The organism is uncultured Veillonella sp., assembly GCF_963551295.1.
Classification (GTDB): Bacteria; Bacillota; Negativicutes; order Veillonellales; family Veillonellaceae; genus Veillonella.
The window spans coordinates 57,672-107,512 of the sequence record NZ_CAUVFT010000003.1 but is presented as its reverse complement, the minus strand read 5'-3'; the positions used below and the strand labels follow the sequence as shown (position 1 = coordinate 107,512).

The following is a 49,841-nucleotide window of genomic DNA, read 5'->3' as shown; positions in this document are numbered from 1 at the left end:
GAAAAACTTGGAAACCGAACATTCAAAGAGTACGGGCGGTTGTAGACGGTGCTACTAAAAAAGTAAACGTATGCACTCGCTGCCTTCGTTCTAATAAAATTACACGCGCGTAAAATAAAAAGTACATGTACTCTTTGGGGTTCTAGAGCCCCAAAAAAAGCAGTTAGTTCAATTTGAACTAACTGCTTTTTTTGTTATTTATAATGTAATGTTTGGAATATAGTATTGTTTAAATAGCTTAATAGCATATTGATCTGTTAAGCCTGCCACATAATCCACTACATCAAGTGTAGAATAAAACTCTTTTCCAGTTTCACAACCTTCCATATCATCTGGGTACTCCATGAAGTGAGTAAATAAATTTTTTACAACATGGGATGCCTTTTTGCGATCCGGAATTAAAGCTGGTGCCAAATAAACATGTTTAAACATAAATTGACGGAATAGATTCATCGTCATTTCTACATCGGCAGACATGGATATAGCTGGCTTATCCAAGGATTCGCGTACCATATCCTCAACCATTGCAGTAATCATACTAGATGGAGTCATACCAAAATGCTCGCGCACTTCAAAAGGTAACTCCTCTGCCGTCAACATACCTGCCCGTTGGGCATCATCAAAATCATGACACAAATACGCAATGCGGTCTACAATACGAATAATCTGACCTTCTAAGGTCACAGGAATTGTAGCCCCTGTATGACCTACGATGCCATCTCGAACAGCCGTGGTTAAATTGAGCCCTTGGTGATCACCATGTCTTTCTAACACCTCAACCATGCGCAAGCTTTGCTCATTATGATTGAAGTGCCCCACCATATCTCGCAATGCATATTCGCCTACATGACCAAATGGTGTATGCCCCACATCATGGCCCATGGCAATAGCTTCCACAAGGTCCTCATTCAAACGTAAAGCACGAGCCACAGTACGACCAATTTGACCTACCTCAAGGGTATGGGTCATGCGTGTCCGATAATGGTCACCTGGCGCAATATATACTTGTGTCTTATGCTTTAATCGTCTAAAACATTTACTGTGAATAATGCGGTCCCGATCGCGTTGGAACGCAGTTCTAAGTGAATCAGGCTCTTCTTCTATATCACGGATTGCATCGCGGCTTTTAGCTGCATAGGGAGACAGAAGCAAAGCCTCCCTCTCCTCTATTTGTTCACGTATATTCATTTACCCTCCAACGCACGATTTTTATCAATCAATTGCATGACAAGGGAAGCTGTTTCTTCAATGGATTTATTAGAAACATCTAACACTTGGCAGTGCAAACGACGCATGATAGCCTTTGCATAATCCAATTCAGATTGAATACGCTCAATAGATGCATAATTTGCTTCGTCTTCAAGACCGATAGCGCGTAAACGTTCACTTCGAATATTATTTAATTTGTATGGATCTATAATAAGGCCCACGATTTTTTTTGCCGGAATTTTGAATAATTCCTCTGGCAACGGTACCTCTGGCACTAGTGGCAAATTTGCGGCTTTAATCTTTTTGTATGCCAAAAACATGGACAATGGTGTCTTACTAGTTCTAGATACACCAATAATAACTATATCGGCCTTTTCAAAACCAGATGGATTTTTACCATCATCATATTTCACGGCAAACTCAATAGCTTCAACCTTTTTAAAATACTCTTGGTCGAGCTTATGAACCATACCTGCCGTCATGCGCGGTTTAGTAGTTGCAATAGTACCAACTGCATCGAGAACAGGCCCCATGATATCCACAGCCGGAATATTATATTCAGCCACCTTCTCATGCAAATACTTACGTAAAGCCGCAGACACAATGGTATGGCAAATAACATGATTCCCACGTTTTGCGTCGTCTATAACCTCATCAATTTGGCTTTCACTATCAATATAGGGAACGCGGACAATTTCAATTTGCTCCTTATCATATTGACTCGCCGTAGCTCTCGCTACAGCCTCAGCAGTTTCCCCTAGGGAATCCGATATTGCATAAATAATTTTTTCTGCCATTCTATCAACCTCAGTGTATGCTACATTCTAAAAATACTTTTGCTACCGTCGTTTTTGATACACGGCCCACAATCTTTAAGCGTTTCTTGTTACCTACATCCTCACGAACGACGACAGGTAAACAATCTACTTCATAATCTATCATTTTCTGTGCAGCCTCTACCAAAGTATCGGTAGGCTCCACCGCTATAACCTTGCTTACAGGGGTCATAATCATGGATATAGGCATGGTATGCGAATCTGTTTGTCCCATAGAGGCGCGTAATAAATCTTTTCGAGATACTACACCCATTAGGTATGAGCCATCACAAACTAATATGGTACCTACATCCTCTGTAAATAATGTGACAATTGTATCATACAAACTCGTATCCCCATTAACCACGACTGCTTGAGATAATACATCACTTACCAGAAATGACTTTAATCGCTCAGCCGTTTGTGTTTCCTTTGAAAGTCCTACATAGTAATAGCCTACGTTTGGACGTGCATCTAACACACCTAACATAGTCAATACAGATAAATCTGAGCGCAGCGCAGATCTTGTGACCTCTAAATGTTCAGCAATGGCACTACCTGTTACAGGACCTTCTTCGCGAACGATTTGAGCAATTTGTTCTTGTCGTTTCGACAGTTTCACACGGTAACCCCCTTTCATCTCTGTTTGTATTATATCGTAAGTTACCATCCAGAAAAAGAGGAGACCCACAGGCCTCCTCTTTCACCATAACTATATTATTACCAAGTAAGTTCGTCAGATTCTTGACGACCTCGACCAGTCATAGCATCAAGCATAATTCGTTGTTCAATTTGAGCCACCATTTTCTTAGTATTAACTACTGCATCTGGGTTAACAGAAATGGAGTCGATACCGCTCTTCACAAGGAATTCGCAAAGTTCAGGATATACGCTTGGCGCTTGGCCACAGATGGATACAGTTTTACCATCTTTATGGGCCACCTCAATGAGATGATGAATTGCTCTGCGAACTGCTAGATTACGTTCATCATAGATATGTTGAACTGTTTCATTATCGCGGTCACAACCAAGTACAAGCATAGTTAAGTCGTTAGAACCGATAGAATAACCATCTACGTATTTATTAAATTGATCAGCCAAGATAATGTTAGATGGAATCTCCGCCATGAGCCATACTTTAAAGTCTTTGCTACGTGCAAGACCTTCTTGCGCCATCAAATTAGTCACCAATTCAGCTTCTTCCACAGTACGGCAGAATGGAATCATAACTTGTAGATTTTTAAAACCAAATTCATTACGTACTTTTTTGATTGCTTCTAATTCTAATTTGAAAGCAGGTGTATATTTAGGGTCATAGTAACGGGAAGCACCACGCCAGCCAAGTAATGCACTGGACTCATGTGGTTCATACTTGTCGCCACCTTTAAGGTCTCGGTATTCACTAGATTTGAAGTCGCTCAAACGAACGACTACTTGGCGAGGCGCTAACGCTTGACACACTTTACGCATACCTTCTGCCAATGTATTTACAGCAAAGTCACTGCGACCTGTTTCGATAAGGTGTAATGGATGTTCATGGATGAAGGTAGTCCAAATAAACTCTTCACGCATGAGACCGATGCCATCACATGGTAATACACCATATTTTTGAGCCAAATCAGGATCGCCTAAGTTCATGTAAATTTTAGTGCCTGTTACAGGTACATATTCAGCTGCAACGCCCGTAGAAGCTTGAGCTTCAGGCTTTTTAATGATATCTTCTAATACGCCATCGTATACGATACCATTTGTAGCATCAACGGTAATCATTTGACCATCTTTAATAGATGTAGTCGCTTCATGACTACGACTCTTAGTACCTACGATACAAGGAATACCAAGCTCACGGCTAACGATGGACGCATGACAAGTCATACCGCCAGCATCAGTAACGATAGCTTTTGCCTTTTTCATGGCTGGCACCCAATCAGGAGCTGTCATAGCTGTAACAAGGATTTCGCCTTCTTTGAACTCATCGATATCCTCAGGATTGATGATAACGTGAGCTTTACCTGCTGCATTACCAGGGGAAGCCGGCAAACCTTTTACTATAATATCGCGATTACCTGCATCTAATGTGCTAGCTTTTTCGGATGTTTCTGATTTTTCTTTGCGTGACCAAACTGTTTCTGGACGAGCTTGCAAGATCCAAATCTTGTCATTGCGTTCATCTACGCCCCATTCCATATCCATGTAGCAACCATAATGCTTTTCAATTGCTTTTGCATATTCTGCAAGTTCCAAAACTTGAGCATCTGTAATAACTTGTTGTTTTGCTTCGTCGGTTGGAACCACTTCCTCAACGCAGTCACCATCGGCTTTACGAACAAGGCGGACATGTTTATCGTTAATCATACGGTCCGTAATTTCCATCTTTTCTTTATCCACGCGGAAATTATCTGGTGTAACCGTACCTTGTACAACATATTCACCAAGCCCCCAAGAGCCTTCAATAAGAATATTATTATCATTACCTGTTACAAGATCAACAGTAAACATTACGCCAGCGGCTTTAGAGAATACCATCATTTGGACTGCAGCACTCAATGCTACTGTCATATGATCAAAGCCTTGTTTTACACGATAATATGTTGCACGATCTGTGAATGTAGATGCATAGCATTCTTTTACTTTTTCGATAATTACGTCAGCACCGCGTACATTTAAATATGTATCTTGTTGGCCTGCGAAGCTTGCATCTGGCAAGTCTTCTGCCGTTGCACTAGAACGAACAGCTACAAATGGATTTTCTTCGTTCACTTTTTTACCAAGTTCTTCATAGGCATGACGGATAGCATCTGCCAATTCTTTTGGCATTTCTTCCTGACAAATCATGCGGCGAATCTTAGCACATACTTCGCGCAATAATGCAGAATTTTCTACATCATCTAAAGCATCAAGCTCAGCGCGGATTTTATCTTCCAAACCTGTAGCTTTCATAAACTCACGATAACCATGGGCAGTTGTTGCAAAGCCATAAGGTACAGGTACATTAGTGGAGGATGTCAATTCCCCTAAAGAAGAAGACTTGCCACCTACTAAATTAACATCTTCACGTTGTAATTCATCAAACCAAAGTACGTATGCTGTTTCGCGATTCATGTGAGAACCTCCTAGATTAATTAGTGCAACACATTAAACCTTTTACACATAAATAGTATACCTTAATTTAAAATCTGTCAATTTTTATGGGCATTATTATGTAAATGAACTTCCCTATATATATCTAAAAAGTTTTTTAGCACTCGCCCCGTAAGTCCCCATATGGTGTATTGTTTATAGGGATAGAAATAGACGGAGTAGTTTTGTCTAATTTTCCAGTCAATATTATAACCTTCTAATAGATGAAACGGAAAATCACGCAACGGTCTTGTAGCTATGTCTAAGTGACCTACGGTTGGTTCCATGTCTAGTAGATATTGTAAGGGAACTGTAAATACCTCTCCTACTTCATCGGAATTTGGTTTTAAATCATTTGTATGTAGTCGCACTGCTACGGCGTATAGTTTTACACCTATGGCAGATACTAGACAGTCTAAATTGCCTAGCAATTCAATTTGATCTAAATCTATACCCAGTTCCTCAGAACATTCACGCATGGCTGTATGAGCACCGCTTTTATCATTAGGCTCACAGTGCCCACCAGGGAAACTGATTTCACCGGGTTGACGTCGCAATGTATTACTACGCACAGTAAACACCACATGATTTTCTCCATCGATTTCTAATAGAGGCACGGCTACTGCCGCCGTGATAACATCAATATCTGTAAGAACAGTATGTTCTCGTTGTTCTAAAAAGTTGCTTAGTACTTTGTCCATATATGGTCCTCTTAAAAATTATAGTAAATTTATATAATATCTATTTAAGTCTTTTATGTATCAAATTTGTATTTTATATTTATCGTTTATATTCATTATACATTAACTTGTAAGTCAATTTCTTCCTTCACAAACAATAAATTCAGTAGATAAACTTATAGATAAAAATAGACAGAAAAAAACTGTGACAAAGTTTCTGTACCTCATCACAGTTTTATATTAGTTAAATTTAATTTTTAGGAATTTACGTTTACCTACTTGAAGAATCATGCCTTCTTCAAGAGTAATATTTTCTTCGCTATATTTTTCGCCATTTATTTTGAAAGCACCTGCTTTAATAGAGCGACGTGCTTCACCATTGGATGCAGTTAAGCCAGCATCTGTGCAGAACTGTGGTACAAAGATTGGTTCTGTTGGTGCATCCATGGCGTACTCAGGAATGTCTGTAGGCATAGCGCGTTGTTGGAACACGCGTTTAAATTCTTCTTCTGCTTCGAGAGCCGCCTCTTCACCATGATACAAGCGAACAATGGTACGAGCCAATTGCATTTTAGCATCACGAGGATGTAACTCCCCGGATTCAAGACGTTTTGCCATATCCTCTTGCTTTTCGATAGACATATCTGTAACGAGCATGAAGTAGCGCATCATCAATTCATCAGGAATGGACATCGCTTTGCCGTACATTTCTTTAGGTTCTTCATCGATACCGATGTAATTACCTAAAGATTTACTCATTTTTTGAACGCCATCAAGACCTTCAAGCAATGGCATTGTAATAACAACTTGTGGCTCTTGACCTTCCAATTCTTGTAAATGACGACCCATTAACAAGTTAAAAGTTTGGTCTGTACCACCAAATTCAACGTCAGCATGTAATGCTACGGAATCTTGACCTTGCATCAATGGGTACATGAACTCATGCACGCCAATAGGACGACCTTCTTTAAAGCGTTTGCTGAAATCATCGCGTTCCATCATACGTGCAACTGTATAGGAGCTAGCCAAACGAAGTACATCAGCAAAATTCATAGATTCTAACCATTCGCTATTGTCACGAACAATTGTTTTTTCAGGATCTAATACCTTGAAGATTTGTGTTTTATAAGTTTCAGCATTTTTCAATACTTCTTCTTTTGTTAATGGTGGACGAGTAACACTTTTACCAGTAGGATCACCAATACGAGCAGTAAAGCCACCGATAACGATCACTACTTGATGACCAAATTCTTGGAATAAACGTAGCTTACGAAGAGGAACAGTATGTCCCAAATGAATGTCTGGAGCCGTTGGATCCAAACCTAGTTTTACAACTAATGGTTTATTTTCCTTAATGGATTTCTCTATTTTTTTTACAAGATCTTGTTCGTTAATTAAATCCGCTACACCATGTTTAATTTGGCGCACTTGTTCTTGAGCACTAATCATGATAATCCTCCTAGAAATACTATTGTTTTAGTATACCATTATCTAAAAACTTTCACAATTATATATAGTATTGGATTTAAACCATTTATGATATAATATTTATAACTGCGTAATAGAATTTACGTTATATTTACTAAAAGAAAAAAGAGGTGACTCTATGAGTAGTAACTCAAATACGAGAGCCAATCGCCGCTCAAATGGTAATGGTTCTACGCCGAAGAAAACAAATCCTAAGCGTCTATTTTGGATTTGTACACTTCTCTTTATACTCATCGTAGCCGGTGGTGGCTGTGGTTTCATAAGTGCCACATTATCAAATCTACCGGATGTATCCAATGTACGCCCTTCTGCATCGTCTCAGATTTATGACGTGCACGGCAATCTCATTACTACGGTTCACTCCACAGAAAATAGATTGCCAGTACCTCTAAAAGATGTACCAAAAGATTTACAGAATGCCTTTGTAGCTACAGAAGATTCCCGTTTCTATACGCATCATGGTATTGACCCAATTGGTATTTTACGTGCTGTATGGGTAAACATTGTACATAGCGGTGTATCTGAAGGTGGTTCTACAATTACTCAACAATTAGCTCGTAATGCATTCTTATCCCAAGATAGAACATTTAAACGTAAAATTTCCGAAGCATTATTAGCGCTTAAAATTGAACAACATTACACCAAGGATGAAATCCTTGAAATGTATATGAACCAAATCTACTTTGGTCAAGGTGCTTACGGTGTACAATCTGCATCTCATGTATATTTTGGTAAGGATGCTAGTGAGTTAACACTTGCACAAGCGGCGCTCATTGCTGGTTTACCACAAAGCCCTAACTATTACTCCCCATTCAATGATTTAGAGGCTAGTAAAAAACGTCAAGCTGTCGTATTAGGCCAAATGGTAAAATATGGTTATATTACACAAGAGCAAGCTGACGAAGCTCGTCAAGCAGATTTAGGTTTAATAGCTAAACAAGAACAAGCTCATGAGAAACCTAATGCATCTTACTTCATTAACTATGTTATTTCTCAGATTTCTGAAAAGTACGGCGATGATGCCATCTATAAAGATGGGTTAAAAATCTATACTACTCTCGATATGGATGCACAAAATGCTGCTGTTGCAGCAATGCAAAATTTGCCTAATTACTACACTGATAAAAATGGATTATCTCAACCACAAGGTGCTATAGTAGCCATGAATCCTCACAATGGTTACATTGTAGCCATGGTCGGTGGTCGCGGTGATGACGCTTTCAACCGCGCTACACAAGCAGAACGTCAACCTGGTTCCACTATGAAACCTTTCGTTTATTTAGCAGCTATTCAATCAGGTAAAACTCCTGGTTCTATAGTTGAGGACAGTCCTGTTACCTTCGGTAATTGGAGTCCTAAAAACTATGAAAACGACTACGAAGGTAATATTACATACCGCTACGCATTACAACATTCTCGCAATGTAGCAGCTGTAAAAGTTGCCGATGAAGTAGGTATGACTAAAGTTATCAATCTTGCTAAAGAAATGGGTATCTCTACTCTAACTGATCAAGATTACAACTTATCGACAGCACTTGGCGGTTTAACTCATGGTGTTACACCTCTTGATATGGTACAGGCTTACGGTGTACTTGCTAATGGCGGTATCAAGGTTCAACCTACAGCCATCCTTAAAATTGTAGATCGCAACGGCCAAGTTGTAGAAGAAAACTCTATCCAAGAAAAACGCGTTATTGATGAAAAAGATGCGGCCATCATGACTAATATGCTAGAATCTGTTATAAATGGTGGTACTGGCGGTAATGCAGCCATCGGTCGTCCTGCAGCAGGTAAAACAGGTACTACTGATGACTCCAAAGATGCTTGGTTCATAGGTTACACTCCAGATTTAGTAGCTGCTGTTTGGATTGGTGATGACTACGGCACCGAAACATTACACGGTATTACGGGTGGTAGTACACCTGCTGTTATGTGGGGTCAATTCATGTCCAATGCTCTTGCCAATACTCCGGCCTCTGACTTCCCTGTCCCAGCTAGCGCACAAGCAGCAATCTCTGAAGGTTACGTCAATCCTACAAAGGCACAACCTAAAAAAGAAGATAAAAAGGACGAAAAAGCAGATAATAAAGATGATACAGGCAAAGGAACAGATGAAAAAATAAAAAGTAATGACAAGCCTCAAAAAGAAGAGGTTACAGAGCAAAAATCAAATTCATCGAAAAATAAAAAGTCTAAAAAGGAACGCTAATTCAACAGTAGTTTCTAAAAGGGCGGAACTCAGTGTTCCGCCCTTTCTTTTTATACATATTTACTATCTAAATATTATCTCTATAAAAAGGTAGCAAGCCATAAGAGCTGATATGTACCCTTTTATTTCCATATACAATTTTCTGAAGATTATATTTTTATTTTAGAACTACATTCGTAGCCCCTGCACCACCTTCATCATAACCGGCTGTTTCAAAGTGCGCTACATGAGGCAAAGTACGTAAATATTGGTGAACGCCTTCACGTAATGCACCTGTACCCTTACCATGAATAATACGAACTTGATTAATACCACCAAGCAAAGCTTGGTCAATGAATCTACCTACAGAAACGGTCGCTTCATCTACTGTTTGACCAAGAATATTAATTTCCGTACGGACTTCTTTTTGACGTTGTACTGCCGAGCCACCCATACGCTTTCTTGTTTTAGGCATAACTGCTTTTTGTTCACGTGCGAGTTTGTTGCCTTCTTCACGTGTAGTAGATTGTAATTCGCTGACCTTAACGGTGGCTGTTAGCCCATTAATATCAACATTCACACGATTACCATTGATAGATAACACAGTACCTAACGAACGCAAGGATGTAACATAAACAGCTTGGCCAACCTTAATAGCATCTGCAGTTAACGACTTACGCTCATCATCCACTGGAGCTTCTGGTACATGAACACTAGAAATTCCCTTACGTGCTGCATTAATAGCCGATTGACGCCTATCCTTATTTATTTCAGAAAATTGCGATTTCAATTGCTTGATAATCGCTTCCCCTTCAACGCGTAAACTACGTTTCATGGATTCTGCATCAGCCTGAGCTTTGGCTAAGATTTGTTTACGTTTTTCATTAAACTGTTTCTTTTCCTTCTCTAGTTGGCCACGCATGCGACGTGTTTCATCGAGCTCTTTCTTTAGTGCTCGTTCTCGCTCAGACGCTTTTCGAAGTTGTTCATTTAAATCTAAAAGAACCTCTTCCATTTCGTGGCTACCAAATTGAGATTTGTATTCTGCCGCACGAGTTACGATATCCTTAGGTAATCCTAAACGAGCAGCAATGCTCAATGCATGGCTACTACCGGCTACACCGATATGTAATCGATACGTAGGTTTCAAAGTGCGTTCATCAAACTCTACGTGACCGTTTTCAATACCTTCCGTATGGTACGCATAATTTTTAAGCTCATTATAGTGGGTACTTACCATCATAAGAGCACCTTTTTTACGGAAGAATTCCAAAATAGATACAGCTAATGCACTACCTTCCTCTGGATCAGTACCGGAGCCAAGTTCATCGAGCAATACCAAGTCATTTGGGCCACAATGTTTAATGATGGAAATAACTTGCGTCATGTGAGCGGAGAATGTACTGAGGCTAGCCTCAATACTTTGTTCATCCCCAATATCGGCAAAGATATTATGGAATACTGGCAACATAGAACCGTGATCAGCAGGGATAAATAAACCACATTGGTTCATTAAACTCAATAACCCTAGTGTTTTAAGGGATACTGTTTTACCACCTGTATTAGAACCAGTAATTAATAGAATACGATATGATGTGCCTAATAAAATATTCGTAGGCACCACCACATTCGGTGGGATTAAGGGGTGACGAGCTCTCATGAGATTAACTGTTCTATCAGTACTCAAGATGGCCGGTACACCCTTATAGGAAATAGCAAGGCTCGCCTTACCATATACAAATTCGATGTGAGATACCTTTTCACAAGCATCCATCAAATCATTACTATGCTGTTTAACAAGGGCAGATAATTCACGATAAATGCGCAATACTTCTTGCTCTTCACCAATCAAAGCCTCTTGCAATTCATTATTTAGATTCACCAAACGCATCGGTTCAATATAGAGTGTTTGACCCGTTGCAGAACGGTCGTGAATAAGACCATCAAAATATTGGCGATACTCCTGCTTTACAGGGATTACGTATCGATTGTTACGCTGCGTAATGATGGTTTCTTGGAAATACTTTTGATTATCTTTGTCGTGTAAGATAGCTTGAATATCATTTTTAATCTTTTCACGAGTTTTGATAATCGTATTTCTAAGGCTCGCCAACTTGGGAGATGCAGTATCAAGCAATTCCCCTTTATCATCAAAGACCCGTTTAAAACGGTTTTCAATGCGATCTGTATTCGGCATATCCTGTACCCATAAGGATAGCAAGGGATATTCCATATATTTCGTTCTAAAGAACTTTGTCATTCGCTTATAGGCACCAATGGTCAAGTAAATATCCCATAGTGCTTCACGAGTAAGAACAAAGTCTTTACGACTCTTTTTACAGGACTCACGAATATCTCGAGTCCCACCTAACGGTTGTTCCACCTCTGTTTGCAATGACCGCATTGCCTCTGCCGTTTCATCAAGATTCTCTTGAATCTGTTTTACATCGATCATTGGCTCAATGTTCATAGCCAATTCTTTTGCAATAGCAGAGCTACAATGCTGTTGTAATTGTTCTTTTATATGGTGAAAGTCTAATACATCTTCGTTAAACAATGTACTACCTCTTTTATAAAATACCTCTAAAATAGTGGCCCCTTGTAATAGGCGTGTCATCCTTGCCTACACTCTTAGGCGGAGCCTCTTTTGTTCCATTTTGAATGGATACATAGTCTGCTACGATATTACGTAATCTATGTGGATCCATATGACGCCCATCGATGCGCAAAATATGTAGACCTTTACGATGTAACTCAGGCACGTAGGCACGCATGTCCATTTCATGACTGTTCATGATATGCATGCGGCAATATGGATCTGTGCGAAGTGGGAACACTTCTCCTTTACGGTCCTTTAATGCGTAATCTTCTGTTACGCACGGCATTGGACAGTTTTCTTTTTTACCAGTCCCAACAAAGCTAGCGATGGCACAGTATTCAGAAATCATCATTTCCGTATACCCATGAACCATAACCTCTAATGGCAAATGAGTAGATTTTTGTAAGCTTACGAGTTGCCTCAATGTTAACTCTAAGGACGGTGCTACGCTACTCATATGTAAGTCTTCCCATACTTGTAAAGCAGAGCCATTAAATATGTTAAGACCTGTATCAGCTTCAATAGCACCTGGGTACCCTAAGTCACGAAGCCACAATAAGGCTTGTGGCACATGAATAGATATGCTATCTGGTTTCGCCTCAACTATGGCCTTAAGGGTATTTATATACGCCTCAACTTCATCATCTTTCACAACCCGAGGCGTTGCAAATACACAAAGTACATTATGGTCTTTACAAAGCTTGGCTACCTGCTCATAGATGCTAAGTTCATAAGGCTTACGTTGTAAGCGATCACCACCAAAGATAATCTTCTTAGCGCCCCCTTCAATAGCCGCTTTCACAGCCTCTAATTCATCAATGCGCGCACTTACGATAGGCTCAGTATATTGAATACTACTCTTAGCTACTATAGAAGACATATCTTGAGGCTCTGCAGCTAGCTCAGCCCATGCTATTTCATGGTCTGTAATCAACAAGTTTTCTAATGCCTCCACAGCATCGCGACGCAATGCATTTAACACACTAGCTGGCCACATATATGGGCCATCAGGAATAGTCATAGAGCCAAGAGTAAATAATGTATTGCCTAATCTACCTACTTGGTCTGTAACCTTCTCTAATGTAGTTGGTTTGTTATTAGCATAAACAGGTTCAAACTCATTAGATACTGTCACAGTACGACCATCATTTAATACAAAGGTAAGTTCCGTACAAGGTATTTTACCCTCAGTATTAATAGATAGATAACCATGTACCTCTAATTTAGCACTGAAATCTTGTAGACCTCTCTGCTTTTGAGCTTTAGGCGGTGATGCAAGGAATACTTGTCCCGCCGCAAAGCCTTCATCAGGTTTACCTACAAAATGTTTATTATCAACAACAGACCAGTTTTGATCGATCTGATAATAAGTAATGCTACCAGAGGCTTGCATAACCTTTAAAAGTGACCCTTTTTCAATAGGTTCTGTTAAGTATAAATGAACTTGTCCTTTTTTAACCTCTGCCTTACCAATTGGTTTCCCCTGATTATTAGGGGCCACCACGGTCATCATGGATTTCCCTACATGATCTGTTAAGTAATCTGTAGAGAAGCCCCGGTTAAAGCCAGCAGCCAATGCCTTAGCGTCAGCAGAATCCATATGAGCCGTATCCAAGATATGACGGTAAGTACCAATAACTTGGCGCACATAGGATACCTTCTTCATACGCCCTTCTACCTTGAAGGATTTTACACCAGCTGCTACGAGCTCATTCATATGTTCACTATAGTTAAGATCTTTAGGGCTCAATAAATAAGCTTCGTGTTTAGGTAACAAGCTTGTGCCCGAGGAATCTAGTAATTCATAAGGCAAGCGACAAGGCTGTGCACAAGCACCACGGTTACCACTGCGACCACCGATAAAGGAACTCATTAAGCATTGGCCAGAATAGCATACGCATAAGGCACCATGAACAAAGACTTCGATTTCAGCTGTACAGTTCTTGCAAATATGTTCAATTTCAGCTAGGCTCAATTCACGAGCTAAAACGACACGTGTAAAACCGAGACTTTCATAAAAACGAACTGCATCGAGCGTAGCTGCAGTCATTTGTGTACTACCATGTAAGTGTAATTTAGGAGCCACTCGCTGCGCCAACTTAGCCACTGCTAAATCTTGAACGATGATAGCATCAACACCGATGCGTTCTAAGTCTTTTAAATACGACTCGAGAGCTATTAATTCAGAATCGCCTATTAGAATGTTTACTGTTACATATACGGACACATCTAAAATATGCGCCAATCGAATAGCCTCGGCCAATTCTTCAATGCCAAAGTTTGCTGCATGAGCACGAGCATTAAAGCCTTTACCACCGAGATAAATCGCATCCGCTCCAGATTCTAAGGCAGCTATGAAATTTTCCATCGTACCGGCAGGCGCCAATAATTCCATGGATAATCCTTTCTACCTAACTAAAGGTATAACTATAGTACTAAAAGGGTTTACCATACGGTAAACCCTTTCAATATACTGCTTGAGATTAACGTAATCTGCAGTTAATTTCTGCTAATGCATCGATAATAGCTTGAATATTACCGTCAATATCTTCATCGTTCAACGTGCCTTCCATAGAGCGGAATTGCAAGTTGTACGCAAGACTGCGATAACCTGCTTCGATATGTTCACCTTCATAAACGTCGAAAATAGATGCATTTTCTAAATATTCGCCACCATGTTTTTTAATAATAGATAAAATCTCGTCACTAGTAACGGACACAGGTGCTACGATAGCAAGGTCACGGCTAGTGCCTGGAAATTTACTGAAAGATGTGTAGCGGAATGCTGGAATTGCCAAGGATAACACTGCTTCCAAATCGATTTCAAACATATATACTTTACCAGGCAAGTCAAAGTTTTTGCTCACTTGCGGATGTAATTCACCGTATTGAGCAATCATTTTACCATCTACTATGTATTGAGCACTTACACCTGGATGGAAGTATGGTTCAGTGCCACGATTAATATCGTAGCCTGTAACGCCAAGTTCCGCTAACAACGCATCTACGATGCCTTTTACATCGTAGAAATCAGTTGTCCGTTCTGCTTGATTCCAACCAGCTTGGTTCACCTTACCCATCAAAATGCCACAAGCCATAGGGCGTTCATGGGGCACCTCAGTTAGTGGTAATGCTTTTGCTTCATATACATTAGCCATTTCAAATAACCAGAGATCCTTATTTTGTTGTGCTAAATTGCGTTTCGCTGCATCGATAACAGCTGGTACCAATGTAGTACGCATGTAAGGGAATTCTTCGGAAATTGGGTTCAAGATTGGAATCGCAGTATAACGGCTATCCCCTTCAGGAAGCATCATATTGGTAAGACCATCTTTATGCATAAAGCTAAAGGTAATGATTTGAGTCATACCAAGTTTAGCCAATGCATGTGTTACCTCTTTAGTAAGAGCTTTTTTAGGCGTCATACCACCAGAGGATAATACGGCTACAGGAATTGTAGGAGCGATATTATCGTAGTTATAAATACGAGCTACCTCTTCAGCAATATCAGGCATTACTGTTACGTCACCGCGCCATGTTGGAACGAGGGCAGATAATGTATCTCCTTCTTCTGTTACAACGAATTCAAGGGCAGTCAAAATACGAACCATTTCGTCTTTTTCAATATTGGTACCCAAGTAATCATTGATTTGTTCCGCTGTGAAAGTTACGGAATGTTGCTCTACAGGATTTTCATATACATCAATAACACCTACATCAACTTTACAAGTAGGGCAGATTTGTTGTAATAATTGAGCTGCTCTGTCAATAGCATAAGCAGTATATTTATGGTTTACGCCACGTTCAAAACGACCAGACGCTTCAGAACGCATGCCAAGAGCTTTTGCAGTACGGCGAATAGATGGACCATTAAATACAGCAGCTTCGAACATAACTGTAGTCGTTTCGTTTGTTACTTCGCTATCAAAGCCACCCATGATACCCGCCACACCTACTGGACGTTCAGCGTCGGCAATGATAAGCATGGAATCATTTAATTCTCGTTCAGAACCATCAAGTGTTACAAGTACTTCGCCATTTTTAGCACGTCTTGCCACTAATTGATGACCTTTTACATGGTCATAGTCGTATGCGTGCATAGGTTGTCCTAGTTCTAACATAACGTAGTTTGTAACGTCTACTACATTATTGATAGGACGAATTCCACTGTTGCGCAAGCGATTTTGCATCCACAATGGAGATGGCTCAACCTTAACATCAGTTACTACGCGAGCAGTAAAACGAGTACAAAGATCATCAGCTTCGATGGATACAGAAGCTTTTCCTTCAATGGACTCGCCATTTTCGTTAACCATGATAACAGGGAATAAAGCTTTTTGGTTTGTCATTATACCGAATTCACGGGATAAACCAACCATGGAGAAGCAATCTGCTCGGTTAGCAGTAAGTTCAAACTCATATACCGTATCATTCATACCCAATACGTCTTTTACATCAAGACCAATTGGTGTACCTTCAGGGAAAATGTAAATGCCTTGTGCTTCCTCTGGTAACACTAAGTCACTAGAGATACCTAATTCTGCAACAGAGCAGAACATACCTTCGGATACAACACCACGCAATTTGCCTTTTTTAATCTCTGTACCATCAGCCAAGCGAGATTTATGGTATGCTACAGGCACAATTTGACCTACTGCCACATTAGTAGCAGCTGTTACGATTTGTTTTGTAATAGGTTCGCCTTCTTCAGTAAGACATTCTACTTGGCATACTTGTAATTTATCTGCATCTGGGTGTTTTGTGATTTCCACAATTTTACCAGTATAAATTTTCTTAATGCCATTATCCATAGCAATGACATCTTCGACAGGAATACCAGCTTGTGTTAATTCATCGGCCAATTCTTGAGCAGGACGATTCATATCCACAGGCACGTATTCATTCATCCACTGTAAGCTTGCTTTCATGAGTTCCTCCTAAAATTGTTCCAAGAATCGTACATCATCTTCAAAGAATAGACGCAAATCGTTAATGCCATATAAAAGCATAGCAATACGCTCTACACCCATGCCAAAGGCAAAACCTTTAACCTTTTCAGGATCGTACCCATTAATACGCAATACGTCAGGGTGAACCATGCCGCAACCTAAGATTTCTAACCAACCGGTATGGGAACATACACGACAGCCATCACCACCACACATTACGCAAGAGATATCTACCTCTGCAGATGGTTCTGTGAATGGGAAGAAGCTTGTACGGAAACGTACCTTTGTTTCATCACCATACATGTGACGCAAGAAGGACTCCAATGTACCTTTCAAGTCAGCAAAAGTAATATGCTTATCAATAATGAGACCTTCCACTTGATGGAATACAGGGGAATGAGTCGCATCATAATCCCAACGATAAACCTTACCAGGCGCAATCATACGGATTGGGCTGTTTGGCTCATGACGTTGCATTGTACGAGCTTGTACTGGAGATGTATGTGTACGTAACAAAAAGTTTTCTGTAATATAGAAGGAATCTTGCATATCACGTGCGGGATGATCCTTAGGTAAATTTAAGCACTCAAAGTTATAGTAATCTTGCTCAATCTCCGGCCCCTCTTCAACGGTATATCCCATTTTCATAAAGAAGTCTTCAATCATTTCATTAACCTTTGTTAATGGATGAATATGACCAGTTTTTGGCGCACGACCTGGCAATGTAATATCGATACGTTCTTGTTCTAAGCGAGCATTCAACTCTTCTGTTTCCATACGATTTTTTACGGCATCAATTTCAGCCTCTAATGCTTCACGAACTGCATTAACAAGAGCACCAGCCTTAGGACGTTCTTTCGGAGATAATTTACCAAGACCTTTTAGTAATGCTGTTACCTCACCTTTTTTACCTAGATATTTTACACGTATATCTTGCAACGCTTGTTGAAAAGCAGCGCCTTTGATAGCCTCAAGGGCTTCTGCCTTAAGACGTTGTAATTCTTGTTCCATTAAAGCATCCTCCTATATTTAAAAGTCTAAACTATATTATACCAAATCAGGGTTATCTTCTTCAATAAAACGCCATGGTAATTCAGGTAATGGCTTCTCTTCTAATACAAAAAATGTACCACGAGCTAAATGTACAAGTTCACCTAATTCATTATAGATACGGGCCGTAGCCACCATGGTTGTTTTGCCATTGTGCTCTACATTGGCTACACCACGTAATACAGTCCCTCCCTTAACAGCTTTCACATAGTTACCATTAAGATCAATAGTACTAACAGATTTTCCCAAAGTAAAACAAGCGGTCCCCATCACACTATCTGCTAAACCAATACAAACAGCACCATGCAAATCCCCTCTAAAATTGCAATACCCTGTTTCATTTGTTTGCAATGTCATTTCCGCATGACCTGGTTCTACTGCTATAATCTCAGAATCTTTTACCCAAGAAAATGGGTTTTGATCTCGTAATTCGTTGAAATATTCTATCAATGTCGTAGCCATTTGTTTCTCCAATTCTATATCAAATTCACCAGTAATCATAAGAGATTATAAAAATGGTGCGCTACATCATACATATTGTATCATGCAACGCACCATATGCGAATAACTCTATCTAATTATATAGTATGTTCTTAAAAAAACACATTTATAAATTCAAAACTATTCATAATGCAATGCATCAATTGGATTGAGTTTAGCCGCTTTACGGGCTGGGTATATACCAAAAATCAAACCAATAGCCATGGAAAAGGCAAAGGACATTATGATTGTTGGAACAGATACAACTGTACTCATTCCAGATACCATTCCGATTACTTTTGAGGCTCCTATACCGAAAGCAATACCAATAAAGCCCCCCATCAAACTGATTACAACGGCTTCTATTAAGAATTGCGTAACAATTACGCTATACGTAGCCCCCAAAGCTTTACGCACACCAATTTCTCGAGTCCGTTCCGTTACAGATACAAGCATGATGTTCATAATACCAATGCCACCTACAACTAGAGAAATCGCAGCAACAGCCCCCAGGAATAACGTAAATGTTCCGGTCGTCTGAGCCACTGTTTCCATAATAGATTTCATATTTTGAATATTGAAATCATCCAAATTTGTATCTTTAATATTATGACGAACACGCAACAAGTTCTCTATATCTGCCTGCAAACGATCGATGCCCTCATCATCCTTAGCCACAACATACACCCTGCGAAGATAGTCAATGCCCTCTACGCGCTCCATTGATGTTGTATATGGAATTAACACCGTATCGTCTTGGTCATTACCCATGGTTCCGTTCCCTTTACTTTTGAGAACACCAATGACACGGAATGGAATATTTTTAACACGGATTTCCTTGCCTACAGGATCTTCATCAGCAAACAAATTTTTTACTACCGTTTGTCCCACAACCGCTACACGTTCTCGGTTCTGAACATTTTTATCGGAGAAAAATCGACCAGATGTCATAGTCCAATTATTTACGTCCTGAAAGTTAGAATTAACCCCCGCAACAGATGTAGTCCAGTTTTTATTTTGATAAATCACCACATAAGAGCCATTTGTCATAGGACTAGCGGCTTTTACACCTTCTAACTTGGCAATAGCTTCATAGTCAGATATTTTCAACGATTTCATGGACCCCTGCGAAGGTCTAGCACCTGGCGTCCGCGGCGCCCCTGGCAGAACTACCAACAAGTTAGAGCCTAAGCTAGAAATAGAATCCTCAATATCTTGCTTCACTCCATTACCGATAGATACCAATGCAATAACTGCAGCTACACCAATAATGATACCTAGCATGGTCAAGAGGGATCGTAATTTATTTGCAACCAAGGAAGCCCATGCCATTAGAAAACTTTCTTTATACATTAGGCACCTCCTTTATAGGAGTCATATTAGAACTGAACGAATCCTCTACGATTATCCCATCTTTCAAGACTACATTACGACTCGCATACGTAGCAATATCAGGTTCATGTGTAACTAGAAGAATTGTACGTCCTTCATCGTGAAGACCTCTAAATATATTCATAACATCAATGGTTGACTTAGAGTCGAGATTCCCTGTCGGTTCATCAGCCATAATAATAGCAGGATTATTCGCCAATGCACGAGCAATCGCTACACGTTGTCGTTGCCCCCCAGACAACTCGGATGGCAAGTGATCCATACGCTCGTCTAATCCGACAGACTGTAATAATTGAGAAGCTCGTTCAATGCGCATCTTTTTATTTACACCTGCATAAATCATAGGAAGCACTACATTTTCTAGGGCTGTTAATTTTGTCAACAAATTAAAGCTTTGAAATACAAAACCGATCTGTTTATTACGCACATACGCAAGCTCATCATCAGATAAGGTAGCAACCTCGTCTCCATTGAGTCGATAAGAACCAGTTGTAGGTCGGTCCAAACATCCGAGAATATTCATAAAGGTTGATTTACCTGAGCCAGATGGTCCCATAATGGATACAAATTCACCCTTATTGACAACTAAATCAATGCCATGTAGAACAGGTACTGATAATTTGCCATTCACATAGGTTTTTGTAATTCCTTGTATGTCAATTACTGTTTGGTTCATAAGCACCTACCCTTAGAATGGTCCAGCTACATTATTTTTGGGTGCATTTACATCACCGCTTACGATAATTTCATCACCTTCAGATAAACCTTTTAAAATTTGAACATTAGTATCCCCAGTTACACCTGTAGAGACAGCGGTTCGTACTGGTTGACCATCTTTTATAACATATACATACTCACCTTGTTTGTCCGTACGTACAGCAGTAAGAGGAACTACCAATGTATTTTTAATATCTTCACCAAAGATTGTGGCACGAGCCGTCATAGTTGGTAGGAAATTACCTGCAATATTTTCAGGAATTTGAACCTTAACAGTATAGTACACAACACTACTACTTGTAGTGCCCATATTACCTTTTGTACCTTTTGCAATTTCAGAAACGTAACCAGTGAAAGTTTCACCTGGCTTAGAATCTACAGTAAACTCTACCTTAGCACCTTGTTTGATATTGCCAATATCTGTTTCGTCTACAGTAAGATAAATCTCTAAATTTTTTAAATCTGCAATAGTAGCAATAATCATTTGTGTGGAGATACCAGTACTAATAGTTTGACCTGCTTTTAGCGGTGTACCTACAACAGTACCAGACATTGGAGCTGTAATCGTAGCATCACTTAAATCCGCTGCAGCACGTTCATAGGTAGATTTAGCACGTTCATAAGCTGTTACAGAATCATCATATGTTTGTTGTGCAATAGCATCTTGAGCCGCCAAAGATTTATAACGATTCATATCAAGTTCTGCTTTAGCCAACGCTGCACGAGCATCATCAACAGACGCTTGTAATTGACGTGTATCAATATAAGCGATAACTTGCCCCGCCGTAACTTGATCATTCTCTTTAACTAAAACTTTTTCAAGTTTACCAGCAACATTTGTAGAAACATCTACATAATTTACAGGGTTAATAGTACCTGTAGCACTGATACTAGTTTTTACATCACCCTTTTCAACCTTGCCAGTAGTGTATAACGTTTGTGCTTGATTTGCATTTAGACTATCCATGTAGTAATATGTGCCCCCACCAAGAACACAAAGAACAACAGCACCTGTTACTATACGTTTACGATGCTTTTGCAAGAACTCTTTCATTATGATCTCCTTTTTTTAAGATGAAGATATATTAAAAAGACATTTATTCTATATCAACACATATAGTTTTTTTAAATTATACAGCACCAATTGCTTTTACGCAATATAATTTCATTAATGAATAAATTATGATATATAAAAAATGGCCCTTACGGGCCATTAACTACTCAATATTGATAATAGTCTATAATCCTTTTCATCAATTGGAAATTCAAGACGTTCTGCCTCTTCATAAGATAGGGCGCGGATATGACCATCTATATAACCTACTAATCGATTATCGACACCACTCATTAATAAATTAAGGCAGGCTTCACTCATACGAGCCGCTAAAATAGCATCAAATGCCGATGGACCACCACCACGTTGTAAGTATCCTAACACGGTTAAGCTAGGATCAAATTCCGTATGCTCCTTGATGAAAGCTTTCACCTCACCGCTGTTATAGGCACCTTCTGCAACGAGGATGACACTATATTCTTTACCCCGAATTTGTGTTTCCTTTAAATGACGACACACCGCATGTAAAGGCATTGGATTTTCAGGAACCAAAACTATTTCTGCCCCACAAGCTAGGCCTGCCTTTAATGCAATATGGCCAGCTTTGCGCCCCATGACCTCCACAATAGCTACACGTTCATGGGAGTTTGAGGTATCCCGAATACGCCCAACCGCATCAACTACCGTATTAAGAGCCGTATCATATCCTATCGTATATTGCGTACCACCCATATCGTTATCAATCGTACATGGAATGGTCATGGTGGACATGCCAAGTTTAGATAAACCTGTAGCACCACGCATGGAACCATCCCCACCAATAACAACCAGATGATCAATGTCATGAGCTTCCAAAATATCATAAGCTTTGCGTTGAATCTCTTCATTTTGAAATTCTGGAAAACGAGCCGTTTTCAGCATCGTGCCACCTTGTGTTATGATGCCACCAACGTCTCGATTCGATAATGGAAATATCTTTTCCTCAATAATACCTAAATAGCCACGCTCAATGCCAAACACTTCAAAGCCTTCATGTATAGCTTTTCTAGTTAACGCTCTTATGGCGGCGTTCATTCCAGGTGCGTCACCGCCGCTTGTTAGTATTGCGATTTTTCTCATATCCATTACCCCCTTGTGGTGTACGTTTTTTGGATATACTATTTGCCTTACGTTCTTTATCCGTTTGATAAGAAGTCTTTTTTTTATAACGTTTATCATACCGGACTTTATTAGATATTACTTTATCTGATACTACTTCAGTAACTTCTTTTATTCTACTTTGATGATTATTAAATTGTATTTCCCTAGATGCTACTTTAGCATCCACATCGTTTGTATCATTGGGTTGACGTCTTGCTTTAAATTGCACATCTGAGGCCTCTAATTCGTCCTCGATACGATGTATGAAATCATAGGTCCGACCATTTGTTGTGTCTAGTACAAAATCGCACTGCTTATACACGGGCTTCCACGATTGTATCATAGCATGTACAAAGGCATTTACATTATTATAGTCCATAGTTGGTCTTTTCCCAACGCGGCGATTCACACGACTCACAATCCGGAATTGCGCAGCTCGGATACCAATGATATAAGAATATTTTTTTAATACCTTTAAGGTGCGATGTTCAATAGGAAAATTACCCCCCACAGAAATCACTGCTTCATGGTATAAGCAAACCTTTTTTAGTACATCCATTTCGGCGCGGCGGAATGCTTTTTCTCCTATCTTTTTAAATATCTCAGCAATGGGCAACCCAAAACGACTTTCTAATACGCGATCGGTATCTACAAATTGCCACCCCTTGCGTTCCGCAAGGTTTCGTCCGAAGTGACTTTTGCCACTTCCCATAGAGCCGATGAGCATAATATTCCGTTTTATTATCATCTATTATGTGCCCCTTATCATTACATATCCTTCATTGTACTATAAAATAGCCCAAAAACAAAGACAGACTATAGACATAAAATCTATAATCTGTCTTTATATAATACACACAATTTTCATTACGGTTTTATAATCGATTTAACTGCACAATGTACATAAACTACATTACCTTTACGTTCTATATCTTCTATTTCTATACGGCGTGAAGGATCCTTTTCTTCAACAGTATTTATCCAATTAATCATACGCTCTGTACTACCTAATAACATTAATTCTAGTATACCTTCATGCTCATCAGTACTAACAATCATTAATGGTTCTCCTTGCAAGGAATCAAAAATACTTGTATTAGAACTTATATTTGATGTCTTGTTCTCTATAAAAGATTCTAATAGTTTTGCTTCATTAGACACTATATAATCTGACTCAGCATTCATTTGTATAACATAATTTTCTTGTTGATTTTTTATGTTATTATTTTTTTCTTCAAAATAGATATGCCCATACATAGAAAGGCTAATGAGTATCCCCCACAACACTAGGCCCGCTAATATTTTCTCGACCTGATACGTTGTGCTCTCTTTTAGATCCATCCATATGGAATGTATAAACACCTTTGTCTGCTTTAACCGTTCCATGACACTCCATTCCTAGTAATTTTTGTTGGAGAATAGCAATAAATTTACGACACACTTCGTCACTCGTGCCTATACCATCTATACTGATACGTCCCTCCTTAATGCTAAGATGCTGTAAACTAATATGTTCTGCCATGGCGACATCAAGAATATATACGACCATTGTATTGGGTAATATATCAGTCTGATTCTTAGAGAGTTTATTCTTTATTATTTTATTTCTTATTTCCATTAATTCACCATAATGTTGATGTATTTCTTGATACTGAGCATTTGCTTGCAATCGTACAAAATCTGTCTTCTTATTTTCATAGCTACGATAGCTTGACCAGCAACTATATAAGGTAACAAATCCTACTATAACGTATATAATACTTATCCCATAAAAAAGGTATCGATAGGCATGCCATAAACTATGCCATCGTAACGAGCGAGGCATTAAATTAATACATCTATCCTTACCAGCCCAATCCAATCCATTTAAGCCCCCTTGCTGCCATACCAATAGCCATGTCCCAATCTAATTGTCCTTGCTTGCAACGATTACGACCACGACCTAAGAATAATAATGGAATATATTCAGTTTCCCCATACATGGAAATAATACTTTCCATATCTGTCCGTTCTTCATTTGTTATAGATTCTAACCCATACATTCGAACCCCCTGTATCTCATCCATACCAAAGTCTTGTAACCTCACTTCTAACTTATCCATAGCTTCAGCTACATCGCTACCTGTAATAGGTACCGTACACTCTTGAATACATATATCATTCCACCAAAGCCATAAATGCATGGCTCCTTCTTCCACAACGCCTGTTACAGTACCACTACGCCGCATCAAACAGTAACAAATAGGAATAGGCCAAAAATCAATAACATCAACGGGTGCATAAGTATCTCGTATCCCTTGTTTCAAAAGTTCTAGAGAATGTCGATCTACAGCTACCATAAACATATGATAATTATGGCGTGGATATTCCCGACGACATGCATCCATTTGGAAACTATCCCCATCAAAGCTAAAGTAGTCCTCCACATTCCACTTTATGAACTCCTTCATATCAAAATCGTGGGGATCATAGGGTGCTATATGCATTTGCGTATCGATATTAGCTACAATACTATAAGCACCTTCGTCTAAATCATAAGTTTCAATAAATTTTGTAACGTCTTCATCAATAGGTCCCGTACGCTTCATCTCCAACGCATCGGTAATGACCATTGTTTTATTTTCTATATGAGCGGTAACACATACAATATGTTCATCAGTTATACATACTCCAGAATGTATTTTCTTTTTTCGTTTCATAGAATCACCTCAATAAGGTTTTACCTTTATAACATGCATATGTTTTTCTTTATCTACGGTCACATACATATGTACACGACTCACGATTTCACTATTCTTCAGTTTTCCATAACTCATAATATGACGCGGATTATCTGTTGAGCTGTCCGCTTCAATAGTAATCTCTACATTTTCATCATCTATTACAACTAGTTTATTTTGAAAGTCCCATACATTTCCTAATTTACAATAGCCAACAAACCAATGAGCACCTCTTTGTGCCGCGTAATGAGCTTCTTCCAAACGCAATTCATCTACCACATTACTTTCACATATTTGTCCTATACGAAGCCCCATAAAAGCTAATAGTAATAAAAAGGACATCGTAAGTATCGCTATATATGTAATAAAGCCCGCGTTATGGGCTCCTATGTTCATGACTTGTCTCCTCTTTACTTTTATACCAATCATAAATAGCACTCTGTCCAATAGAGACCTCATATATGGTTAGTCCTCCATAACCACTTGTATATTTCCTATCATTAACAAAACGATTGTTAATATACCATCGCAAATGCACGGTCCCATTAGTATCTACACTAAAAGGATATTCCTGAGTATAGCCCACATTTCGTTTATCCTTAGTTCCTACAATTCGACTGCCACTGACAGGCTGCAAGCTACCATCTGTTAATTTTCTGTATAGTGCATGACGTTGTACAGTTAAGGTTGTACGTTTTGTATCGTGAATATATAAACTCTTATTATGGTCTTCTACAGTAACCTTCACAGGGTTCCATATCATTTGAGCCACAACCATCCGTCGTGTATATCGGCCATCCTCCATCATAGCTACACTATCCAGTAATTTAGCATCCCACATAACTGCATAGAATACGATACCTAACAATATGGTAAGAACTATGACAGAAATCGTCATACTAATGAGCGTAGAATACAAAACAAATCCCATATTATTCTTATTCTTATTTTTATTCATATTTTTATTCTTATTTTTATCTGTTATAGGATTCTGCTTGTATTCTTTATCCCTTCCAATTACCTTTTCTATATCCTCGCCCTTCAATGTATCCCCTCCAAATCAACTGATAGCGAGTAAACAACAGATTGATTATCTATGGCATCTACTGTTAATCGTTGTAAAGATACACCTTCTATCACTACAGGCTTTATATGTGTTTTATAAGTAATTTTTTCACTAGGACTCATAGTGAATTGAGAGTTATATACACCTGCTTCTATTGTTCCAGTTTTATAGTAAGAAGCTTTATCCTTTTCTAAATACGTTATGGTATCTTGCAATATATGATCCCAATAATACGCCTTATATACCGTAAGGGTAGCCATCCAAAATATAGATAATACAATAGGTAAAATGAGCATGATTATAGCAGCTGATATTAAGGCATCACCATACATAAATCCTTCAGTGCACTTCTTCCCACCTAATACGCCCCGTTTGTACAGATATCCATATGCGATTTTTCTCACCACTTTCACGATCTTTCAAAATAATTTCTGTCCCATCATAAGGTAAACCTAAAGCTGAAAAAGAAATAATGGTCATAGACCGCGTGCTCTCAATATTTGACGGTAATGATATGTTTACCGTATGATGATTGGCATCTTCCTCTAAGGTGTAACTGTCCTTATTTAATATAAAAAGCATTCTCCCTTTACCATTAGATTTATGTCCTAGCATAGACCAAAGTTGAACTTTCTTGAGCATATACACCACCTCTTGCGTAGTACCATTTAAGGTATAACGACTAGGTGTTATTACAATAGGTAAAGCAATAGAGATGAGCAGTAAAATTAAACCAAGCGTAATAATCCATTCCGCCAGTAAAGATCCACTTTGACGATTTATAAGTTGTACCTTAACCATTGGTAAAGCACCTCCATATAGGAACCCCCATGTAAGGCACACCATCCACCAAAGCATAAAAAGGGACCAAATGGGATATATCGATTACGATAACCTGTTAGTAAGAGATAGAGAGAACCAACACAAAATGCTACGTAAAAAAAACATATAATTTCCCATGGCGAGAGCCACATTGCAATAGCAGAAAACCATTTAATATCTCCTATGCCAAAACCTTTATGGCTGATCAAACGAAGTCCATATGTAATAGCCCCTACGCTCATAACACTTAACACGGTTACTAACATAGATTTATCATTTATATAGCTATACATAATCCCCCCTATTACAAGAGCTAGCGCTCCTTCATCAGGCAATATATAGTAATGCATATCGATGGTAGCACCTGCTATGATGATGAGTGAAAACGCAGCATACAAAGCAATGTGAGTATAAGATATTGCTTTCGATGAAAATATAACAGGCAGAACTATGGATGCTATATATACAATGAGCCCTATTACATAATTGGTCCCTTTCATACCTTGTCCTTTCATATAACTAACGTATGTAATTCATAACCTATACAAGTTAATTAAGGCTCATTAGGTGCTTTAACAACAACAGATTTTGAGGTCCCACCACTGACAACTTCATAAGTAATAGTATATTCCTTCCCTTTTGCAGTCTTAACATGTTCAGTAAGATATCCTTCCTTATATAAATTTTCTACTGTTGGGGGTGTGTCAACATTCTTGTCGATCATATACAACTGAGTAGCATTCTTAATTATTTGTATATCTGCTGTTTCCTTAGCGTTTCGAGCTTTATCCGCAGCAGATAAGAATTGTGGCATCGCAATAGCTGCTAGTATAGCAATAACCGCCACTACAACCATTAATTCAACAAGAGTAAATCCACCTTTTCTCGATTTCTTAAACCCTTCTCGAACACGAGAAATATGTAATCGATCTACGATCCATTGACCGCACATTTCTAATCGATGATTCGCTTCATGAATCATATGCATAACAGAATTCATAATATCCTCCTTTTTAATAGTTAAATAGTAACATTGTCTATTGCCCTCCTAAGTTGGCAATGGACGTAAATAAGGGATACATAACAGATACAACTAATACGGCTACACCAATTCCCATTACGGTTAGTAGAATCGGTTCCAACAATCGTTCTAAACGAGCAATATATTTTGAAAGTATAGATTCATAGTAGTACCCACAGTGGTTTAACATTTTCACTAATTCTCCACTCTCTTCTCCAATGGAGATCATTTGCCATATAAAAGGATTTCCTATCTGACCACTACGCAAACTTTCTTCAAATGAGTGTCCTGATAATAACTTTGCTTCCACCTGTTCACTACATTCAGCACCATATATATTTCCCCACAAAGGGCGAGTGATATTCATGGTGTGAATAATAGAGATACCAGAATCTAGTAAGAGAGCCCAAACTTTTAACATGCTCGTATAGTACACACAAGTACTCCATTGGTATCGGTGAGCCAATAGCCAAAGCCAACGATGTACTTTACACTTTATACTATGTTGTTTATAAGCAAATGCTAATGAACCTATTACAACACAATGTATAGCTATTACCATTAGAGGATGCGATTTTAACCCTTGTCCTAATACAAAAAGAGCTCGCGTCATCAGAGGTAATGTAATATGCATAGTGGTAAATACATTTTCAAATGAAGGAATAATAAACAAAATGGTGACTAGAAAAAATATATTCATCATTAAAAGAAGAAATAAAGGGTAAGAAATAGCACTTATAACCTTTTGTTTCAGCTGCCTCTCCCAATCATAGTGACGGGATATATATTGTAAACTTTCACCCAAGGTGCCCGCTGCTTCACCACTTTCTAGTAAAGCCAAAGCAATAGGAGGACATCCTTCACTTCGTAAAGCTTGTGATAAAGTCTGACCACGCTCTATAGATTCATATAAAGCTGTATAGAGTAGTCCTCGTTTCCCCTGGCAGAGTAACTGTAAGGCACGCCGTAATGGAACACCAGATTCAATGAGTAGACCTAATTGATAAGTCACATCTACCACCATAGTATGATTCCATTTATGTTTCTTTTTTTCATCCTGTAACGATATCCTATAAATTTTATAGCCATCCCGTTTTAACCGTATTGCAATTTCCTGTTCTGAGTCACCCCACATCAAACCTTTTTCTGTTTTATCTTGATTATTTTTTACGACATATTCATAAGCCTCCATATATCCACCTACGATAATTGTTGATCAAGCAAGGTATGTAATTGTTGTTGAGCTCCATATTGTGCCTTTACATCTCGCACAGCCATTTCTAATGTTTTCATTGGTAGTTGTGTTTCTTGAATAGAAATGATTTGTGGTTCCTTACGGGTCCGTATCAAATTTGCTACTGCATGGGTATTTAGCAAAATATCACGAATAGTAATGAACTTTTTATTCCATCGAAGTAAACGCTGACATATAACGGCTCGTAACACTTGAGATATTTGATTGCGTACCTCTTCTTGTTGCTCCCCAGGAAACAGAGAAATCATGCGATGAACAGCCATCACTGCACGCTGTGTATGCATGGTCGCCATTACAAGGTGACCAGTCTCTGCCGCATGAAGTGCCGCTTCAAGGGTTTCTCGATCTCGAAGTTCGCCTACCATAATGACATCCGGATCCTCTCGTAAGGCGTCTCGAATACCATCTGACATAGTATTGATATCAGCACCTAATTGTCGTTGATGGATCAAAGACTTATTAGGTGCAAACTCAAATTCTATGGGGTCCTCTAAGGTAATAATGTGACGCTCCATAGTCTGATTAATATAATCAATACAACAAGCTAAGGTAAAACTTTTACCACTACCTGTAGGGCCACAAACAAGCAATAAACCATCATGTGCTTCACATAATTTTTGTAGCAGTTGCCCCTCACTATTGTCATCTAACTTTAGTTGTTGATGACAGAGTAATCGCAATGTACCACATATAGTCTGATTAGCTCGATATAGATGAATACGGATCCGCACACCACAACAGGAACAAGCCTCATCAAGCGACTGCCACTCATAGGAGGCTATACCACAACGGCGCAAGATATCCTCGATTAATTCTGTAGTACACATAAACGAAGTAGCCTTTAATCCATCACCATGTCGCAAATAGATAGGCTGCCCACATTGTAGATGAATATCTGTTGATGATAATTGTATTGCCTTTTCTACAATAGTTTCTAAACTTTCACTCTTACAACATAAGTCCACAACGATGCACCTCCTCTATAGATGTAACATGCTGAGATACGGCCTCACGAGCAGACTCTTCTAATGACAATAATAAATGTTTTTCTAATTGGTCCCAATGAGCCGAATTAGCTGGTATTTCTAAGTATTCAAATAAAGCAGTCCGTCCTTGATATACTGTACCATCGAATTTTCGTACTAGCCGTTGTGCAATAGCTCCCATTAATGTAGCCCGTATTAAATACGGCTCTACCCCCATATCCATGAGTCGTGTTACAACGCCTATAGCTGTATTGGTATGTATAGTAGATAATACACGATGCCCCGTTAAAGCAGACTTAACGGCTAACTCTGCGGTCTCCTTATCCCTAATTTCACCAATCATAATCGTATCTGGATCTTGCCGTAATACAGACCGAAGACCTTTGGCAAAGGTAAAACCAATCTTTTCATTGATACCAATTTGGATAGCCCCTTTTATTTCAGCCTCTACAGGATCTTCGAGACAGATTAACTTTGTTTCCTCTAGATTAAGCATGCGTAACATGGCGTATAAGGTGGCTGTCTTACCACTGCCAGTCGGCCCACAGATAAGCAACAAGCCATAAGGACGTTTCAATAATTGTGCAATATGCTCAAAAATATCTGTTCGCATCCCTAGCGCTTTTAAATCTTTATGGCTCCCTTCATTCCCCATAAGGCGACATACTAAGGTTTCTCCGTATAGGCTAGGCAATGTAGACACACGCATTGTTACAGACTTATCTTTATGACTCCAAGCCCAACGACCATCTTGGGGTAAACGCTTCTCGCTAATATCTAGAGAACTACACACCTTGATACGGTTAATAATGAGTTCAGCCTCCTCAAAGGATATAGTCATGTAATGTTGCAGCAGTCCATCTTGTCGTAACCGAACATGAGCACCACTTTTAACGGGATCAAAGTGGATATCGCTTACATGGTGTTCTAAGGCATACAAGATAATATCGTCTAATGTTACGTCTACATACATGGTCACCTCCAATACCTTGCGGTATGTTTTTACCTCACACTAGCGTATGGCGTTATAGGTTTCGACATCAGCCTCTAAATCCCTCTTTTATTTTTAAAAATCCACGAAGCGAAAACTTTTCTATTTTGGGCATACAAAAAAGGCGCCCCGTAGGGCGCCCTTATTAGACTTTTAGCTAAGACGATTTTTATTTTAAGTTATAGAAAACGTCATTACCTTTATATTGTGCTGTTTCGTATAACATTTCTTCAATACGAAGCAATTGATTGTATTTAGCTACACGTTCAGAACGAGCTGGTGCACCAGTCTTAATTTGACCAGCATTTACAGCTACAGCAATATCAGCGATGAATGTATCTTCTGTTTCACCAGAGCGATGAGATACTACACAAGTGTAACCAGCGCGTTTAGCAAGTTCCATAGCGTCGAATGCTTCAGTGAGGGTACCGATTTGGTTAACTTTTACAAGAATAGAGTTACCTACACCAAGTTCAATACCACGAACTAAACGTTTTGTGTTAGTTACGAATAAATCATCACCAACGAGTTGTACGCGGTCCCCAAGACGATCTGTCAATAATTTCCAGCCTTCCCAATCTTCTTCAGCAAGACCATCTTCGATGGATACGATTGGGTATTTGCCTACTAAGTATTCGTAGAAATCTACCATTTCAGCAGCTGTTTTAACTTTGCCTTCACCAGCTAGGTTATATTTGCCATCTTCATAGAATTCAGAAGATGCAGAATCAAGAGCTAATTTAAAGTCTTTACCAGGTTCATAACCAGCTGCTTTAATAGCTTCACAGATTACTTCCAATGCTTCTTCGTTAGATGCCAAGTTAGGAGCAAAACCGCCTTCGTCGCCTACTGCAGTGCTAAGACCTTTGCTATGAAGTACGGATTTCAATGTATGATATACCTCTGCACAGCTGCGAAGAGCTTCTGCGAAGGATTCAGCGCCTACAGGCATGATCATGAACTCTTGGATATCTACGTTATTATCCGCATGTGCACCACCGTTCAAGATATTCATCATAGGAACTGGTAACTCTTTTGCATTAAAGCCACCAAGGTATACAAATAGTGGCAGATCCAAAGATTCAGCTGCTGCACGAGCTACTGCCATAGATACGCCAAGAATTGCGTTTGCACCAAGGTTAGATTTATTATCTGTACCGTCAAGTTGCAACATCAAATTATCGATTGCCACTTGTTCTGTAGCGTCATAACCGATAAGAGCAGGACCGATTTTAGCATTTACATTATCGATAGCTTTTAAAACGCCTTTACCTAAGTAACGAGATTTGTCACCATCGCGTAATTCTACGGCTTCAAACATACCTGTGGAAGCACCGGATGGAACAGCTGCTGTGGCAATAGTGCCATCTTCTAAACATACTTCAACTTCAACAGTTGGGTTACCGCGGGAATCTAAAATCTCTCTTGCAATGACTTGTTCAATTACTGCCATTTTTTCACCTCATAAAATCTAATAGATTAGTTGTCTTCTGACAACCCTTATATATATATTGAGCTATATCATACATATAGTTAACTCTAATTAACCAGAAATATAGTGAAAGTTCTATATTATGCTTTATGTACTAAACTATGTCCTGTCATGGCTGTTGGTTGTTCTATACCAGCCAAGTCTAATAATGTAGGCGCAATATCACATAGTTTACCAGCTTCTAGTGTAGCTGTTTTAAGTGTGTCGCTCATTAAAATTAAAGGAACTAAATTCGTAGTATGTGCCGTATGCACCTTACCGGTTTCATGGTTGACCATAAGCTCAGCATTGCCATGGTCTGCTGTAATCAACAGATGACCATTTTTGCTGCGAATAGCCTCTACAATACGACCCAAACAAGTATCTACAGCTTGAACTGCTTTAACAGCGGCTTCAAAGCTACCCGTATGACCGACCATATCTGGATTAGCAAAGTTCAAAATGATCATATCATACGTTTCATCTTGAATTGCTTGTACAACCTTATCGGTCACTTCATAAGCGCTCATTTCTGGCTGTAAATCATAGGTTGCCACTTGAGGGGATTTTACGAGAATGCGGTCCTCACCTTCAAAGGGTTCCTCTTCACCGCCATTGAAGAAATATGTAACATGAGCATACTTTTCTGTTTCCGCAATACGCAATTGGCGATAACCACCTGCACTTAGAACTTCACCTAATGTTTCAGATAATGTATCCTTTTCATACACAATATGTACGGGCAAACCATCCTCGTACTTTGTCATAGTTGCCATATATATAGATAGTGGCTTCCGTTTAAAGCCATCAAAATCAGGTAACACTAGTGCTTTTGTAAGTTCACGACCACGATCTGGGCGGAAGTTACAGAATATAACCGCATCTCCATCTTTGATAGTCCCTGCAGCATCAATCACCGTAGGAAGCACAAACTCATCTGCTACATTTTTGTCATAGGACTGTTGTACCGCTTCACAAGCAGACCCAGCTGTTTCACCTTGACCATTTACAATGGCATTGTATGCCAATTCAACGCGGTCCCAACGATTATCGCGGTCCATTGCATAATAGCGACCACTAATTGTAGCAATTTTGCCACAGTTGAGCTCTGCCATATACGCTTCTAAGTCCTTTAAATAGCCTTGTGCACATTGCGGAGCTACATCACGACCATCGAGCAAAGCATGGACATACACATGCTCGATTCCATTATCATGAGCCCCTTTAATGACTGCCTTAATATGATCTAAGGAGCAATGCACATTGCCATCTGAAACTAGGCCTATAAGATGTAAGCTTTGCTTCTTAGCTACTTCGTATAGTTCCTTCATAACAGGACGATTATAAAACTCACCGGACTCGACATCTTTAGTAATACGAGTCAAATCTTGATACACGATGCGACCAGAACCAAGATTTAAATGGCCAACTTCAGAGTTTCCCATTTGACCTTCTGGAAGGCCTACCGCAAGTCCGGATGCTTCTAATGTTGTATGTGGATACATATCCCATAATCGATTAAAACAGAGCGGCTTCGCCTGTACTACAGCATTGGTTGTGTCTGATTTATCCCCCAAGCCAAAGCCATCTAGGATGACTAGCATTACGGGAGCCTCTAATTTAGCCATTTGTAACCTCATATTAAGCGCTTACTTGGTTTGCAGCTTTAATAATATCAATAAATTCATCGACCACTAAGGATGCACCACCTACGAGAGCACCGTCAATATTAGGCTCTCCAAGGATTTCTAATGCATTTTCTGATTTAACGCTACCACCATACTGGATGCGTACTGCATCAGCAGTTTCATTATCATATAGAGATCGAATGTAATTGCGGATTTCTTTACATACCTCTTCAGCTTGATCAGCCGTTGCTGTCTTGCCAGTACCGATAGCCCAAATTGGTTCGTACGCAATAATCAATTGGCTGACTTGCTCTTTCGGAATATCAGCCAAAGCCCCTTTAAGTTGTGATGTAATCCAGTCAATCGTATGACCTGTTTCACGTTGTTCTAAACTTTCACCAACACAGACAATAGGATTCAAATTATGATGAAATGCACTTTTAATTTTTGCATTAACGGTCTCATCTGTTTCACCATAATATTCACGGCGCTCAGAGTGACCGATGATTACATAATTAACGCCTACCTCTGTAAGCATAAGTGGTGAAATCTCACCAGTAAACGCACCAGCATCATGATAATCCATAGTTTGTGCACCTACTTCAATAGCTGTATTTTTCGTCAATACTACAGCACGTTCGATGGCTGTGAAAGGCGGACATACAACTACATCACAGAACAATTCCATATCTTGTAACACGCTGTTAAACGCTTCGATCAGAATTGATCCAGACGCAATGGTGCCATTCATTTTCCAATTCCCTGCAATAATGGGTTTTCTCATATTATGCCTCAGACAATGCAGCAATACCTGGTAGGATTTTGCCTTCTAAGAACTCTAAAGATGCACCGCCACCTGTGGAGATGTGGCTAATTTTATCCGCTAAGCCACTTTTTTCAATGGCTGCCACAGAGTCGCCACCGCCAACGATAGTCATCGCATCGGATTCAGCTACAGCTTTCGCTACTGCATTCGTACCAGCTGCAAAGTTTTCCATTTCAAATACGCCCATAGGACCATTCCAAATAATAGTCTTCATTGGCGCCAATGCCTCTATATAAAGTTCGCGTGTTTTAGGCCCAATATCTAATATCATCCAGCCGTCTTCGATTTGATCAACGTCTACAATTTTAGTATTAGCATCGTTGCTGAAAGCATCTGCTACTACAGCATCGATAGGTGTTAATAATTTAGCACCTGCTACGCGAGCTTCCATAACGAGGTCTGTAGCGATAGCTTCTTGGCCTTCTTCAAATAAAGAGCTACCAATATTGCAACCTTGTGCTTTAATGAACGCATTAGCCATGCCACCGCCGATGATCATTACATCAACTTTAGGCAAAAGGTTAGAAATAACAGAAATTTTATCTGTTACTTTTGCACCACCAATGATTGCCGCCATAGGTGTTTTAGGATGTACTACAGCTGCACTTAATGCTTCAATTTCTTTTTTGAGCAAGAAACCTGCTACCATAGGAATATAGTCAGCAATACCAACTACGGATGCTGCATTACGGTGAGAAACACCAAACGCATCATTGATAGCAACATCTGCAAGAGCTGCCAATTGCTTAGCAAACTCAGGGTCGTTTTTAGTTTCTTCGTTGTGATAACGCAAATTTTCAAGCATCAATACATCGCCAGGTTGTAATGCATTTACGGCTTCTTCAACCTTAGGACCAATGCAGTCATCTACGAATGCTACAGGCTTGTTGATAAGGTCAGATAAATGCTTAGCACATGGTGCCAAAGACATTTCAGGTTTGCGTTCTCCTTTTGGACGACCAAAGTGAGAAGCAAGGATAACCTTTGCCCCTTTTTCGATTAAGTAATTGATAGTAGGTAAGGCACTACGAATACGAGTGTCATCAGTGATGACACCGTCTTTCATAGGAACATTAAAATCAACACGAACAAATACTGTTTTATTATCTACTTGTAAACCTTCGATTGTTTGTTTCATCAAAGCCTCCTGATTATAAGCCTTTGCTTGCTACGAATGCTGCCATGTCGATAAGACGTTCGGAGTAACCCCATTCGTTATCATACCAAGAAACAACTTTTACCATATTGCCATCCATAACCATTGTTAAATCAGCGTCAACAATGGAGCTACGTGGATCGGAGCTGAAGTCACAAGATACTAATGGCACATCAGATACACCTAGGATACCTTTTAATTCGCCAGCAGCTGCTTTACGGAATGCTTCATTGATTTCTTCTTTAGTTGCAGGTTTTTCAAGTTCGCAAACAAGATCTGTAGCAGATACGTCTGGAGTTGGAACGCGCAATGCGAAGCCATCTAATTTACCTTTTAATTGAGGCAATACTTTAGCAACAGCTTTTGCTGCACCAGTAGTTGTAGGAATGATAGACATAGCTGCTGCACGAGCACGGCGAGGGTCTTTATGACGTGCATCAAGAATTTTTTGGTCATTAGTATAGGAATGAATTGTTGTCATCATGCCGCGTTTAATGCCGAATTCATCGCATAATACTTTAGCGAATGGAGCCAAGCAGTTTGTTGTACAAGATGCATTGGAGATAATGTGATGTTTTGCAGGATCATACATATCTTGGTTAACACCCATAACCATAGTTAAGTCTTCATTTTTACCAGGTGCAGAGATCAATACTTTTTTTACAGTAGGTTGATTCAAATGAACCTTTGCTTCCTCTGCATCACGGTATTTACCTGTGCATTCAATTACGATTTCTACGCCTTCTTCAGACCAAGGTAATTTAGAAGCATCGCGGTCATGGAATACGCGGATTTTTTTGCCATCAACGTAGATATTTTCTTCGTCGAATGTTACTTCGTTAGGAATTGTACCGTGTACAGAGTCGTATTTTAACAATAATGCAGTACCTTCATTATCACCAGTTGCATTAATTGCTACAACCTCAACGTCAGGATTATTAATCGCTGCGCGAACTACACATTTGCCAATACGACCAAAACCGTTAATACCAACTTTTACTGCCATTGTTAAATCCTCCTAATAACAAAAAATATTCTAACTAAATTTCAATTTAAAATGTATAACTACTAATTCGCCTATAAGGCAGAAATTTGTAACAATTGACGCATCCCCTCCGCTGCTTGCTCATCGATGATGAGTATACCTTTGCGACAAGCTCGCATCACACCTATGATAGCGCTCGCTTTTTCTTGTCCACCAGCTACAGCAATAACATTGGGAACCTTTGCTACATCGGGAAGTGATAAACCAATATTATTAGTAGAATAAATTAACTTACCCTCAATGTCACAATATTGACCAAGTGCTTCACCTACCGCATGATTATCTATCAACTGCTTACGCACATCATCAGCAATATGGCGCTGATCTGCCATGCGCATTGCAGTACCAATACCAAATAATAGTACGTCAGTCCTACTAATGAGATCTCCAATTTCTTTAATTTGCGGTTCACAAGTCATGAGCATATGTAATGAGTCTTGTGAAAGTCCATCAGGTAAATGGAGCATCTTATAGGACCCGCGAAGTCTTTCAGCTAACACAGAAGCGATTACATTAGCTTGGTACTCCACTACCTCACCAACGCCACCCCGGGCAGGTACAACAATAGGATTAAATGGTAATACTGGCATCTCTTCAGCTACTGCAGCCATTGTACTGCCACCACTGATGGCGACTACAGAGTCAGGCTCTAATAATTCCTGTAATAGCTTTGCTGCTGCAAAACCTAACTTTTTAACCATCAAGGTTCCTTCAGTAGGAGTGATGATAACCCTATCGATATGAAGTGCTTCAGTCAATCGATGTTCTAGCTCGTTAATACGATCTAATTCATTTAAAAAATTTCGCAACTTTGGAACAATTGCATGTCCCTCATCAGTGAGAAAAATCCCTGGTTTATAAATGTCTACAAGACCATTAGCACGCATTAACTCAATATGACTTCGTACGGTTCGCTCAGGAAGGTCCGTTGCAGTAGCTAATGTCCTACGGCCTATAGGCTCTTCATAAACAAGGTGGTTTAGTATTTTGTATCGCTCCTTCAATACGCTAACAATTTCAGGAACAATACGTTCACATATCATTAGAAATTCGTTCATCGGGTCCCTCCTTTACCCGTTTGGATTGCATGAATCGTTTTTCGTCCCATGTGAACAAAATCCGTCCCACCTAAAATAAAAAAATACTTTTACATTTGTATTGTATACCCTATGTGAATTTTATTCAAGCAAAAAAAACGCCCAATTAGGGCGTTTTCTATATAAATTATTATTTAGACTGATTGGTACTGTCTTCAAAAGGTTTTAATTCCATTGAGGTTAGTTCATATTCTCCATTGATCTCATCAGTGTTATGTTCAGATGAAAATTCTGATAAATCAGATTGACAGTATCGACACTTAATAGCTTCATTACGAATAAATTCCCCACAATATGGGCATTTCTTAAGATTATTATCTTTAACCTTAACACTATCATTATCCTTAAGTGAAATAGCATGAACTAAAGCAACAATCCACAATAAATTACTATAAATCAGCCACAAGAAGAAGGAACGTCCTTTTTTATTTGCAATAATTGCTGGTATTAAAAATAAAGCAGCAATCACTGGAATCATTGACATAGGTTTTGTCCATATTGGATTATAAACAAAATCCATGTAACCATCAACAACTATACAAGAAATAATAAACCCAAATATACATTTTATAATGATCATTTTAATACTTCCCCCCTACAAAATTCCCCTTATTTTGTACCGAAGATACGGTCACCAGCATCCCCTAAGCCAGGCAAGATGTAACCATGATCATTAAGTTTTTCATCAAGTGCTGCTACATAAATAGGTACATCAGGATGTTCTTTATTTACAGCCTCTACACCTTCAGGAGCAGCCACTAAGCACATTAACTTAATATGCTTAGCTCCTTTTTCTTTTAACAATGTAATAGCTGCTGCTGCACTTCCTCCAGTAGCAAGCATTGGATCAGTTACGATAAAGTCTCGTTCGCCTACGTCAGATGGTAGTTTACAGTAGTATTCTACTGGTTTCAAAGTTTCAGGATCACGGTACAAACCGATATGACCAACTTTTGCAGTTGGAATTAAACTAAGCATACCATTTACCATACCTAGACCAGCGCGAAGAATTGGAATAATACCCAATTTTTTACCTGCAATTCGTTTGCCAATCATTTTAGTTAATGGTGTTTCTACCTCCACATCCTCAAGTGGTAAGTTGCGTGTAATTTCATACCCCATCAACATAGTAATTTCATCAAGTAGTTCTCTGAAATCTTTAGAGCCTGTTTGTACGTCACGCATCAATGTAACTTTGTGTTGAATCAATGGATGTGTCATAACATTAACTTTCATGACTGTCCTCCTATAAAACAATATACATATCCCATTCTAGCTATTAACTATCATATTTACTCTATCACAGATTAGAAAATCATGCCATAAAAATATTAAAAGGGATGTGCCGAGGGCACACCCCTTTTATACTACCTATAAACTTATAGGACTATAAATATATAATGTAATTTTAATGTAATCGATTAGTACAATGGATACGCTTCACAAAGTGTAGCGACACGTTTACTAGCTTCTTCATGGACCGATTTATCTTCAGGATTTTTAAGGACCACTGCAATAATATCGGCAATTTCTTCCATATCTTTCACTTGCAAACCACGTGTCGTAAGAGCTGGCGTGCCAAGTCGAATGCCGCTTGTTACAAATGGGCTAGCTGGATCAAATGGAATTGTATTTTTATTACATGTAATACCTACTTCATCGAGTAAGTGTTCAGCCTCTTTACCAGTTAAACCAGTATTACGAACATCTACAAGCATAACATGAGTATCTGTACCACCAGAAACAATTGTTAAGCCCTTTTCTTGCAATGCTGCAGCCAACGCTTTTGCATTGTCGATGACTTGTTGTGCATATACTTTGAACTCAGGTTGTAAAGCTTCACCAAATGCTACGGCTTTAGCAGCGATAACATGCATCAAAGGACCCCCTTGGATGCCAGGGAAAATGGCTTTATCGATTGCTTTAGCATACTTTTCTTTGCAAAGAATCATACCACCACGAGGACCACGCAATGTTTTATGAGTTGTTGTAGTAACGATATCAGCATATTCTACAGGATTTGGATGTAAACCTGCAGCTACAAGGCCTGCGAAGTGAGCCATATCTACCATGAAGATAGCATCAACTTCATGAGCTACATCAGCCATTTTTTTGAAGTCGATTTGACGGCTATAAGCACTACCACCGGCAATAATCAATTTAGGTTTTGCTTCCAAGACAATCTTGCGGAACTCATCATAATCGATTTGTTGTGTTTCTGCATCTACACCGTAAGGTACTACGTTGAAATATGTACCAGATACGTTAACAGGGGAACCATGAGTTAAGTGACCGCCATGAGACAAGTTCATGCCCACAATAGTATCACCTGGTTGTAATAATGCGAAATACACGCCAAAGTTTGCTTGAGAACCAGAGTGAGGTTGCACGTTAGCATGTTCTGCACCGAACAAGCGTTTTGCACGTTCAATAGCTAATGTTTCAATAACATCAACATTTTCACAACCACCATAATAACGTTTACCAGGATACCCTTCTGCATATTTGTTAGTCAATACGCTACCTTGAGCTTCCATTACTGCTTGAGAAACGAAGTTTTCAGAAGCAATCATTTCCAATTTGTCACGTTGACGTGCCAACTCCTGATTGATAACAGCTTGAATATTAGGGTCTTGTTTTTCTAAGAAACTCATAAGTATCCTCCTCATGTAAATATATGCGTATAAGGTAACGATGTATTACTTCTCTAAGGCTTTAATCTTTTCCACACGGCGTTCATGACGGCCACCTTCAAAATCCGTTGCCATCCAAATAGTAACGATATCCTTTGCAAGGCCGGGGCCGATAACGCGTTCCCCCATTGTGAGAATATTAGCGTCATTATGTTCACGACATGCATGCGCAGAGAATGTATCATGACAAAGAGCAGCGCGAATACCTGCAATCTTATTTGCTGCAATACCGATACCAATACCAGTACCACAAATTAAAATACCTCTGTCTACTTGACCAGATACAACCGCATTTGCTACAGGTACAGCAATATCAGGATAGTCGCAAGAATCAGCTGTATGACAGCCAAAGTCCTCTACTTCATGTCCCAATGCATTTAACAATTCCTTAACGGATGCCTTTAAATTTAATCCGCCATGATCACAACCGATTGCAACTTTCATAATTTCATCTCCTACGCCTTCTGAGGCACTGATGCAAGACCAGCCTCTACTAAGTGATAAATTTGTTCCGCACATTGATTATATACGGTTTGATCAGATCCATATGGGTCCGTAACATCACCATCTTGACCACCCCACTCGGAAATCGTTTTGATTTTACTTTCCTCAAATGGAAATTGGCGAAGTAGTACAGATTTATGATCTTTCGTCATACCAATGATAAGATCTGCTGCATTCACGAGTTCCATCGTCAATGGTCTCGATTCATGATCAGAAATATCTGCAATGGAACGGACGGCTTCCACGGCTTGTTCAGTTGGTTTTGCGCCATAAGCGGCAAATAACCCAGCCGATACAGTGGTAACATCCTTATGTTGCTCCGCTGCAAGTACCCGTGTAATACCTTCAGCCATAGGGCTACGGCAAGTGTTACCGGTACACACAAATAAAATATTCATAATAACATCCTTACTTAATCACATTTTGTGATTACTTTATACATTATAGCAAATTCATCCAATATGTAAAGACATATTTCTATTATCAGTGGACATTTTTATGCTAGTAAATTTACTTATAAATGATATGATGACTCGATGCCTTCTCCATACGATTCATAATAGCAACACCAAAACCGTCATCATCAACACCTTCTGCCAAGATTAGGGTAACATGATTTTCATTAAAATGTAATAGACTTTTGTAAAAGTCATGACCTAATGATAAAGCATCACTATGATGGCCAAAACAATGGCATATAAAGCGTGTATCCCCTTTAATCAAATTATACGTTTCATGACTTACCAAACAACCTATGAGACCTTCTACCTCTGCAGAAAGCTCTTTGAAAGTACTTGCTACATCTTCTGGACTGCCTACAACAACTGTCATAGGTGCATCAGGAGCATAATGGGTATACTTCATACCAGGAGCTTTAGGCTTAGTTGTTGCATTAACGAGAGCAGTATCATACTCAACCGTAGACACAACATCTTCTAGCTGTGCTTTTGTAATTCCACCAGGTCTCAATATAATGACCTTATCATCATGAACTTCCACCACAGTAGACTCTACACCAATCGTACATGAACCAGCATCTAAAATATAGGAAATACGGTCCTTCATATCATGGTAAACATCTTGTGCCGTTGTGGGACTTGGCCGTCCAGATATATTAGCACTAGGAGCCGCTATAGGTACACCAGCACGCTCTAATAAAGCTCGACAAAGCTCATGATCAGGGCAACGTAAAGCAACACGAGGTAACCCGCCTGTAGCACGATTTGGCACTAAATCTGATTTAGGCAATGTGATTGTCAACGGACCAGGCCAGAACGTATCCATTAATAATTGTGCCGTATTTGAAACCTCTGTTACTAAAGGTTTTATACTTTCACTATTAGGAACATGTAAAATAAGTGGATTATCGGAAGGGCGGCCTTTAGCGGTGTAGATTTTATCCATCGCCTCCGGATCCAACCCATTAGCACCTAATCCATATACAGTTTCTGTAGGAATGGACACTAATTCGCCATTACGCAAAGCGCGAGCAAGCATATCTAGTTCTTGATCTGATGGATTTGTAATAATTTGAGTATCCATATTATCCCTCATACACAGCTGTTATAACGCGATCATTTCCACCAAGGTCAGTAATACATCGAATATTAGAATACTTCCCTGTTTCCTCTAATAAAGACTTTACAGCCTCAGCTTGATCAAAACCTATTTCAAAAGCTATACGGCCTTGCGATTTTAAATATTTACCACATGATTTAGTCAAAATACGATAAAAATCAAGTCCATCTTCACCACCAAATAAGGCAATATGAGGCTCATTTAACACGTCCTGAGACAATAATTCAGCATCCCCTGTACAGATATATGGTGGATTCGATACGATGAGGTCAAACTTCTCAGTTTTACCTACCAAACCAGAAAACATATCGGATTCTATAAATTGAACACGATCATTTAAATTAAACCTTTCACAGTTTTCCTCAGCCACTGACAAAGCGTCGATAGATATTTCAAGTCCTACTCCACACGCATTCGGCAAGTAGTGTAATAGACTTAACAATATCGTACCAGGACCCGTACATACATCGAGTACACGCATATCGCTATCTTTTGGATATGTGCCTAGTACATACTCAATCAAAGTTTCTGTATCAGGTCGAGGAATCAATACTTTATCATTAACCTTAAAGGTCAATCCCATAAAGTCCTTTTCCCCAATAATCGCCGCTACACAGTGACCCTTAGCTCGTTCTTGAACGAGAGGTCTAAAAGCATCAAGTTCCTCTTGAATAAGCGGTTGGTCATAATGGGTATATAGATAAATACGATCCTTGCCTAAAATGTGAGAAAGCAGTACTTCCCCATCAAGTCGAGGTGTATCCATCTCCTTGCTTTGAAAGTACTGCTCTGTCCACTGGAGAATACGACCGATTGTCCAAATCTCCTTATGCATTTGTATTAGCCTCCTGCATTTTTGCCGCTTGGTCTGCAGCATTTAAGGCTTGAATAATTTCATCAAGATCGCCATTTAAAATAGCATCTAATTTATATAATGTTAAGTTAATACGATGATCTGTTACGCGACCTTGTGGATAGTTATAGGTACGAATACGTTCACTACGGTCACCTGTACCAACTTGGCTCTTACGGTCTGCTGCCATGCTAGAAATGGCCGCTTGTTCAGCTTGGTCTTGTAATTTAGCGCGCAATACACGCATAGCTTTTTCTCGGTTTTGTAATTGAGAACGTTGGTCTTGACATGCTACAACGATACCAGATGGCAAGTGTGTAATACGAACAGCAGACTCTGTTTTATTGATATGCTGACCACCTGCACCACTCGCACGATACGTGTCAATTTTTAAGTCTTTTTCATTAACTTCAATATCAACATCTTCCATTTCTGGTAATACCGCTACTGTAACGGTAGACGTATGTACACGACCTTGTGTTTCTGTAGCAGGTACACGTTGTACACGGTGTACACCAGACTCAAATTTCATTTTAGAGTATACATTTTCACCATCAACAGAGAAAATAACCTCTTTAAAACCACCTAGTTCAGGTTCATTAGCATCGATAATTTCACAACGCCAGCCTTGGCTCTCCGCATATTTTGTATACATACGAAACAAATCGCCTGCAAACAATGCCGCTTCATCACCACCGGCACCACCACGAATTTCAATGATAATATTCTTATCATCATTAGGGTCCTTAGGCAATAAAAGGATTTGTAATTTCTCTTCTAATTCCTCTTTTTGAGGTTTTAAGTCTTTCAATTCCTCTTGTGCCATTTCGCGGAATTCGTCATCCATGGATTTATCTTCAATAACTTCCATAGCTTCATTAATACCAGCTAATACTTTTTTATAAGTACGGAATGTTTCAACTGTTTCAGATAATTGAGCATGTTGACGTGTTAATTTACGCCATTCATCTTGGCGAGCAATGACTTCAGGGTCACTGATGCGCTGCTCAAGATCCATAAATTTATCTTCAATAACTTGTAATTTATCAACTAACATGTTTATTCCTCTTCATATGCGTCACTCTCAGGAGGACGAACCTCTTCTAGAGCTCGTATAGCTACTTCAATTTGATCATCTTCTGGCTCACGAGTCGTCATGTATTGCAATACAAGACCTGGTTTAATGATAGCTTTCACAAAGGAATGCTCACTACGTCCAGCAAGACGAATGACCTCGTACGCAATACCAGCTACAACTGGCATGAGAAGTACGCGGCTCACAATACGTTCCAACAAATTAGGCCATCCTAAGAAGGCAAATACAAATATACTCACCACCATAACGATAAGTAGGAAGTTTGTACCACATCGCGCATGTAAGCGACTTTGTTGACGAACGTTTTCTACAGTTAGAGGCAAATCTAGTTCATAAGTATGAATCGTTTTATGCTCTGCCCCATGATATTGGAAAACTCGTTGAATATCCTTCGTGAGACCAATCCCCCAAATATAAAGTAGGAAAAGAACTAAACGAATGACACCTTCAATGAGATTTAATACTACATGATTATCCTGTACACCAGGAATGAATTTTACGATAAATGTTGGCAATGCCAAAAATACAGCTATCGCAAAAATTGTTGAAATAACCATGGTAATGGCAATTTCACTATTAGACATTTCTTCCTCTTCATCACCAGCGGCCTTAGCGGAGAAGGATAAAGCCTTCATGCCAATCACTAGAGATTCGTAGAGAGCTACACAGCCACGAAGAAATGGTTTTTTCAAGATTGGGTATGTGTCAACAATGGATTTAGTAGCCTCTTTTTGGACTACAATAGTTCCCGCAGGCTCACGTACGGCTGTTGCCGTATAGCCAGGGCCTCTCATCATGACACCTTCGATCACAGCTTGTCCACCGACAAACTTTTTAATACGTTCTGCGTTCACAAGAGCTCCTCTCATAAACAAATATAGGCAGAGCCCATAGCCCTGCCAATAGATGCTACATTACATGACAAATTATTTGCCGTAACGTTTGTTAAATTGTTCAATACGACCACGAGCTTGAGCTGCGCGTTGTTGACCTGTGAAGAACGGATGACATTTGGAGCAAACGTCTACGCGAAGGTCACCTTTTACAGAGCCAGTTTTGAATGTGTTGCCACAACTGCAAGTTACTGTAGCTTCTTTATAGTCTGGATGAATACCTTGTTTCATTCTATACACCTCTTTCCAGCAATCAATATTATTCTTATAGATTATAGCATGACATATGCGCAAATGCAAGTTGCCAATGCTATTCCTTGGAGGCTTGTTTTTCTTCAATAGATTCCGCTAGAATAGTCTCCAAGTCGCTTTCATTGAGGATATCTCGCAATGCAATAAGCTCCTCTAAAGAAAGGGTAATACCCTTCTTCATGCTTGTATATTCACTATCCCAAGCACGAAGATCAAACTTAGGATTGTATTTGCCCCAACTAGTACAAGTTAATTGTTTTTTCCAACCATCTTTATCTTCAGATAAAGTACCGATAACTTTGAAGATTTCAAAATTAATAACTGCCATGGCTCCTCCTTTCTTACACATTCGTGTACTATGTTTCATAGCTACTATATTTAGTAGTTCGTATTTTTTAGGATACGCTATATTTTAAACTAAAAGTTTAAGATTTACAATTCTTTTTTATAGTCGCTGTAATCTTCAATATCAATAGATGCTGTAGGCGGCATAACTTGTGCACCTAATGAATCTACTGTCTTTTTCCAACTCGTTGTAGCCTCCGTAACAGCCTTGATATATGCCTCGTCAGCAGCCTGTACAGATTCAATTAGTTGGGCTTCATCCTTTACATCTAATACGCGACGACGTACGCTGCTAAGCATATAGCCGAAGGATTCATCTGTTTGAACAAGCATGGAGATTTCTTGAATTAATGTTTGCCCCGTAGTGCTACAGAAATAGGCATACCACATATATGCTAATTCTGCATCAGGGAACATCCAATAAATATCCTCTGTAGGTGCCTCTGTAGTAATATCTACGTCAACATGATCCGTATAGCGTTTAAATGTAAGGAAATATGCTCCACTTTCAATTAGAGCATTACGACCTAATTCAGAAACACGGCTATCAATGCAGTAAATACCATCTTGACCCAAAGCTACATCAGTTTGAACACCTGGTAATAAAATAGAACGTAAAGACAATCCATAATTTAACACCGTAAATACTGGTAATTGAGCAAATACGCCATGAGGCAATGGAATATAGTTAATTGTTTTCCACTCATCCCCTACGCGTTCACGAAGACCAACACGCATCTTTTTAACATCATATTTGCCATATACAATTTCATAGGCTCCTAATGGAGTCCATTCACGAATAACTTCCACACGCTTTTGGTTCAAGAAGAATTGCAATGCCATATTGTTCAAACCCAATTGGTTTTGTGCCATTGTAGCAGGTAAGAATAATTGTGCAGTTCCTTCTGGAACAAGATTATGTAGTCCATTAGCCACTTCTTCCACAATATCTTCAGAGGATTGGAACATACCAACCGTCCCCGTAAAAATATGATCAAAATAGCTACGATGAGGCCATTGATTAATAATTTGAGCCATTGGATATAAACGTGTCAAAATGCTATAACACACTGGAGAAGCCGTATAAAGAACGACTTTTTTATCTTCATATGATTGAAGAATCTCTTCAATCATACCTGCATATTCTTCTACATAAGCGTAGAGAACGAGTTCTCCCGTTTTGCTATGAGATTCGATACTTTCACGAACAGGAGTCTCCCAAATAGTGCCGACGTCGAGTCCATCTAAAATTCCTGTATCGCTAATGAAATCAAACAATTCCACTCTAAAGGATGGTCCATAAAGAGTTTGGAATGTATTCAAATCATATGGTACAGGACCAAAGGATTCTACTGTGGATTTTTCTGCTAACGTATATAAATCATCTGCCGTTACACCCCACTCACGGGAGCTAGCATTACTAGAAATCAATTGATCTAGCACTTTAAAACGCATTAATTCATTTACAATATCAATACCTTCAATACCATGTGCGGCACAAAGGGTAATAAATTCTTCATTGTTTACTTTCATATTAAACCTTTCCTGCAGAAGGACATACATGATTTAAGAAACATTCATCACACAAAGGCTTACGAGCCTTACACAATCTACGGCCATGATAGATTAACCAGTGATGTGCAGCAGCCCAGTCCTTTTTTGGGATTGCCTTTTGTAACTTTTGTTCCATCTCTTCCGGCGTTTTCGCAATACCTAATTTTAATCGATTAGACACACGGAATACATGTGTATCTACCGCAATGGCTGGTGTACCAAATAAAACAGATACAACTACATTTGCTGTTTTACGCCCTACACCAGGCAATTCAACGAGTTGATCAAATTTACGAGGTACCTCTCCATGATATCGGTCAACTAAAATCTGACAAGTAGCTATTAAGTTTTTTGCCTTGGACTTATAAAGGCCGCAATCTTTAATAAGAGTCTCTAACTTAGCAACTCCAATTTCAAGCATCTTTGCAGGATGATTAAGTTCAGGAAATAATCGTTTAGTAACAATATTGACCCGTTCATCCGTACATTGTGCAGATAAAACTACAGCAACTAATAATTCGAATTCATTTGTATACTCAAGGGCAGGTTTTGCATCAAAATAATGCTCTTGTAACAGTTTCAACTGCTCTGCCTTTATCGCTTTTGTTACACGCATACAGTTCTCCTTTCTCACCTGTGAAAGTACAGACGCGTACAACTTATATCTTACCATACGTATTCATTAAGTTCTATGTTATAATAAAACATGCTATTCTAATATAGAATACAGGAGGCGCATATGAGTAATATTAACGATACATTAAAACGAATAAATGAACTAGCTGCAAAGAAAAAATCTGGTCAAGAATTAACGACAGAGGAAGTAGCAGAAAAAAAAGAACTATACGAAATCTACTTAAGCTTCATTCGTGGTCAAATTACAAGCACCTTGGACCGCGTTGAATTTATAGACCCAGAAACAGGTGAAAGAACCGCTCCTAAACGAGCGCTTGAAAACTTGGCAAAAGAAGCTGATCAAGACATTAAAGAGCATAAAGATATTCACTAATGTAACAAATAAACAAAATTGATTACATTACTAATATTCTTTTTTATTTATTCAATCAAATTTATATCTACATACTAAAAACCACTTGATACATGTATC

At 39.1% G+C, this 49,841-nt stretch carries 50 protein-coding genes; 3 read left to right on the top strand and 47 right to left on the bottom strand.

The genetic code is table 11. The features are described 5' to 3' along the window. Positions 1-113 (top strand): L28 family ribosomal protein (locus RYO55_RS01505; RefSeq protein WP_308511892.1); only part of this gene is annotated, 113 nt, incomplete at its 5' end. Positions 114-198: 85 nt separating this feature from the next. Here the strand turns inward: RYO55_RS01505 and RYO55_RS01500 are convergent. The 6 genes from RYO55_RS01500 to tyrS form a co-directional block, all read right to left on the bottom strand. Continuing rightward, positions 199-1,188 (bottom strand): deoxyguanosinetriphosphate triphosphohydrolase, encoded by a 990-nt coding sequence (locus RYO55_RS01500; protein ID WP_314983857.1) that lies wholly within the window; start codon positions 1,186-1,188, stop codon positions 199-201. Next, positions 1,185-2,006, bottom strand: a complete 822-nt coding sequence (locus RYO55_RS01495) for a pyruvate, water dikinase regulatory protein (protein WP_287528920.1) — start codon at positions 2,004-2,006, stop codon at positions 1,185-1,187. Before RYO55_RS01495 ends, RYO55_RS01500 begins: the two co-directional genes overlap by 4 nt. A gap of 10 nt (positions 2,007-2,016) precedes the next feature. Then, entirely contained in the window at positions 2,017-2,646 is a 630-nt protein-coding gene (locus tag RYO55_RS01490) for a helix-turn-helix transcriptional regulator (RefSeq protein ID WP_314983856.1), read from the bottom strand. Between the two features lie 98 nt (positions 2,647-2,744). Next, positions 2,745-5,126 (bottom strand): phosphoenolpyruvate synthase, encoded by a 2,382-nt coding sequence (gene ppsA / locus RYO55_RS01485; RefSeq protein ID WP_314983855.1) that lies wholly within the window; start codon positions 5,124-5,126, stop codon positions 2,745-2,747. 77 nt (positions 5,127-5,203) lie between these two features. Continuing rightward, a complete protein-coding gene (locus RYO55_RS01480) occupies positions 5,204-5,845 on the bottom strand; it encodes a CoA pyrophosphatase (RefSeq protein WP_287528923.1) in 642 nt (213 codons plus the stop codon). A gap of 219 nt (positions 5,846-6,064) precedes the next feature. After that, positions 6,065-7,273 (bottom strand): tyrosine--tRNA ligase, encoded by a 1,209-nt coding sequence (gene tyrS, locus RYO55_RS01475; RefSeq protein WP_314983853.1) that lies wholly within the window; start codon positions 7,271-7,273, stop codon positions 6,065-6,067. Positions 7,274-7,430: 157 nt separating this feature from the next. Here tyrS and RYO55_RS01470 point away from each other — a divergent pair, with 157 nt between their 5' ends. After that, entirely contained in the window at positions 7,431-9,521 is a 2,091-nt protein-coding gene (locus tag RYO55_RS01470) for a penicillin-binding protein 1A (RefSeq protein WP_314983851.1), read from the top strand. A gap of 157 nt (positions 9,522-9,678) precedes the next feature. On the opposite strand, the gene RYO55_RS01465 is transcribed toward RYO55_RS01470, so the two are convergent. From RYO55_RS01465 to nth, 41 genes are all read right to left on the bottom strand, one after another. Beyond that, the gene (locus tag RYO55_RS01465) at positions 9,679-12,117 is read right to left on the bottom strand and encodes an endonuclease MutS2 (RefSeq protein WP_302498083.1); all 2,439 of its coding nucleotides are present in this window, start codon (positions 12,115-12,117) and stop codon (positions 9,679-9,681) included. Next, positions 12,071-14,494, bottom strand: a complete 2,424-nt coding sequence (locus RYO55_RS01460; RefSeq protein WP_314983849.1) for a DUF3656 domain-containing protein — start codon at positions 14,492-14,494, stop codon at positions 12,071-12,073. Before RYO55_RS01460 ends, RYO55_RS01465 begins: the two co-directional genes overlap by 47 nt. An 88-nt stretch (positions 14,495-14,582) precedes the next feature. Continuing rightward, complete coding sequence (gene pheT, locus RYO55_RS01455) at positions 14,583-17,027, bottom strand: phenylalanine--tRNA ligase subunit beta (RefSeq protein ID WP_314983848.1); 2,445 nt, start codon at positions 17,025-17,027, stop codon at positions 14,583-14,585. A 9-nt stretch (positions 17,028-17,036) separates the two neighbouring features. Continuing rightward, the gene (pheS, locus tag RYO55_RS01450) at positions 17,037-18,059 is read right to left on the bottom strand and encodes a phenylalanine--tRNA ligase subunit alpha (protein WP_302498086.1); all 1,023 of its coding nucleotides are present in this window, start codon (positions 18,057-18,059) and stop codon (positions 17,037-17,039) included. A gap of 36 nt (positions 18,060-18,095) precedes the next feature. Then, the gene (locus tag RYO55_RS01445; protein ID WP_314983846.1) at positions 18,096-18,560 is read right to left on the bottom strand and encodes a PaaI family thioesterase; all 465 of its coding nucleotides are present in this window, start codon (positions 18,558-18,560) and stop codon (positions 18,096-18,098) included. 159 nt (positions 18,561-18,719) lie between these two features. Further along, a complete protein-coding gene (locus RYO55_RS01440; RefSeq protein WP_302498088.1) occupies positions 18,720-19,931 on the bottom strand; it encodes an ABC transporter permease in 1,212 nt (403 codons plus the stop codon). Beyond that, complete coding sequence (locus tag RYO55_RS01435; protein WP_314983844.1) at positions 19,924-20,646, bottom strand: ABC transporter ATP-binding protein; 723 nt, start codon at positions 20,644-20,646, stop codon at positions 19,924-19,926. The genes RYO55_RS01440 and RYO55_RS01435 overlap by 8 nt, the downstream gene beginning before the upstream one ends. Before the next feature lie 12 nt (positions 20,647-20,658). Then, positions 20,659-21,741, bottom strand: coding sequence for an efflux RND transporter periplasmic adaptor subunit (locus RYO55_RS01430; RefSeq protein WP_004697057.1), 1,083 nt, complete (start codon positions 21,739-21,741; stop codon positions 20,659-20,661). Positions 21,742-21,900: 159 nt separating this feature from the next. After that, positions 21,901-22,815, bottom strand: coding sequence for an ATP-dependent 6-phosphofructokinase (locus RYO55_RS01425; protein ID WP_302498111.1), 915 nt, complete (start codon positions 22,813-22,815; stop codon positions 21,901-21,903). Positions 22,816-22,825: 10 nt separating this feature from the next. After that, a complete protein-coding gene (locus tag RYO55_RS01420; RefSeq protein WP_314983843.1) occupies positions 22,826-23,629 on the bottom strand; it encodes a shikimate kinase in 804 nt (267 codons plus the stop codon). A gap of 119 nt (positions 23,630-23,748) precedes the next feature. Further along, positions 23,749-24,138, bottom strand: coding sequence for a hypothetical protein (locus tag RYO55_RS01415; protein WP_314983841.1), 390 nt, complete (start codon positions 24,136-24,138; stop codon positions 23,749-23,751). A gap of 7 nt (positions 24,139-24,145) precedes the next feature. Continuing rightward, the gene (locus RYO55_RS01410; protein ID WP_314983839.1) at positions 24,146-24,742 is read right to left on the bottom strand and encodes a fimbrial assembly protein; all 597 of its coding nucleotides are present in this window, start codon (positions 24,740-24,742) and stop codon (positions 24,146-24,148) included. Then, positions 24,726-25,580, bottom strand: coding sequence for a hypothetical protein (locus tag RYO55_RS01405; RefSeq protein WP_314983837.1), 855 nt, complete (start codon positions 25,578-25,580; stop codon positions 24,726-24,728). Before RYO55_RS01405 ends, RYO55_RS01410 begins: the two co-directional genes overlap by 17 nt. A gap of 9 nt (positions 25,581-25,589) precedes the next feature. Continuing rightward, positions 25,590-25,997, bottom strand: a complete 408-nt coding sequence (locus RYO55_RS01400; RefSeq protein WP_314983836.1) for a hypothetical protein — start codon at positions 25,995-25,997, stop codon at positions 25,590-25,592. After that, positions 25,978-26,646, bottom strand: a complete 669-nt coding sequence (locus RYO55_RS01395) for a hypothetical protein (protein WP_314983834.1) — start codon at positions 26,644-26,646, stop codon at positions 25,978-25,980. Before RYO55_RS01395 ends, RYO55_RS01400 begins: the two co-directional genes overlap by 20 nt. After that, complete coding sequence (locus RYO55_RS01390; RefSeq protein ID WP_314983832.1) at positions 26,643-26,999, bottom strand: hypothetical protein; 357 nt, start codon at positions 26,997-26,999, stop codon at positions 26,643-26,645. The genes RYO55_RS01395 and RYO55_RS01390 overlap by 4 nt, the downstream gene beginning before the upstream one ends. A gap of 7 nt (positions 27,000-27,006) precedes the next feature. Beyond that, on the bottom strand, positions 27,007-27,468 hold the full coding sequence (locus tag RYO55_RS01385) for a hypothetical protein (protein ID WP_004696141.1): 462 nt from the start codon (positions 27,466-27,468) through the stop codon (positions 27,007-27,009). Continuing rightward, positions 27,447-27,989, bottom strand: coding sequence for an A24 family peptidase (locus RYO55_RS01380; RefSeq protein WP_314983830.1), 543 nt, complete (start codon positions 27,987-27,989; stop codon positions 27,447-27,449). The genes RYO55_RS01385 and RYO55_RS01380 overlap by 22 nt, the downstream gene beginning before the upstream one ends. Positions 27,990-28,042: 53 nt before the next feature. After that, positions 28,043-28,489, bottom strand: a complete 447-nt coding sequence (locus tag RYO55_RS01375; RefSeq protein ID WP_314983829.1) for a prepilin-type N-terminal cleavage/methylation domain-containing protein — start codon at positions 28,487-28,489, stop codon at positions 28,043-28,045. 37 nt (positions 28,490-28,526) lie between these two features. Then, positions 28,527-29,702, bottom strand: a complete 1,176-nt coding sequence (locus tag RYO55_RS01370) for a type II secretion system F family protein (RefSeq protein ID WP_278606597.1) — start codon at positions 29,700-29,702, stop codon at positions 28,527-28,529. Positions 29,703-29,710: 8 nt separating this feature from the next. Continuing rightward, positions 29,711-30,730, bottom strand: coding sequence for a type IV pilus twitching motility protein PilT (locus RYO55_RS01365; protein ID WP_278606598.1), 1,020 nt, complete (start codon positions 30,728-30,730; stop codon positions 29,711-29,713). Beyond that, complete coding sequence (locus RYO55_RS01360) at positions 30,714-31,724, bottom strand: GspE/PulE family protein (protein ID WP_314983826.1); 1,011 nt, start codon at positions 31,722-31,724, stop codon at positions 30,714-30,716. The genes RYO55_RS01365 and RYO55_RS01360 overlap by 17 nt, the downstream gene beginning before the upstream one ends. A 187-nt stretch (positions 31,725-31,911) precedes the next feature. Then, positions 31,912-33,195, bottom strand: coding sequence for a phosphopyruvate hydratase (eno, locus tag RYO55_RS01355; protein ID WP_314983824.1), 1,284 nt, complete (start codon positions 33,193-33,195; stop codon positions 31,912-31,914). A 119-nt stretch (positions 33,196-33,314) separates the two neighbouring features. Further along, complete coding sequence (gene gpmI / locus RYO55_RS01350; protein ID WP_314983822.1) at positions 33,315-34,841, bottom strand: 2,3-bisphosphoglycerate-independent phosphoglycerate mutase; 1,527 nt, start codon at positions 34,839-34,841, stop codon at positions 33,315-33,317. 13 nt (positions 34,842-34,854) lie between these two features. Then, positions 34,855-35,625, bottom strand: a complete 771-nt coding sequence (gene tpiA, locus RYO55_RS01345) for a triose-phosphate isomerase (RefSeq protein ID WP_314983821.1) — start codon at positions 35,623-35,625, stop codon at positions 34,855-34,857. A 1-nt stretch (position 35,626) separates the two neighbouring features. Then, entirely contained in the window at positions 35,627-36,805 is a 1,179-nt protein-coding gene (locus RYO55_RS01340; RefSeq protein ID WP_314983820.1) for a phosphoglycerate kinase, read from the bottom strand. Positions 36,806-36,818: 13 nt separating this feature from the next. Further along, a complete protein-coding gene (gene gap / locus RYO55_RS01335) occupies positions 36,819-37,829 on the bottom strand; it encodes a type I glyceraldehyde-3-phosphate dehydrogenase (protein ID WP_004696160.1) in 1,011 nt (336 codons plus the stop codon). Between the two features lie 71 nt (positions 37,830-37,900). Further along, positions 37,901-38,926 (bottom strand): sugar-binding domain-containing protein, encoded by a 1,026-nt coding sequence (locus RYO55_RS01330; protein ID WP_314983819.1) that lies wholly within the window; start codon positions 38,924-38,926, stop codon positions 37,901-37,903. 169 nt (positions 38,927-39,095) lie between these two features. After that, positions 39,096-39,545 carry a zinc ribbon domain-containing protein gene (locus RYO55_RS01325; protein WP_314983818.1) on the bottom strand — a complete coding sequence of 150 codons (450 nt, stop codon included), beginning with the start codon at positions 39,543-39,545 and terminating at the stop codon, positions 39,096-39,098. A gap of 29 nt (positions 39,546-39,574) precedes the next feature. Then, a complete protein-coding gene (gene upp, locus RYO55_RS01320; protein ID WP_004696164.1) occupies positions 39,575-40,201 on the bottom strand; it encodes a uracil phosphoribosyltransferase in 627 nt (208 codons plus the stop codon). Positions 40,202-40,386: 185 nt separating this feature from the next. Then, a complete protein-coding gene (glyA, locus tag RYO55_RS01315) occupies positions 40,387-41,619 on the bottom strand; it encodes a serine hydroxymethyltransferase (protein WP_004696166.1) in 1,233 nt (410 codons plus the stop codon). Between the two features lie 45 nt (positions 41,620-41,664). Then, complete coding sequence (gene rpiB / locus RYO55_RS01310; protein WP_012864499.1) at positions 41,665-42,102, bottom strand: ribose 5-phosphate isomerase B; 438 nt, start codon at positions 42,100-42,102, stop codon at positions 41,665-41,667. Between the two features lie 11 nt (positions 42,103-42,113). Then, positions 42,114-42,560: a low molecular weight protein arginine phosphatase gene (locus tag RYO55_RS01305; protein WP_295815676.1), complete on the bottom strand. Its 447-nt coding sequence runs from the start codon at positions 42,558-42,560 to the stop codon at positions 42,114-42,116. 112 nt (positions 42,561-42,672) lie between these two features. Next, a complete protein-coding gene (locus RYO55_RS01300) occupies positions 42,673-43,704 on the bottom strand; it encodes an L-threonylcarbamoyladenylate synthase (RefSeq protein WP_295815678.1) in 1,032 nt (343 codons plus the stop codon). A gap of 1 nt (position 43,705) precedes the next feature. Continuing rightward, entirely contained in the window at positions 43,706-44,575 is an 870-nt protein-coding gene (gene prmC / locus RYO55_RS01295; protein ID WP_314983817.1) for a peptide chain release factor N(5)-glutamine methyltransferase, read from the bottom strand. Continuing rightward, a complete protein-coding gene (gene prfA / locus RYO55_RS01290; protein ID WP_303929869.1) occupies positions 44,568-45,650 on the bottom strand; it encodes a peptide chain release factor 1 in 1,083 nt (360 codons plus the stop codon). The genes prmC and prfA overlap by 8 nt, the downstream gene beginning before the upstream one ends. Positions 45,651-45,652: 2 nt before the next feature. After that, entirely contained in the window at positions 45,653-46,558 is a 906-nt protein-coding gene (locus tag RYO55_RS01285; RefSeq protein WP_298711864.1) for a DUF1385 domain-containing protein, read from the bottom strand. A 57-nt stretch (positions 46,559-46,615) separates the two neighbouring features. Continuing rightward, the gene (gene rpmE / locus RYO55_RS01280) at positions 46,616-46,813 is read right to left on the bottom strand and encodes a 50S ribosomal protein L31 (RefSeq protein ID WP_295815684.1); all 198 of its coding nucleotides are present in this window, start codon (positions 46,811-46,813) and stop codon (positions 46,616-46,618) included. Between the two features lie 79 nt (positions 46,814-46,892). Then, positions 46,893-47,162, bottom strand: a complete 270-nt coding sequence (locus RYO55_RS01275) for a YdbC family protein (RefSeq protein ID WP_005386267.1) — start codon at positions 47,160-47,162, stop codon at positions 46,893-46,895. 104 nt (positions 47,163-47,266) lie between these two features. Then, positions 47,267-48,712 (bottom strand): hypothetical protein, encoded by a 1,446-nt coding sequence (locus RYO55_RS01270; RefSeq protein WP_314983815.1) that lies wholly within the window; start codon positions 48,710-48,712, stop codon positions 47,267-47,269. A gap of 1 nt (position 48,713) precedes the next feature. Then, positions 48,714-49,349 carry an endonuclease III gene (gene nth / locus RYO55_RS01265; protein WP_295815689.1) on the bottom strand — a complete coding sequence of 212 codons (636 nt, stop codon included), beginning with the start codon at positions 49,347-49,349 and terminating at the stop codon, positions 48,714-48,716. Positions 49,350-49,472: 123 nt separating this feature from the next. Here nth and RYO55_RS01260 point away from each other — a divergent pair, with 123 nt between their 5' ends. Continuing rightward, positions 49,473-49,742: a DUF896 domain-containing protein gene (locus RYO55_RS01260; RefSeq protein WP_295815691.1), complete on the top strand. Its 270-nt coding sequence runs from the start codon at positions 49,473-49,475 to the stop codon at positions 49,740-49,742. Positions 49,743-49,841 lie beyond the last annotated feature (99 nt).

Excerpts from the sequence above, each read along its gene's own strand:
- glyA (WP_004696166.1), bottom strand. The coding sequence starts at position 41,619 with ATGAGTTTCTTAGAAAAACAAGACCCTAATATTCAAGCTGTTATCAAT.
- RYO55_RS01495 (WP_287528920.1), bottom strand. The coding sequence starts at position 2,006 with ATGGCAGAAAAAATTATTTATGCAATATCGGATTCCCTAGGGGAAACT.
- RYO55_RS01285 (WP_298711864.1), bottom strand. The coding sequence starts at position 46,558 with ATGAGAGGAGCTCTTGTGAACGCAGAACGTATTAAAAAGTTTGTCGGT.
- RYO55_RS01340 (WP_314983820.1), bottom strand. The coding sequence starts at position 36,805 with ATGAAACAAACAATCGAAGGTTTACAAGTAGATAATAAAACAGTATTT.
- RYO55_RS01385 (WP_004696141.1), bottom strand. The coding sequence starts at position 27,468 with ATGGTTAAGGTACAACTTATAAATCGTCAAAGTGGATCTTTACTGGCG.
- prfA (WP_303929869.1), bottom strand. The coding sequence starts at position 45,650 with ATGTTAGTTGATAAATTACAAGTTATTGAAGATAAATTTATGGATCTT.
- RYO55_RS01270 (WP_314983815.1), bottom strand. The coding sequence starts at position 48,712 with ATGAAAGTAAACAATGAAGAATTTATTACCCTTTGTGCCGCACATGGT.
- pheS (WP_302498086.1), bottom strand. The coding sequence starts at position 18,059 with ATGGAACAAGAATTACAACGTCTTAAGGCAGAAGCCCTTGAGGCTATC.
- prmC (WP_314983817.1), bottom strand. The coding sequence starts at position 44,575 with ATGCATAAGGAGATTTGGACAATCGGTCGTATTCTCCAGTGGACAGAG.
- tpiA (WP_314983821.1), bottom strand. The coding sequence starts at position 35,625 with ATGAGAAAACCCATTATTGCAGGGAATTGGAAAATGAATGGCACCATT.
- nth (WP_295815689.1), bottom strand. The coding sequence starts at position 49,349 with ATGCGTGTAACAAAAGCGATAAAGGCAGAGCAGTTGAAACTGTTACAA.
- tyrS (WP_314983853.1), bottom strand. The coding sequence starts at position 7,273 with ATGATTAGTGCTCAAGAACAAGTGCGCCAAATTAAACATGGTGTAGCG.
- RYO55_RS01390 (WP_314983832.1), bottom strand. The coding sequence starts at position 26,999 with ATGTATGGTGATGCCTTAATATCAGCTGCTATAATCATGCTCATTTTA.
- RYO55_RS01420 (WP_314983843.1), bottom strand. The coding sequence starts at position 23,629 with ATGATAATAAAACGGAATATTATGCTCATCGGCTCTATGGGAAGTGGC.
- RYO55_RS01430 (WP_004697057.1), bottom strand. The coding sequence starts at position 21,741 with ATGAAAGAGTTCTTGCAAAAGCATCGTAAACGTATAGTAACAGGTGCT.
- RYO55_RS01325 (WP_314983818.1), bottom strand. The coding sequence starts at position 39,545 with ATGATCATTATAAAATGTATATTTGGGTTTATTATTTCTTGTATAGTT.
- RYO55_RS01330 (WP_314983819.1), bottom strand. The coding sequence starts at position 38,926 with ATGAACGAATTTCTAATGATATGTGAACGTATTGTTCCTGAAATTGTT.
- RYO55_RS01460 (WP_314983849.1), bottom strand. The coding sequence starts at position 14,494 with ATGGAATTATTGGCGCCTGCCGGTACGATGGAAAATTTCATAGCTGCC.
- RYO55_RS01500 (WP_314983857.1), bottom strand. The coding sequence starts at position 1,188 with ATGAATATACGTGAACAAATAGAGGAGAGGGAGGCTTTGCTTCTGTCT.
- RYO55_RS01360 (WP_314983826.1), bottom strand. The coding sequence starts at position 31,724 with ATGTATGTAGACGTAACATTAGACGATATTATCTTGTATGCCTTAGAA.
- upp (WP_004696164.1), bottom strand. The coding sequence starts at position 40,201 with ATGAAAGTTAATGTTATGACACATCCATTGATTCAACACAAAGTTACA.
- RYO55_RS01415 (WP_314983841.1), bottom strand. The coding sequence starts at position 24,138 with ATGTATGGGCATATCTATTTTGAAGAAAAAAATAATAACATAAAAAAT.
- gap (WP_004696160.1), bottom strand. The coding sequence starts at position 37,829 with ATGGCAGTAAAAGTTGGTATTAACGGTTTTGGTCGTATTGGCAAATGT.
- RYO55_RS01300 (WP_295815678.1), bottom strand. The coding sequence starts at position 43,704 with ATGGATACTCAAATTATTACAAATCCATCAGATCAAGAACTAGATATG.
- RYO55_RS01375 (WP_314983829.1), bottom strand. The coding sequence starts at position 28,489 with ATGAATTCTGTTATGCATATGATTCATGAAGCGAATCATCGATTAGAA.
- RYO55_RS01380 (WP_314983830.1), bottom strand. The coding sequence starts at position 27,989 with ATGAAAGGGACCAATTATGTAATAGGGCTCATTGTATATATAGCATCC.
- RYO55_RS01260 (WP_295815691.1), top strand. The coding sequence starts at position 49,473 with ATGAGTAATATTAACGATACATTAAAACGAATAAATGAACTAGCTGCA.
- ppsA (WP_314983855.1), bottom strand. The coding sequence starts at position 5,126 with ATGAATCGCGAAACAGCATACGTACTTTGGTTTGATGAATTACAACGT.
- RYO55_RS01445 (WP_314983846.1), bottom strand. The coding sequence starts at position 18,560 with ATGGCTACGACATTGATAGAATATTTCAACGAATTACGAGATCAAAAC.
- eno (WP_314983824.1), bottom strand. The coding sequence starts at position 33,195 with ATGGCAGTAATTGAACAAGTCATTGCAAGAGAGATTTTAGATTCCCGC.
- RYO55_RS01370 (WP_278606597.1), bottom strand. The coding sequence starts at position 29,702 with ATGGAGGCTTATGAATATGTCGTAAAAAATAATCAAGATAAAACAGAA.
- RYO55_RS01435 (WP_314983844.1), bottom strand. The coding sequence starts at position 20,646 with ATGAACCAAACAGTAATTGACATACAAGGAATTACAAAAACCTATGTG.
- gpmI (WP_314983822.1), bottom strand. The coding sequence starts at position 34,841 with ATGGCTAAATTAGAGGCTCCCGTAATGCTAGTCATCCTAGATGGCTTT.
- RYO55_RS01405 (WP_314983837.1), bottom strand. The coding sequence starts at position 25,580 with ATGAAACGAAAAAAGAAAATACATTCTGGAGTATGTATAACTGATGAA.
- RYO55_RS01275 (WP_005386267.1), bottom strand. The coding sequence starts at position 47,162 with ATGGCAGTTATTAATTTTGAAATCTTCAAAGTTATCGGTACTTTATCT.
- RYO55_RS01470 (WP_314983851.1), top strand. The coding sequence starts at position 7,431 with ATGAGTAGTAACTCAAATACGAGAGCCAATCGCCGCTCAAATGGTAAT.
- RYO55_RS01440 (WP_302498088.1), bottom strand. The coding sequence starts at position 19,931 with ATGTATAAAGAAAGTTTTCTAATGGCATGGGCTTCCTTGGTTGCAAAT.
- rpmE (WP_295815684.1), bottom strand. The coding sequence starts at position 46,813 with ATGAAACAAGGTATTCATCCAGACTATAAAGAAGCTACAGTAACTTGC.
- RYO55_RS01465 (WP_302498083.1), bottom strand. The coding sequence starts at position 12,117 with ATGACACGCCTATTACAAGGGGCCACTATTTTAGAGGTATTTTATAAA.
- RYO55_RS01480 (WP_287528923.1), bottom strand. The coding sequence starts at position 5,845 with ATGGACAAAGTACTAAGCAACTTTTTAGAACAACGAGAACATACTGTT.
- RYO55_RS01305 (WP_295815676.1), bottom strand. The coding sequence starts at position 42,560 with ATGAATATTTTATTTGTGTGTACCGGTAACACTTGCCGTAGCCCTATG.
- RYO55_RS01425 (WP_302498111.1), bottom strand. The coding sequence starts at position 22,815 with ATGAACGCCGCCATAAGAGCGTTAACTAGAAAAGCTATACATGAAGGC.
- RYO55_RS01400 (WP_314983836.1), bottom strand. The coding sequence starts at position 25,997 with ATGAACATAGGAGCCCATAACGCGGGCTTTATTACATATATAGCGATA.
- rpiB (WP_012864499.1), bottom strand. The coding sequence starts at position 42,102 with ATGAAAGTTGCAATCGGTTGTGATCATGGCGGATTAAATTTAAAGGCA.
- pheT (WP_314983848.1), bottom strand. The coding sequence starts at position 17,027 with ATGAAAGCAAGCTTACAGTGGATGAATGAATACGTGCCTGTGGATATG.